The sequence below is a fragment of the Rhizobium hidalgonense genome, assembly GCF_005862185.2.
In the GTDB taxonomy this organism is placed as follows: domain Bacteria; phylum Pseudomonadota; class Alphaproteobacteria; order Rhizobiales; family Rhizobiaceae; genus Rhizobium; species Rhizobium hidalgonense.
The window spans coordinates 1-57462 of the sequence record NZ_CP054030.1 but is presented as its reverse complement, the minus strand read 5'-3'; the positions used below and the strand labels follow the sequence as shown (position 1 = coordinate 57462).

Genomic DNA, 57462 nt, shown 5'->3' with positions numbered 1-57462 from the left:
ATCCTGAGCATGCCCAGACAAAAGCAAACCCGGTGATGAAAATGCCGAGCGGGAAGCCGAGTGCGATAGCGGCCCGCTGTTGCAGAGCCTGCCAAGCCTCGGGAAGGTATACGGGCTCAAGGTCGCAGATGATCGTGCCATATCGATGATTGCGACGCCACGCCCAGTCATCAATGCCGATAACGCTTGGCGGCGGTGGTGGGCGATCATATCGCCGAACGGTTCGAAGAAGCGTGTCGTTGCTCAACGGAAACCCGAGACGATCAGCAAACGGTCGGCGGCACAAACCCTTCCCCATAAAATCAGCTCGATGAAACGGATTTCTCTGGGCATTATGTCAGCCCGTTGCGTACTTCGTTATCTCGTCGAAGTATAGGCGCTCACTGTCATCTTTGAACGTAGATTTGCTATCCGATAGCGACGAAAGCTTTTGGAAAACGTGGGTGTAAATGATCTTGTCTACCTCGTTGTGCAAAATGGTTTCGTCAGGCGCGTCCATTTCGGTATCGGCATCAAGGAACAAGTCCAGTAGCGCAAGCAGCCCATCTTTATCAATTTGATCAATTTCCCGCCATTCTGCCGAACTTTCGATCCTAAAATAGCCCCGTCCGCTTTCAATTTTTAAGATTTTCATAGGTTGCGCTCCTTTCCTCGTAAGTAGCAACGCCTGCCTCCAAGTTGCCAAGGAGTATCTCTCTGGTTGTCAGCTCATGTCCGTCTGTGGACTTGAGCGTCTTGCTGGTCGGCGAGCCAGAAAAAATTCGCCATTTGATTTCTCTGCCTGTTACCTCTTTTTTAGCATAGAGGATGTAATCGGGTCGGATCGAAACACCCACAGTGTTATTATGGGTGACGACGACCACCGGCATCTTTTTTGACATTTCCTTAATGATCTCATTTACTTCCGCCTTCAAGAAATGGTTGTCGAATGACGATTCCGGCTCATCTATGAGTAGAACCTCTGCCGAACTTGCGCCCTCTATTTTATCTAGCAAGAAAAATTCCGATCTTTCGCCTCCGGACGCAACTAGACCATCTTTGTTCAGGATTTTATATTCAACTTTGACCAGATATTTGCTGAAGTCAGATGCTTCGACTGGAGATCCAATCTTTCGAAGCTCCTGTAAGAATTCATAAGGCCTATCGTACCTGGCAAAGGCGGCACTAAAGCCCTTTTTCGATCTGGAGACTTCTTTGAGATCGCCAGCGTTTGTGAAGGGTCCGACTTGGGCAACAATCTCAAAGCTTCCCTTCTTCTTTCGATGCGAAATTTTGCTTACGCGTGCCGCTTTAACGAGCTCTTCGAATTTAGCTGCAGCTCTTTTGTTGGTTGCGATTCTCAGGAGGTCAACGTCCGTCACACTAGGCGCCGAAGACTTTCTTTGAAGCTTCGCTTTTATGTCTTGGATGCCAGTATTTACCCACTCCTTCTTTTGATTCGCTTCTTTTTGCCTGCAGAAGTTCGTCATCAATTCCACATACAATTTATGAAGCTGCGGTAGAGCAATGTGCTTATCTATTATTGGTCTATACTCGACGTTACTCACAAGCCTCTTTGTCGCGGATATTAGTTTCTCTAAGCCCTCTAGGTTTTTTAGTTGAAATAGCTCCTCATTGTAGAGGATAGCTTTTGAGAACGCGTCATGTTTGCTTGTGTCGCGGGCATAAGCCACCAGCGACGACACATATTGCTCCACCGAGACCTCGTCGGATTTTAGGTCAATTTCGAGTACCTGACCAACCGCGATCTGCAAGTCTTCTAGATACTCCCGAGAGTAAAGGGTGGTCTTTTCACTAAGGAAATCTTTGAATTTTTGTTCGTCTTCGGCTTCATGTCGGGCCACAAGGTCGAACTGACGTATATACCGAGTATTTTCGGCGCCAAACCAGTCACAGATTCTCTGGAGAGTATGAGATTTACCTGACGAACGATCTCCTAGCAGCACGTTAAGGCCAGCTGAGAGTTTCTGACCGTCATCAAATATCTCGAAGTGGCTATTCCCGTTCAGCTTGGACAGAGCCACTTTATCTCTGTCCTTTAGAACCTGTCGAAGGTTGCCGAATGTCATTTCAGCGCAATCGACATATGTCTGCTTGGTAGGAAGTTCAGTAAGCGTTTCTGTAATTCGGCAATCGCTGAAAAACACTGGTACGAGCATCTCTGGGTCTTTGAGACAAGAAATGAACTTTCTAGGGCTGCTAACTTCGCCGCAGTAAATATGAAGTCCGAACTTTGCCAGGCTTTCTGGGCTAATGAACGGATTTTTTTGATAATGTGGGATTAGTAAGTATTTACTGATGTCGCCAAAAATAGACCCGAACTGCTCATACGAAAGTGGTAATTTTGTCTTCTCCCATTGTCTCTCCACCTCATCGCAACACTGAGAAAACCTAAATAGGTCTAGGCCGTCAGCCAACACCAGTATGTGGCATCTTTCAACATCAACCTCTATGCCTGGCAGAACGAGGATATCGAGACTAGATCGAATTTCATCGAATTGCTGCCGATCAAAGAGGTTATGGTTGGTAATAGCGATACAGTCTAATTCCGCATCGGCGGCATATCGTTTAAGAGTATCGAGGCTGAAGAGAAAATTCTTATCTTGAGAGCTCGTCTTGGTGTGGATGTGTAAATCGATTTTTTTCAAACGTCCGCCCCCACGGCGCCAGTAAAAGCGCCTAATTAATTTCAACCCGCCAATGTTTGGCGCCGTGACTCAGTCGATAAGTAGAAATTTCGACACTTCGCCTCCAGCACCCTTATGGGTTGAGGCGCTAGTAGATATCAGCCCGCTGGGAAAGTCCAATGCCTGTTGCAAGGTTAATGTGGATCGACGTCAATCAGGAAGCACGCACATCCTTGTTTCGCTGGCGCAAATCCGAACGGCGGTCCCAGGAGGCCGACAGATTCAGAATGTCGCCCAAAAATCATCAGATGTCCCTGAAGTTCATGATCGTTGCCCGCCGAGGGTCTGGGCACCTACAGCTTCCGGATGCGAAATGGACATCCTGCCTCGCTCGTGAAACCAAAAGCGCTGTGAGGGGTCTGGAAGGAAGCTGACCGTCCATCCTGCTTGCTTGGAAAGGGTTGACCTTGCCCCCAAGTTTTATCCAGTTTTGAGTTCGCTCCAGCGGTTTTTGGTTGCTGTTGTTGGTTCGGTAGCGGCGGGTTGCGGTGCGGAGCCATTTCGGCTGCGCAGCACCGCATCACGTCGCGGGTTGAGTGTCTGAGCGAATTCGGCCGGTGTCAGCCAGCCAAGGCCTGAATGCGGGCGTTGATCGTTGTAATCGCTACGCCAGTTTGAAAGCGCAGACCGGGCGTGAGCAAGCGACGAGAACAGAGTTTCATTCAAGAACTCGTCTCGCAGCCGCCCGTTGAAGCTTTCGATAAAAGCGTTCTGGATCGGTTTTCCAGGCGCGATGTAATGCCAGTCAACCTTGGTCCGGTCCGCCCATTGCAGGATCGCGTTGCTGGTGAACTCGCTGCCGTTGTCGCTGACGATCATCCTCGGCTTGCCGCGCTCCTCGATAATCCGGTCAAGCTCCCGTGCGACGCGAAGACCGGAAAGCGATGTATCGGCGACGAGCGCCAGGCACTCCCTCGTGCAATCATCGACGACGGTCAGAATCCGCAATCTGCGCCCATCGGTGAACTGATCCGACACGAAGTCTAGCGACCAGCGATCATTGGCCACCATCGGCACCAGCATCGGCGCTCGCGTGCCTATCGCTCGCTTGCGACCGCCGCGCTTGCGCACCGTCAGTTTCTCCTCCCGATAGAGCCGGAAGAGCCTCTTGTGGTTCACGAGGTGACCCTCCCGCCGGAGCAGCACATGAATGCGTCGATATCCGAAGCGGCGACGTTCATGCGCCAACGCCTTCATTCGCTCGCGAAGCTCATGATCATCGTCGCGCCTGGTCTCATAACGGACCGTCATTCGGCAAAAACCAATGGCTTTACACGCCCGCCGTTCGCTCATCCCATGATGGCTCATCAGATGCGCAACAGCTTTCCGCTTGGCCGCGGGCGTCACCACTTCTTTCCCAAAAGGTCTTTCAAGGCAGCATTGTCGAGCATCGCATCCGCCAGAAGCCGCTTCAGCTTCGTGTTCTCGTCCTCAAGCGTCTTCAGCCGCTTGGCCTCGGACACCTCCATGCCGCCGAACTTGGCCTTCCATTTATAGATGCTGGCATCGCTAACGCCATGCTTGCGGCAAAGCTCCGAGACCGGCGTGCCTGCCTCGTGCTCCTTCAATATGCCGATGATCTGTTCGTCTGTGAAACGATTGCGCTTCATCCTCTGGTCCTCTCAAATGGGCCAGAGCTTACTTCAAAATGGATTATTTCAACGGGGCAAGGTCAGTGTCTCCGCTAAGTTTCTATTGCGGAAACAAATTATTATGCCGAGCTTTCCATCCTGAATTACCGGAAATCTCGGGCTTTAGGGAATGGGCTCGGCATAGTGTCGGGCTCGGGATAGGTGCCCGACCTTCATATCGATACGCTGAAGGTGAAGAGCCGGAATTTTCATTGATATTCAGTTTGAAAAAGCGGATCGTTGGATCGAAGCCGTTCAAGGCGACGGATTTAAAGCGATGCCACTACCTTGACGACCCGTAGGTTCTACTATCCATTACCCAGGTTTCCTGGCGGCTTACTGAAGATTGTGGGTTCGCGCCTGCGCTGTGGCGATGATCCATTGCTTTGTTCTAAGTTCCGGATTTTCATGCCGCATCACGTCGGTCACGACGGCGACGCTATCCGCCCCGTGAGCAAGGACGCCTTCGATCCGTTCGACATTCAACCCGCCGATGGCGACGAGAGGCAGGTCGCCGATGCGCGATTTCCATTCGCTCAGCCGCGTCAGCCCTTGCGGCGGCCATTTCATCTGCTTGAGGATCGTCGTGTAGACCGGGCCGAGTGCGATATAATCAGGCCTTGCTGCCAGTGCGATTTCCAGCTCGCGTTCGTCATGCGTTGAGACGCCAAGCTTCAGGCCACTCGCTCGTATCGCGTCGAGGTCCGCTGTCGCAAGGTCCTCCTGGCCGAGATGGACGAAGCCGCAACCTTCCTCGATCGCAAGCCGCCAATAGTCGTTGACGATCAGCTGACATTGATGTTTAGCGCAGACTGCTACTGCGCGACGAATCTCGGCGCATAGTTCAGTCCTCGGACGATCCTTGATGCGCAACTGCACCAGCTTGACGCCAAGCGGTACCAGCCGGGCAATCCACTCGGCGCTGTCCACGATCAGGTAGAACGGATCGAGCTTCATGTGAACACCGCCTTTCCGATCACCGGCGTAGAGGGTACGGCCATGTCGCGCGGCTCCATCAGGCCGGCTTTAAAGGCTTGATTGCCGGCGGCGATTGCCGCGGCAAATGCGCCTGCCATCGCCGCGGGATCTCCGGCGCCAGCAACGGCGGTGTTGAGCAGAACCGCATCGAAACCGAGCTCCATCACCGCAGTTGCGTGCGACGGCCGACCGATGCCGGCATCGACGATCAGCGACACGTCAGGGAAATGCGCCCGCATTGCCCTGAGCGCTGTCGGATTGAGCGGCCCGGCGGCACTGCCGATCGGTGCGCACCAAGGCATCAGCACCTTGCAGCCGGCCTCCAGCAGTCGTTCGGCCACGACCAAATCGTCGGTCGTGTACGGGAAGACTTCGAAACCTTCGCCGACGAGAATGCGAGCCGCCTCGACGAGACCGAAAACATCCGGCTGTAACGTATCATGGTTGCCGATGACCTCGAGCTTGATCCAGTCGGTGGCGAACAGCTCGCGGGCCATCTTTGCGGTCAGCACGGCTTCCGCGACGCTGTGGCAACCTGCAGTGTTGGGAAGGATACGAACGCCGAGCGCGCGGATCATCTCGAAGAAGGCTCCCCCACTGCGGCCGCCAGACATCTCACGGCGAAGCGAGACGGTGACGATTTCCGTCGCCGATTGCCTGACGGCCTCGGAGAGGACGGCAGGAGAGGGATATCGCGCTGTGCCGAGCAGCAGACGGGAGTTTATTTCGGCGCCATAAAGCGTCAGCATCCATCAGCCTCCCTGCATCGGCGACAGGATTTCGATCCTGTCATTGTCGCTGAGCGAACGATCGAACCGGTCTTCGCGATGGACCAGCTCACCGTTGACGGCTGTCGCCAGCCAGTCACCCTCGTATTCCATCAGGACCAAAAGCTCCGACAGCGTGTCAGCCGCGACATCCTGGTTCTCGCCATTAACGATCACTTTCATGAGGCGTTCCTTCCCGTAGTGTGTTGGTTGTAGACAAGTTCAACGGCCTCGGCCGCCATAGCTGGCGCGAGCAGAAAACCGTGTCGGTAGAGGCCGTTGAGCGAGATCACCTTTCCCTGACGGCTTGCGCGGGGAAGATTGTCCGGAAAGGCTGGGCGGATTCCGACACCCGTTTCGATTATAGTTGCATCGGCAAAGGCCGGAAATAGCGTGTATGCAGCGTTGAGCAGTTCCATCAGTGAACGGGCGACAATAGGCCCGTCGAATTCCGTCTCGATCATCGTCGCGCCGACCATGAACAGACCGTCTCCGCGCGGGACGATGTAGACGGGGAAACGCGGATGGAGCAGGCGGACCGGCCGGGAGAGATCCACGTCAAAGCTTCTAAGGTAAAGCATTTCGCCACGGACGCCGCGTAACTCCTCGGCCTCACCAATGCGCGCAGCGCCCGTGCAATCGACGACACTGTCGAAGCTCTCCTCATGCGAGCTCTCGCCCACGAAGGTGACCCCCTGAGCCGTCAGCTTGGTGCGCAGCAGACTCAAAACTCGCCGGGGATCGAGATGGGCTTCGCGGCGAAAGAACAGCCCGTGCCGGAACCGCCCGCCAAGTGAGGGTTCCAGCGCCGCAATCGCCGGCTCTTCCAGCCATTCATAACCCGTCGTGCGGCAGGCAAAGCGTCGCAGTTCACCAAGATCGCGGGCCGAGGCGACCACGAGCGTTCCGTTGCGTCGCACCTCTCCCGGCACCATTGCCTCCCATTTGTCGGCGGCGGTGAGACCGCGCATGAGTACCGCGTCATCAGCACTCTCCCGCTCGCACCAGGGCGCCAACATTCCGCCCGCGAGCCACGAAGCAGCACGCAGGAAACCGTCATATGGATCCAGCACGGTGACCTCGGCATCTCGAGCGCGCAGTTCATACGCCACCGTCAGGCCGGCAACGCCGGCCCCTTTGACAAGCACACGCATCTCATTCGCCCGAATGCTGCAGGGTTTCTATCGGCATATAGAGGTCGCCGCCCTCGCGATAACGCGCTGCCATCGCATCCAGACCCTCCTTCTGCGCTTCGACGCGGATATCGTGCGAGATGCGCATCGAGCAGAATTTCGGGCCGCACATGGAGCAGAAATGCGCCACCTTATGGGCTTCCTTCGGCAACGTCTCGTCGTGGAAGCTGCGGGCGGTTTCCGGGTCCAGCGAGAGGTTGAACTGATCCTCCCAGCGGAATTCGAAACGGGCACGCGAGAGCGCGTCATCGCGCAGCTGTGCTGCCGGATGCCCCTTGGCGAGATCGGCGGCATGGGCCGCGATCTTGTAGGTGATGACACCTACCTTCACGTCGTTGCGGTCCGGCAGGCCGAGATGTTCCTTGGGCGTCACGTAGCAGAGCATGGCGGTGCCGAACCAGCCGATCATCGCAGCCCCGATGCCGGACGTGATGTGGTCGTAGCCCGGCGCGATATCGGTAGTTAACGGTCCGAGTGTATAAAAGGGCGCCTCGCCGCAGACCGCGAGCTGCTTGTCCATGTTTTCCTTGATCTTGTGCATCGGCACATGGCCGGGACCTTCGATCATCACCTGGCAGTCTTTCGCCCATGCGATCTTTGTCAGCTCTCCCAGTGTTTCCAGCTCGGCGAACTGCGCCGCATCATTCGCGTCAGCGATCGAGCCGGGGCGCAGGCCATCGCCGAGCGAGAAGGAGACGTCATAGGCGCGGCAGATGTCGCAGATCTCATCGAAATGCTCGTAGAGGAAGCTTTCGCGGTGATGATGGAGACACCACTTCGCCATGATCGAGCCGCCGCGCGAGACAATGCCGGTGACGCGGTTGACAGTGAGCGGGATGTAGTGAAGCCGCACGCCGGCATGGATGGTGAAATAGTCGACGCCCTGTTCGGCCTGTTCGATCAGCGTGTCACGATACACCTCCCAGGTCAGGTTCTCGGCAATGCCCTCGACCTTCTCCAGCGCCTGATAGAGCGGCACGGTACCGATCGGCACCGGCGAATTGCGGATGATCCATTCGCGGATGTTGTGGATGTTGCGGCCGGTGGAGAGATCCATGACCGTGTCAGCGCCCCAGCGGGTCGCCCAGACCATTTTCTCAACCTCCTCCGCCATCGATGAGGTGACGGCCGAGTTGCCGATATTGGCGTTGATCTTCACCAGAAAATTGCGACCGATGATCATCGGTTCGGCTTCCGGATGGTTGATGTTGGCGGGGATGATCGCCCGACCCGCCGCCACTTCCTGCCGGACGAATTCCGCCGTCACATGGTCCGGAATTTGGGCGCCGAAACTTTCGCCGCTGCGGACCATGGCTCCGGCCCTCGCTTTGCGGCCGAGATTTTCGCGGATGGCGATGAACTCCATTTCCGGCGTGATGATACCGGCGCGCGCATAGGCGAACTGGGTGACGGCCTTGCCGTCCTTTGCGCGCAGCGGCTGGCGTAGCGCGGGGAATTCGGGCGTCAGCCTTTCGCCGCTGGCAAAGCCGTTGTCTTCGGGACGGACATGACGGCCCTGATAGGCCTCGACGTCGCCGCGGGCGAGAACCCAGTCACGTCGCAGTGAGGGCAGCCCTTGTTCGATGCGGATCTCGGTGCCCTCGATCGTATAGGGGCCGGAGGAGTCGTAGACGACGACGGGCGGCTCGCCCGATGTCGGATGCAGGCTGATTTCGCGCATCGGCACGCAAATGTCGGGATGGACGTCCCCCCGAATGTAGATCTTCCTGGATGCCGGCAAGGGGCCGGTGGTGACGGATGGGGTGATATTCTTTGCGGCGATATTCATGGTTTGAGGCTCCAAGTTTTCGATTGGAGACCCAGTCCTCAGCCGGAATGATGAAAAGACGCCGGCACGGATTCGACGCGTGAATCCACTGCCTTCGAGCGCTTGCACCGTCCCTACGCCAGTATGAACTGGATCAGGTTCAACGGGTCACTGCGCGCGATAGCAGTATCTCAGCCCCTTGCCGGGACCCCCCTGGTGAATGCGAAAAAGGGTAGAGGCTTGCCGAGGGAGCTGTCAAGCGACAACTGCAATGGCGTAGGGACAGGTTACACACAGGCTATCGTGCGTGGAGCCCGCGATCAAACGAATGGAATACCGGCAGCAAGATTTTACTTTCCTACCATCTTTCGATGCCGTGATGGTTCACACCTGTTGAAGCCTATGTACCCGAGCCGTCCTTTGCTGGCGTCGAATTCATGTCGTCCATGATATCCTCGGTCGGCTCGCCGATCTGATTTGCAAGCGTTCGACTGAGACGGCGCTTCCATCCCGACATATGGAAACCTGATAGATGTTGATTTCAAAGAAGGCACGCGAAGCTGCTCGTCTTCAGTCCAAGCCCTGTACTCGATTACGGCGATCAATGTCGATTGCAGCAAGACGTCACTCTACTAGCGGGCGCCAATGATGATCGCAGGGAAAGGTTGACCCCCGGAGGCAAGGGTCGTCCACTCCTTCACCACGTTAGACCTGTACTCCATCGCACAAACTGCTAAAAAGAGCGCCCGCGGAAATCGGAGAAATCCACCCCTGCCGGACGCGGTCGGTAGCGGTGGAACTAGAAACCTTTTGTTTTCCGGCCGCCAGAAGGAAGCTTAAAGACATGAACATGGCCTCGAAGATTGCGAAATCCCCTGCTGTCCCATCCATCGGCGCCCTGCTTGCAGAGGCTCGCCAGGCTCGCGGCTATTCTTTGGACGACCTCGCAGAAACCACCGGTCTGACCGTGGCCGAGGTGACAGCTCTTGAGAACGACGCGGATTTTGACGCCTCAAGGATACGAAGGACCGCGGCCGCTCTAGGAGTTAGGCAAAATCTGAAGCACGCGTCGCGCTGAACTCGTACGCAGCTGACCTAAGGAGGGCGCCTGCAGCAACTCACCGGGTACAGGACGCGCTTAGTGGGAAGCCCTTCAACGCCCCTAAGGTTTATAGGGCCATCCAGGCTTCAGACTCAGTCGGGCTGGACGCTTCCGCCTAGTTGGCTGGCCCGAATGAATTGGCTAGCGCCTGAGTCATTCGTCGCGCCCTTGCTGTGTAGAGACAGCTTGCCGACTGCGATTGGTGTCGCGATCATCGTGGCACGGTGATCAATCAGCGATCTCACGATTTTATTCTTCCAGCAATCGCAACACTGGCGGCGCGCCATATGCGCGGAATTATCAAAAGGCATTCTCGAGGGGAAGCAGCGAACATATATTCGCGGCGGCCAATCCTGTTCGTAAACGCTGTTCCGGTCCCACGTTGTTCTTGCCGCACTAATCTGTGATGGGATTGGCGGCACTGGTCAACAACGAGCTGTACAGGGACCTGTACACGCCCACGAGCCTTGCCAGACTTGCTGTTGCGGGCCAGTCGAAGCAACGGTGGGGGCCGGCATTGCATTGGGGAATCAGCGTGAACGCCAAGGCTCAGCAAAAGATGATCGTCATCCGCGCAATTCTCACGGTGATCTGCTTCGCAGGCGGTTTCGTTGTTCCTCTTCTCTTCCTTCTGGCTGCCTTCTTCGCCTCGACGATTTACAACATCGTGGATCCGAAGCCGGACCCTCCGGTCGACGCCTGGTAGGCTCGGCGTTGGACGGCGACATTGGAAGATCCGGATCGGAAGAGCTACTTCCTGCCGTTCTGTGAATCACCGGCCGAAGAAGCGTTTCTCGAAGCGAGGATCGCGGATTACAAGTTGCTGCCGCGCAGTGGCGTGCTGTTCGGCTCGGGTCTCTTATTGAACCTGCAGGTCTAGCACAAGCCGTATCGGCTAGACTTTCTTGCGAACGAATGGCTGCTGATCGACAATCGATTTCGTTGTATCGACGCCACTTCTTGCTGCCCAGGATCACCGGAATCATCTTGGTTGGCCGGAATGCGGCAAAAGCAGCATGCGCACTGTCGAAGTGCCGCCTTCGAGCGAGTGGCGGGTTACGCATTGGCTCGGGATGTTGCTCCCCGTAGGACCTCGGAGACCAGCGCGAGCTCATCGTCATTGCTGTAGTAGTGAGGCGAAAAACGGATGGCGTCGTTCCTGACGCTGCATTTCACGTCGGCAGCATCCAAGTCTGCAAACAGTACGCTGGTGGCCACCTTTGGATTCTTCAGCAGGATGATGCCCGACTGGGATTCTTCCGGCCAATCACTCATGATTTCGTACCCTGCGGATTTAGCCTGCCTCCGAATCCGCGCTCCGAGTTCCATAACATAGCTCTCGATCTTCTCCATGCCGATGGAATCGATCTCTTCAAGTCTCTTGGCCAATCCGAAGATGCCTGCGCCGTTCTCGGTGCCTGGTTCGAACCGCTTGGCGTCTGGAAGAAAATCGAGAACACGATGAAAGGAGAAGGCGTCGTTCACACTCAACCAACCGACAATGCGCGGCTTGATGCGTTCGAAAGCCCTCTCGGAGAACGCGGCGAAGCCTATTCCGACTGGTCCGAGCATCCATTTATGGGCGCTCACAACGAGGACATCTACGCCTTCGCCCTCCATGTCCACGCTCAGCACCCCGACCGACTGCGTGCCGTCGACGACCAACAATGCGTCGTGATCGGCGCAGATTTGCGAGAATCCGGCGAGATCGACCCGGAAACCGCTGTAGAACTGAACATGGCTCACTGCGACCAGTTTCGTCCTGCTGTCGACCAGGAAACGAAGATCATCTGGAGCAAGCGCTCCGTTGCGCGCCTTCATCGTGCGGATTTCCACACCTTGCTGGGAAAGCGTCTCCCAGATGAGAAAGTTTGAGGGAAATTCGAGCTCAGGAACCACCAGGTTGTCACCAGGCTTCCAATCGATTCCCAAGGCGACGAGCGACAGGCCATGCGAGGTGTTCTGGATGTAGGCAATCCGTTCCGCAGTCGAGCCAACAAGTTTGGCGGCAAGGCTGCGTCCTTTGTCGCATGTCGGCGCGCTTGCCACCATGATCCCGGACGTGTCCGTGGCATGGAGTGTCGCCTGCCGGGCGATCGCATCCCGCACGCCGATCGATATAGGGGAAACAGCGGCGTTGTTCCAATAGATGCATTCTTTGACGATCGGGTATTGGCTGCGGATGAATGCGAGTTCGGCCGCGTTCAGATAGGTCTCGTGCCTCGTTGAAGCGTGTGCGTTCATGCATGATCTCGGTGAAAAAAATGGCGCAGTTTCCGTCGGCTCCCGTTGCTCGTGAATTCGGTCACGAAGCGAGGGTGAAAGCGAGCGGATGGCGCTCATCCGCTCGTAAGGGGCTTATTCGGCAATCTGATCGACAGAGGTGATGATACGGGATTTTTTGACCGCCGCGAGCGACATGCCATACTTGTCGAGGACGGTCTTGTACTTGCCGTTGGCGATGAGTTCCTGAAAAATTGCCTGCATCATTTCAGCTGAGGCCTTGTCGCCTTTCTGGACGGCGACGCCCAAAGGTAGGACATCGTAGACTCCCGGAGCAACGACGAGCTTTCCTTTGCTGGTCTGCTCGTAATATCCAGCCGCGGTGGAGTCGTCGAAACGAGCGTCGGCCCGACCTGTTAGCACCGCTTGGATCGTGTCTTTCTGCTCGGGATAGATGACCTTGTCGATCTTGGGCAGGTTGGATTTCGCGCAGTCCTCGCTCAGCTTGTCCGCGGTGAAATCGGCCGCCGATCCGGTCTGGACCGCCACCCGCTTGCCGCACAGGCTCTTCGCATCCGAGATGGAGTCTTTCTTGTCAGGGAGAACCATCGCCACGGTTCCGGACTGGAGGAACGTGACGAAGTCGACCTGCTTCAAGCGATCTTCCTTCACCGTGAACGTCGCCCACGCTACCTTGACCCTTCCGGCCGCGAGCGAAGGAATTTGAGAAGCGAAAGGTATGCGCTGAAGGTCGAGTTTAGCCGTGATGAGCTTCGCCGCCTCGTGCGCCAAATCCACGTCCAGGCCAGCCGGCTGGCCGCTTGCATCTACGAACTCAAATGGGGCGTAGTCGAGCCCATTGGCGATTGTGAGCGTACCCGACGACTTGACGGATTCCGTGACCGGAATCTCCGCTCCGATGGCGTTCTGGGCAAGCGCGAGGGCGACGAAAATACCCAGATGCGTGGCTTTCATGATGATCCCCTTTTTTGGACGTTGGCGTTAGCACGGGTAAGGAAGCACATCCTGAGCAGTGAATCGAATTGAAAAGATGCATTGACAATATGAGCTGCATTCATGATCTTTTGCGGACCGCCGATATCTTTTGACGGCGAGCAAAAGCACCCGAGGGTCCCGATATGGCCGAGTTCTCTTTGAACCAACTCGATCTCAACCTCCTAAGGACCTTCGACGTCCTCATGCGGGAGCGGAGTGTGACCAGGGCTGCGGACAGACTTGGGCGCACCCAGTCAGCCATAAGCCATTCACTGAGCAGGCTTCGCGACGTGTTTAAAGACGACCTCTTCACCCGAGAAGCGGGGATCATGGAGCCGACCGCCCGGGCGAAAGAATTGGCGGAGGTCATTTCCCAGGCCCTGCACGAAATTCGGGTGGCGGTGGACCGACACCTCAATTTCGATCCGACGACCACCTCTAGAAATTTTCGGATTGGCCTTTCGGACTATACGGCCGTCACCTACTTGCCCGAACTGATCGAGAATTTCTCGATGCTCGCGCCCAATGCTTCGTTGAATGTGGTCCACGCCAGGGAACCCGACGCACTCGGATCGTTGAAGAACCGCGAAGTGGAATGCGCGGTGCTTGGCAACCCCAAGCTCGATGCCGAGCACTTCGAGGTCGTGGAGCTTTCGAGGGATCGGATGGTTTGTGCTGGATGGACTGGAAATCCGGCGATGGCCGACATGTCGCTGGATCGTTACCTCGCGTCGCCGCACCTTCAGATATCCGCGGACGGCATCGCAGCCGGCATCGCGGATATAACCTTGCAGAAGCTCGGCCTTCATCGAAAAGTGGTTGCAACGATACCGCACTATCTCGTTGCTCCATGGGTCATCAAAGGCACGGAGCTGATTTCGGCGTTCGGCGACGGCGTGTTGCTGGCACTCTCTGAAGAAAGCGAGACAGCGATCGTTCCTCCGCCGCTCGAACTTCCCGATGTGACTATTTCGTTGATCTTCGATAGATCGAATGAACTAGACCCCGGGCATGTGTGGTTTCGGAACCTGATCAAAGACGTGTCTGACAGACAGAGGACGCTCAAACAAGGCGTCTATGAACGACTGGAGCTTTGAACGCGCCTGCGGCCTGAAAAGCCGCGTTTGCGATAAACCGCCGAAAGGGGCATACAGGCATTTGTCAGTCTAGCTCGAACAGGGCTTCGACCTCGACTGCGGCCTGCAATGGCAGGGAAGAAACCCCGATGGTGCTCCGCGCGTGCCGCATTTGCTCGCCGAAAATCTCAAGGATGACGTCCGAGGCACCGTTCATGACGCGTGCGTGCTCGGAAAACGAAGACGTCGCAGCGATGAACCCACTCAGTCGAACGACCCTCTTGATCTTGTCCAGGCTTCCAAGGCTGGCTCTAGCTTGAGCTATGACATTGATCGCGGCGGCCCGAGCAGCTCGTATTCCGTCTTCGACAGAGACGTTTTCCCCGAGCGATCCCAACGCCACGAGTATGCCATCGGGATGAATTTCGGAGGGCGGTCCGGGAGTTTTTCCGCGCGTCAGAGGACGCGCGCCAAAAACTCACGTGTTCGGGGAGACTGCGGGTTGGCAATCATCTCTCGCGGGTTGCCGGATTCGACGACAAGGCCGCCGTCCATGAAGATAAGCTGATCGGCAACCTCGCGGGCGAACCCGATTTCATGCGTCACGACTACCATGGTTATTCCCTCGCGCGCCAGACTCTTCATCACCTCGAGCACCTCGCCCACGAGCTCTGGATCGAGTGCGGATGTCGGCTCGTCAAAAAGCAAGACCTTTGGGTTCATCGCGAGCGCCCGTGCGATAGCCACGCGCTGTTGCTGGCCGCCCGACAACTGCCTCGGGTAAGCGTCCCTCTTTTCGGCAAGGCCCACCCGTTTGAGAAGTTCAATCGCCTTTGCCGTCGCCTGCGCAACCGGCTCCCGCTTCACGCGTAAAGGAGCCTCCATAAGATTTTCGATCACGGTCATGTGAGGAAACAAGTTGAACTGCTGGAAAACCATTCCGATCTCGGCCCTGCGCTGGCATATCGCGCTCGGCGGCAGTTCGTAGAGTTTGTTGCCTTCTAGGCGATAGCCAACGAAGTCTCCGTCGACGAGCATCAACCCGCCATTGATTTCCTCGAGGTGATTGATGCAGCGCAGGAATGTGCTCTTTCCCGATCCCGAAGGGCCGATGATGCAAGCGACCGAGCCGGACGGCACCGTGAGGTCCACGCCTTTGAGCACCTCGAGATGGCCGTAGGATTTGCGGATGCCTTTGGCATGTACCATCGTCGTAGATGCGATCCCGAAGCGCTCGTGATGTGTGCCGGGTGCAGTCATGCCAGCGCCTCCTTCCGACCGATCTTGGCCAGGTTCCCGAGTATTGCCCTCGTGATTCCGGGATTGATGCGATGCTCGTCGCGGCTGAAATGTTTTTCCAGGTAGAACTGACCGACAGACATGATCGAGACTACGGCGAGGTACCAGAAAGACACAACAAGGAGCAGAGGGATGGTCTCGAACGTCCGGGCATAAATGGACTGGGCCGAGTACAGCAGATCGCCCACAGCGATGATACTGACCAGAGAGGTCGTCTTGAGAAGGTTGATCGTCTCGTTTCCGGTCGGCGGAATGATTATTCTCATCGCTTGGGGAAGGACAATCCTCCTCATCGCCAGGCTGGGATTCATCCCAAGACATGCCGACGCCTCGTACTGGCCCTTGTTGACCGACTTCAATCCGCTCCTGACGATTTCGGCCATATATCCCGCTTCATGAAGCGAGAGTGCGACGATGGCCGAGACCAGTGGGGTCATGATGTCATTTGTAGACACCGAATACACTGTGCCGACCCCCGGCAGCCAAAGCGTTATATCTTTGACGACGATCGACAGATTGTACCAGATGATCAACTGGACGAGAGCTGGAGTGCCTCGGAAGAACCAGACGAAGGCCGCAGCGGGCACAGAAAGCAGCTTGCTCGGAGACAGCATCATCAATGCGGCGATGGTTCCCCCGAGAGTGGCTAGGGCCATCACGACCGCTGTGATTAGAACGGTTTGCCAAAGACCATCGAGTATGAGTGGGTTGAACAGATATTGCGCGACGATGGGCCACTGAAACTCGGGATTGGAAATTGCTGACCTGATCATGCCGGCGACCGACACTAAGACCAAGGCGACGGCCACCCACCTCCAAGGGTGTCGCAGTGGAACGATGGTCAGTTGTTCCGGGTCGATCTTGTCGGCCGATCTCCTTGTGGATTGACTACCAGTCATACTCGCCTCCGCTTGACTAGATGGGCACATTCAGCTCCCGATGTCTGGGCTGTCCCCCGATTAGCGCGGTCACCCACGTCTCGAAAATTTTGATCTCGCCTCCCTTCGTTGTGAGGCCCGACGGTGCATTCAATCAAATTAATAATTCGCATCGTGAAAATGCACGCGGTGCATGACGATTAAAAACGTGGCGGGACCACCCGCAGGCCATCCTCAAAGGCAAGGGGGCTCGCCCAGTACAGCCGTCTTAAAACGGGCGAAAAGCTGCGACGCCGCGTCTTGCGGGTTCGTTACGATTCCGGGATTCCGTCTGGGCATCATGTCCTCGCTCAGAATACGAGGACAAATTGCGAGATCGGTGCTCACGAAAATCGATCTAAATCCGACGCGACTTTTGTCCGCGACTTAGTGAAATCGCTGTCCCGAACTTTGTGCAACCCGCAATCCTTGCGAAGCGGCTGATAGCCAGTGACGGCCTGGGCGAAGAGCAGACCCTTGCGCGATTGACATGCCTTACCCGTTCCGCAATCAACACTTACGCTCCCGGCAAATGCGACTCCGATCTTCATCCTCTGGGCCCGGCGTTTTGACCATTGCGCATACACGTGGCTCGCCGCGCTTGAACGCAAGCAGTGCTCGGAGCAGGCCTCACCATCAATCTTATCGCCAAGGCGGCTCGTTCACGTCCATGAGGCGCTGTCAAAGGAGACTTGTATTTTCCGCTGCGGCCTTCTGGTGCTTCCTCTTATCGACTTCTCGGAGTCCCGTCGTGATGGTTGTTGGCGCGGCCTGCCGGTTCCACACGTCGATCTCGCAGGCGGCCGCGTCGTATAGACCACCGCCCGCGGCAAACACCCTTGCTCCCGTCAGCCCTCAACCCATCTCTCACATATTGACGTAGCCGGAAAAAAGGTCCTCCGCGATTGCCACTGGAGGCGTTTCCCCACATCGTTGAGTGGAAACGCCGAGTCAGAAAACCTGCGGGGTCGCGGCATCCATACGATCTGATGCCGGGTACAATGCGCTTTCACATGCGCCGATCTCGGCCGTTCGGTAGAAGTTCGACTGCATTGGTCGGTGCACGCATGTTTCGCAGTTTCTTAACAGGGCTCATAAAGGCTCATTGGAAGCTGCCGGATTTTGGCCGCGGCGCACCTCATCCCTCCGCACAACGGAGGAAAGAGCGAACGCCGTAAGGGTGTCCCGTACGCCCGGGAGCTCGGATATCAGCTGCCAGATCTGGCGAATTCGATCGGCTCGCGGAGATTCCACTCTGACGACGAGATCGAAATCGCCCGTCATCACATCGCAAGCGACGACCTCTGGAATTGTCCGCAAAGCTTGGATGACCTCGCCACCCCTCATACGGTCCTGGCGGTAGACAAACATCAATGCGGTGGTGATCGGGCTATCGTTTCCGCCATCCCCAGTGACGATCGTGTAGCCCTTGATGAAGCCCTCGCGTTCTAGCCGTTCTATCCGAACGCGAACAGCATTACGGGACAGATTGACCTTGCCCGATAGCTCAGCGTGAGAGGCCCGTGCGTTGGTCCGCAGCGCGCTTAGGATTTGTTCGTCGATGCGGTCGAGAAGATATCTCATGCCCGACAGGCCGGTTGCCGGGCAACTGGGCCAAATCCCGAAGATTCAAATGCGCGTACAGCCGCCTCAAGCATATAAATCTTGTCCTTTTTGCTAGCATAGTGTCTGGCGGCGGATGCGAGGACGAATGCGGGAAGTGCTTTCTTTTCCGCCTCAGTCAGCTGTCTTACACTCTCATAGCCTGCCAAGATGGCCCGGGCTTTCTGTTCGTCCAGCTCTCCAGCCGGCTGGCTCGCCCAGCTAATGAGAACGTCCGCAATCTCAGAAATCAGCACGTCATCGTGCCGGAGCCGGAAGTTAATCACACCGCTGACGTTCTCTCCGAGGAAGAAGACATTGGAAGGTACCAGGGCTCCATGCAGGGCACCCGTTGGCAACTCATCCAGAGAATGTTTTCGCCCCCCTTGCAGGATCACGTGGATCCGCGCCATGAGGCGGCCGAGATTTTCGCTCTTTTCTGGCGTTGGATTGTTTGTCGATGATCCCGCTACAAAGCTCACGATGGCAACAAGGCGACCGGCGGCCTGGAAGGTGGCGTCGCCATCAACCGTCCGCGTCGGTTTAGGACATGGAATACCCCTGTTGTTCAGCTTCTCCATCGTTGCGAACGCGCGTTCCAGATCCAGCGGCTCGGCGCCGTTTTCGAAGAGCGTGACGATGAATTCACCGCCCGCTGTCCGGAAAAGATAGGTCGTTTCCCTGTCACCGTCGGCAATACCGATCACCGACGACAACGATGTCATACCGTAGGCTGCGGCTATCGAGTTTCGGTCTTCGTCGGATATTTCAGTGAAAACGGCCATCTTTCCCCTCCGTCCAACCACTTCTTGAGAAATTCGCAAACTCCGCGGTATCTCCATAAATCTGATGAACCTGGCTTTCCGTCAGACCTCTTTCTTCTTCGACAACATCTCGTAAGTTTCTCTTTTCGACCAGCGCCTTTTTGGTAAGATCTGCCGCTTTGCTGTATCCGATCAACTTCGCCAGCGGCTTAGCAAGAACGAGAGATTGGTCGAGCAACGCCTGGCAACGATCGACAACAACTTCGATGCCATCGATGCAGCGTTCCTTTAAGATCACCATGCCTCTGGTTAGCATGCGCATCGACTGCAGGATATTCAAAACGATGACCGGCTCCATCGCGTTCAGCTGCAGTTGACCGGCACTGGCGGCGAGCGTCACCGTAAGATCATTGCCGATAGCCTGAAAGCTAATCTGGTTCATCATCTCCGGGATGAAGGGATTGACCTTGCCAGGCATGATCGACGAGCCGGCTTGGACCGGCGGCAAGCGGATCTCTCCCAGACCGCCACGGGGACCGCTACTCAACAGCCGAAGGTCGTTGCAAATCTTCGTCAGGTTGAAGGCAATGCGCTTAAGCACGAAGGAGACGAATCCGCCCGTGTCCGATGTGGCTTCGATGAAGTTGCGGGCCGGAATTAACCGGTAGCCGGATTTCTGCGACAGGTGATCGCATACCGCCTGCGCGAAGCCTGAGGGTACGTTGATTGCCGTGCCGCTCGCCGAACCGCCGAGGTTTATCTCCTTGAGAAGCTTAGAGGCGTACTGGACTTGAACGATATCCTCGTCAATGAATTCAGCAAACGCTTCGAATTCCTTCCCCACGGTCACGAGCGCAGCGTCTTGCAACTGTGTCCGGTCGACTTTCACAGAACTCGCGGCATGACTGAGCGTCGGACTTTCCCCCGTCGTTCCGCACGGAACAAGGCCGAAGGACCCTTCGTCGATCTGCCATTCGATGAGATCGCGCAGCGCGCCCTCATCCACATGGCCATCAGCAAATGGCGTGACAGGTGCAGTGATAGAACCCTTGAACATTGTTTACCCCGAAATTGCTGATGGCATTGAGCGTGGAAAGAGCTGTTAAGGCTTCAACCGGTTGATGCACACGACCTTCGGCTGGGTCATGTCCTCATAGGCAAACCGCACACCCTCGCGGCCCATGCTGCCATATTTGAAGCCGCCAAACGGCATTGCATCGAACCGGTAATCGGAGGAGTCGTTGACCATGACGCCACCGGCCTCGATCTTGCTTGCAGTTTCGAGCGCCGCTTCCAGGTCATTGGTAAAAATGGCGGCGTGAAGGCTGTAGTCAGGGCCGTTTGCAAGACCGATTGCATCAGCCAATCCATCGAAGGGCTGAAGAATGACGATCGGCGCGAATACTTCTTCGCCCCACACGTCGCAGGATATCGGAACATCCTCCAGGACGGTCGGCGGGTAGAGATTGCCGGCTGGCTTATGGCCGCAAAGCAATGTCGCGCCGGCAGCGAGCGCCCGTTCGACCATTGCGATCGCTCTGCTGACAGCCTTTTCGGAGATCAACGGGCCGACATCGGTATCGGCATCCAAGGGATTGCCAGTCTTGAGCTTCTTGGTATCTGCGACGAATTTCGCCTTGAATTGCTGATAGATCGGCCGCTGGATCAGAATTCGCTGCGTGCCAATGCAGTTCTGACCGGCCGCCCAAAAGCCTCCCGATACGCAAGCCTCGACGGCCGCATCGAAGTTGCAATTTTCCATAACGATGACAGGCGCATTGCCGCCGAGATCCATGGCAAGTTTTTTGAGGCCTGCGGTTTTGGCAATCGCTTCACCGGTGGCAAAGCCGCCAGTAAACGAGATCATGCGAACGTCTCTCGCCGCAACAAGAGCCTTTCCAAGCTCAGGGCCACCGATCGCAACCGTTATAATCTCTTCAGGTAGACCGCTTTCGATCATGACCTCGACGAGCTTGACGGCAGAGAGTGGGGTAAACTCGGACGGCTTCAAAAGCACTGCGTTGCCACCGGCGATCGCGGGACCGAGTTTGTGGGCAACGAGGTTGAGTGGGTCGTTGTAGGGCGTGATGGCAGCAATAATCCCCAGCGGTTCTCTCGTATACCAACCCTGGCGAGACTCCGAGCCCGCGTAAGCATCGAACGGGATGACTTCGCCCGCATTGCGTTTGGCCTCGTCGGCGGACAGCTTGAGCGTATTGACGCACCGGATTGTCTCTTTGCGGGCCTGCGTAATCGTCTTGCCCGCCTCTTTGGCGATCAGGAGCGCGAACTCCTCCCGCGAGGCCTCGATTGCTGCTGCGGCCGTTTCAAGGATCGCCGACCGCTTGTGACGGGGCAGGGTTCTGGCAATCTGCGCGCCGCGCCTGGCTCGCTCAAGGAGCGCATCCACGCTTGCAGCACAGGTTTCCACAACTGTTCCGACCAGCGTACCGTCGAAGGGGCTGGTGACGGCAATTTCTTCGAGGCCTGTCGCTTGGGTGAGTGCAAGGTTGTGCATCATGCAGCTTCCTTAGCGGTGGAAGAAGCGCCCGCGGAATGAATGGCGACGATATCGGAAAGAAGAGCATATGCAGTTTCGATGCGGCCAGCGCCAGGTCCGGTGATCGTCACGGCGCCCAGCAGTTCGGTGTCGAGTGAGACTGCATTAGTGGCGCCGTTGACGCCTGCCAGCGGATGATCGAGGCCAAGCCGTTTGGGGGAAACACTGCCGGTCACACTGCCGTCGTCATTGCGGACCGCAGCCCCGATGAGCTTCCAGCGGCTGTTTGCCTTGGCGGCTTCCTCGATGTCGGAGAGTGAAAGACCGGAGACGCCCTTGCAGCTTATATCCTCAGGCTTGAGATTCGCGCCAAGCAGTTCGTTTGCCAGGATGACAACCTTCAGACGAACGTCGAAACCTTCCACATCTGCGGTCGGGTCGGCTTCGGCATAACCGAGTTTCTGTGCTTCTTTGACGGCGGAGGCGAAATCCAGACCGCTTTCCATGCGACCGAGGACGAAGTTGGATGTGCCGTTGAGGATCCCCTCGAAGCCCTTCAATTCGGCGCCGGCAAGGGTTCTTTCCGCCATGCGAATAACAGGTGTGCCGCTCATCACGGCGCCTTCGTACTCGAAGCGCACGCCGTTGGCTTTTGCGAACGCCTTGAGCGCTGGGGCAGCGATGGCGACAGGGCCTTTGTTGGTGGTTACCACGTGTTTGCCGGTCTCAAGTGCCCACCTGCAATGCGAGACGGCGGGCTCGCCATCCTTGGGATTGGTGTACGTTGCCTCGACGACGATGTCTGCCGGCGCCGTCTTGATGATGGTCTCGTTGTCAGCTTCAGCACTTCCACCCGAAAGTTGTCCGAAGCCACCCTTTTCGAACTTCGCGTCGACCAGAGTTTTTGCATCAAGACCATTTGGCGAAATTACCGAACCCAAATAGAGGTCGCTCACAGCGACAATATTCAGGCGGAAGCCAAGGTCGCGTTCCCAGAGCTGGTTCTTGGCGGCGATGAGTTCAGTCAGTGCGCGATTGACGCCGCCAAATCCGATCAGAGCGATATTGTAAATTGTCATAACGATCCTCCGTGAAGTTTATGGCGTAATCATAGGATGCGAAACGATCCACCGGAACGTGGCAAACGAGCCAAAGGGCAGCGCACTTTGCTCAATTTGCTGCCGCGCTGGTCAGGTCGTTGAGAGTTTCATCACGGGAATGCCGGACACGATCAAAGCGCCGTCTGCCAGACGCATAGGTGATGCTTGTTCTCCAAGGATCGTCATTCCGAGCAGGCACGACCTCGCCGGCTGTAATTGGAGCCGGCAATGCCGTACACGATGCAGGTGACCAAATGGGGCCGCAAATTGCGTTGTATGTTCCGTTCGCTAAACGGACTGGGAACTTGAATTGCCGGTAGAAAGCCATCCGGACTTGATGAGGCCGGGCAAGCCGCGGTGCGCGTGGCTATCTCCTCGACCTGTTCTGACTAGGTACCAACAAGTGTAACAATCGTTATGGTGTCGCGACGATTAAGGAGCGGCCACGCTTTCCAAGCATGGCCGTCGCCGCCATCAATGAGGCGGTTGGCCCTGACTTTCCGATCATCATTAGCGTAAGCCAGTGGAAGCAGCAGGATTTCGCGGCACGGCCATGCGAGACCAGCGCTGATGCACACTTGTTGCTGCCGTTGGTGGACGCTGGGGTAGATCTCCTACATCACCTGCAGCGGCGTTTCTGAAACCGGACTTTGCTGCGATCGATATCGAGAAAGGTGTAAACCTCGGCGGACGCGGCCGAGAACTCACCCGTGCTACAACATTGGCGGGGTCTTATTCGGCTTCGACGCAGACTTCCAGAACGCCTTTACAGGTCAAGGGCCGGAAACAAGGGCTAGAAAGATTGATCGAACGAGCGCGACGAGTGCGATTTAATCGCCGTTGACAGAGCTCTGATTAGCGATCAGGCGAGCGTGGACGCTGCGGCCCTTTCTGAACTCGTAAATTTTAAATATCACCGGTGGAAGTGATGATATTCGCTTCCCTGCATATCTTTCTCGCGCGATACATTACGACGCCAACCCCAACCCTGAAGTCGCGAACTGCCACTTCTCCGACATGTACCCCCGAAGCCGGTGTGGGTGGCGCCAGAGGCACTCTTTTAAGGCCAGGATGAACAAAACGACGATGAAGTCTGCTCGCCGCCTAGATGGGATGTTGCCCGTGTTCCCGCGAAGAAGCCTCACCAATAGCCGAAAAAAAATGGCATCATTGGTATCCAGTTGATCCAGTCGCGCCGATCAGTTACGCGGCAATACCAGCAATTGCCTCTAGAAATGCCTCAATTTCCTCCTCCGAATTGTAATAATGTGGGGAAGCTCGCACCACCGGCGGGAGTTGTCGCGTATACGCGTCCACGGGTGTACTAGAGGGCGGGGAAACCGAGACGTTGATTCCCTTGCCAGCCAGATAGGCCATGACGGCTGGCGAATCCCAGCCGTTAACGGTGAATGAGATGATGGACGCGAGCGGCGCCCCAAGATCATGTACGGATACGGCACGCATCCCCCTCAGACCTTCCCGAAGCCTTGAAGAAAGGTGACTGCAGCGCGCTTCGATGTTTTCGAGCCCTATTTCGAGCGCGTAATCCACTGCTGCCCGCAAGCCGAGACGAACCGAACAGTTCTTTTCCCACGTTTCAAAGCGTCTGGCATCAGGTCGCAACTCGTATCGATCGGGTGCGGTCCAGGGCGCGCCGTAGAGATCGATCATCGCTGGCTCGATCTTCTCCAGAACTGATTTTCGCATGTACATGAAACCCGTTCCCCGCGGCGCACGGAGAAACTTCCTGCCGGTAGCGGTGAGGATGTCGCAGCCGAGAGCATTCACATCGATCGGCGTTTGACCCGCAGCTTGGCAGGCGTCGAGCAGATAGAGAATGCCGTTGTCTCGCGCTATTCGACCGATCGCTGCTGCTGGATTGATAAGCCCGCCGTTCGTCGGGATCCAGGTGACCGCTATCAATCGAACGCGCTCATCAATCATTTTCGCCAGCGCGTCCGGATCAAGGACGCCAGAGGCGTCATTCGGAATGATTTCGATGGATACGCCGGTGCTCTTGGCAACCTGCAAAAATGCCACGTAGTTGGCCGCAAATTCGGCACTTGCCGTCAGAATCCTGTCTCCAGGTCCAAAAGAAAGGGAATAGAAGGCGCGCTGCCAGGCGATCGTCGCGTTTTCAGCTATCGCTATCTCGTCGCGAGCGCAGTTTACGAAAGTGGCCAAGCTGTCATAGGCTCCCTCCAACAGCGAGTTGGCCTCCGCTGCTGCCTCGTAGCCACCGATTTCGCCCTCCCGGCTCAGGTAGCCAATCACTGCATCGATCACCCGGCTCGGCATCAATGCCGCTCCAGCATTGTTTAGATGGTTTCTGCTTTTTGTGCCGGGGGTATCGGCACGCAGACGAAGGAGGTCAAAAGCCTTGCAAGCATCGCTGTTGATTTGCGACATAAGCGTTCCTTCCTTTAATCGAGTCAGTAATCTTGTTGACGCAATAAGCATTGTCGCGGAAGTCGACAACTTCGCAACCCGCTGTGCAGAACTGAGCGACAGGGCGACTCTTTGCTAATTCGACGGGCCAGAGTGCTCCGGACGATGCGATTTGCGAAACTCACGAGGGCCAGGGTTCGTTTCTCAGAAGGCGTTGTTCGTCTCGACGAAGCAGCTCTTTTACGAATTGCTTGACGACTCGTACTCTCGGGAGATACGCTAGGTCGTGGTGTGCCGACATCCAGATCTCACGTTCGCCGCGCAACTCTTCAAGCACTGGAATGAGCCCGAGTTTCAGACTGCGTGCGAATTCAGGAAGCGCTACAATTCCTGCGCCCGCAGACGCCGCGAACATCTGCGACATCATGCTGTTTGAGCTGAACGCCATCGTTGGGGCGGGTACGAGTTCCTCTAGCCATAGAACGCTTTCGAGCTGAACTAGCTCTTCGATATAGCCGACAAAGCGGTGCTCGCGAAGATCCGCCGCTTGAGAGGGAACGCCATTGCGTTCCAGATAGACCTGCGAAGCGAATAGGCCAGTCTTGAAGCGTCCGATCAGCTGACTGTCGAGAGCAGTTCCATGTGGCTTGAAGAAGCTTAGGAAAAGATCTGCCTCCCGGCGAGCGACCCGAACGGTTTGCGGCGATGTCACAAGCTCGATGTCAAGATCAGGGTACCGACTACTGAGTTCAACGAGGCGCTCGGAGAGATAAAGCGTTGCGATGCCCTCCATGGTGGCTAATCTGACCGTACCGCGTACCTCGTCTCGATTGCTCACGTCGCTGCGAAGCGCATTCACCCCATTCTCGATTTCCTCCGCTCGCCGCATCGTAACAAGCCCGGCTGGGGTCAGCAGAAGTCCATCCCTGGTCCTTTCGACGAGTGCGCCGCCAACCGTGTATTCCAGGCGAGCAAGCCGACGGGAAACAGTGGAGTGGCTGACTTTCAGTTCCCGGGCGGCTCCGGTCACGCTCTTGCACCGAACGACGATGAGGAAAAGTTTGAGATCGTCCCAGTCAAGATGATCGATTGCAGTCGCCATGCGACCCTCCGTCTATTTTTGCACAGAGTAGTGCATCCAATTCGGGTTGGCGCACAAATTCGTTTTGATAGTTTCGAACGGGCTGTAAAGGCGAACATGCAGCATATCATGACGCAAACCACTTGCGGATATCCTGGTCGCCAGCAGGTCGCGCTGCTTAACCTGCCTTGGGAGAAACCATGTCTAGACGAACTGTGAATGCTTCGAACGCTGCGGCAGTAGGACCATATTCGCACGCGACATGGGCCGGCGACCTGTTATTTTGCTCGGGCCAGACGCCGCTCGATTCCAGCACCGGCAAACTTGTCGACGGAACCGTCGCCGATCAGACACGCCAGTGTTTCGATAATCTGTTTGAAGTTCTTGAAGCAGCAGGCTTGGGGTCGGATGATGTCGTATCCGTGAACGTTTATCTCACCGACATGAGCGACTTTGGTCAGATGAATGAGATTTACGCCACACGTTTTTCATCGCCCTTCCCGGCCCGCACCACCATTGGCTCCGCCAGCCTGCCGCTTGGAGCACGTATCGAGATCGGTCTAACAGCAAAACGGCAATCTTGAGCCTGCCTTTGCCGAGTTGGTCGAGATGGCTGATGGCGAACGTTGATCAGTAGAGGAATGTCGATGGGAAGCACGAACTTCAAGGCCGCCGCTGCTCATGTAGCCCCGGTTTATCTCGATCCGTTGGAGAGCGCGGAGAAAGCTTGTTCGGTAATTGAAGAGGCTGCTCGAAATGGCGCATCACTTGTGGTTTTTTCGGAAAGCTTTCTTCCCGGGTTTCCCGTCTGGGCGGCACTTTACCCACCCATTCAATCGCACGGACATTTCAAACGCTTCCTGAACGCCTCGGTATATGTGGATGGGCCAGAAATCGAGCGTGTGCGCAAAGCTGCGTCCGATAACAGTGTATTCGTTTCAATCGGTTTCTCCGAGCGCAACCCGGCAAGTGTTGGAGGACTGTGGAATAGCAATGTCTTGATTTCCGATACAGGCGAAATCCTCATCCATCATCGGAAGCTGGTCGCAACGTTTTTCGAGAAACTGGTTTGGGATCCGGGCGATGGCGCGGGTCTGGTCGTCGCAAATACAAGAATAGGCCGTATCGGCGGTCTCATCTGCGGGGAAAACACAAATCCACTCGCGCGCTACAGTCTGATGACGCAGGCCGAACAGGTTCATATAAGTAGCTATCCGCCGATCTGGCCCACTCGTGTTCCAACGGAGAGCGATAACTACGATAACAGGGCGGCCAACCGCATTCGGGCCTCAGCCCATTGTTTCGAGGCCAAGTGCTTCGGCATCGTTGTCGCCGGTCGGTTGGATGAAAGCGCACGCAGATCTATTGCTTTGGATGATCCTGCGATCGCAGCGATCATAGATGCCAGTCCGCGGGCCAGCAGCTTTTTCCTCGGACCGACTGGAGCGCCATTTGGTGACGAAATGATTGATGAAGGTATCGGCTATGCCCATATCGATCTTGACGAGTGTGTTGAACCGAAACGACTTCATGACGTCGTGTCTGGCTACAACCGCTTCGATGTATTCGGCGTCACTGTCAACCGGACACGCCGAAAGCCGATCCGGTTCGAAGAGGGCCGGGAGGAATATGGAACCCGTCCCGATGCGCCAGCCTTAGAGGAGTAAGGCGATGACTCGGACGGGTATGCACATGATACGGAAGGGTTTCTCCTTCAAAGGGCCGGCGAACGGGATTCATGCCCTCAACTCCTGGATCACTCCGGAGGAAGATCTCTTTCTGGTCACGCATATGGGGTTCCTGAACATCGACCCCGACCATTGGCATCTGGATGTCGATGGCCTCGTGGGCACCCCAACGAGATTGCGTCTCTCGGATCTTCAAGCCATGCCTCAGCGCGAGTACATGTCATTTCACGAATGCGCTGGAAGCCCTCTTGCCCCGACAGTTGCCAAGCGCAGGATCGGAAATGTGGTTTGGAAAGGCGTGCCGCTGTCGCTTGTTCTGGAACGTGCAAAGATCAGCACCGATACGTCATATGTATGGACTTCCGGCCTCGAGTGGGGCGAATACGCTGAAATTGAAGAAACCTATCAAAAAGAACTGCCTATCGAGAAGGCACTCGCAGAAGAGGTTCTTCTTGCACTTGAGATCAACGGCCGGCCGCTCACTCCGGAGCGTGGAGGTCCGGTTCGACTGGTTGTGCCGGGTTGGTATGGCACAAACTCAGTAAAATGGGTTGGTTCGATCACGGCTGCGGATCGGCGCGCAAGCGGCGCCTATACGACGCGGTTCTATAATGACCTCACCGCGTCGGGAACGAAGCCGGTTTGGGACGTGGCCCCGGAGTCCGTTATCGTATCGCCGTCCCCAAATGATCTGCTGTCAGCGGACATGCCAACGAAAATATGGGGCTGGGCTTGGGGAGATCGCCGGATCTCTAGCGTCGAGGTCAGCGTGGACGGTGGAGGCTCATGGCAGACTGCCTCACTAGGGCCGCGCGAGGGAAGAAGTTGGCAGCGGTTCGAGTTGACTTGGTCACCGGAGCCAGGCCCCCACGTCCTGTTATGTCGCTGCAAAAACGAGCTTGGGGAAGAACAGCCGGCATCTGATGCGAGAAACGCGGTGCACTCGGTTCAAGTTCAAGTTGATTTCTAGTGCCCCGCTTCTACAGCAATCAGGAGGTGACACGGCACCACGATTTTTCCGATGCAACCGATGCCGATCTCGCCATTTATCGCGGAGAGATCTCTTCGGCTGTCCAACTCCTCATCGCATCCAGCGATTGCAAGCTTGGCGATTGGAAATCGGCACGCCTTCTGGGTTAGCGCTGCGACCCGTTCTCAAGCGAGCGCAGGCACGAAAAACACCGCCGATTTGATCATAGACGGTTATCGAGAAAGCGTTAGAGCATTCCGGAGTGGCTAATCCCAATGTCGCGGGCGGAAAGGTGTTGGCATATCGCCTGATCGCGTCATAGGTTCGCGCGACGGCTTGCCCATTGGCAACCAGAAACCGCTCGATCTCGGCCTTCCAGGCTCCGATCCTGGGCAACGGTTGATGTTCTCGTTAGTAGACAAAATGAGTCGCATCAGAACGCAGGATTTTGCGAACTGTATTCCGCGAAACATTCAGCTCTCGGTGATCTTCTTCAACGACCAGCCCTGAACATGGAAGGCTCGTCGGACACGGGCAATCGTATCCACTCTCTCCAACTCTCCACCCCATCTACTGGCAAAAGCCGATGGTCGGATGAAATCCAAGGGGTTAAAATCGGATAAGTATTACCCCCGAGAGGGGTCAACATTCCATGCTTAACACACAATCAGTAGCCTGTGTCGGGACACCTACCGTTCGGGGCGTGGGCGAGCGTTGGTTCCGCGCGGGTGACACTATTTTCCTGATGCCCCGAGCGAGATTCCACATCTTCGACGGTGAGGGCGGGCCAACGGATCCTAACCCACGCCCAAGCCGATGACACCTCTAAGGTCCACATGAACATTTAGGAGAAGTGCGTTCCGGCTCGTTGAGTCCTGCTTCAGAAAGATCGCTTTTCATGCGGGCGGAGTGCCGAACCCACTTCGACTCCTAAGCGATCGAAGCACGCATCGTCTTGTCGTTCAGTGTTTGGGCCAAGTCGGCCGAGAGGCAGCCGAACCTATAGGCCGCGGACCAGATCTCGCCCGGCGCCAGGATGGGGCCATTGTTTTCCTGCTTTTCCTTAAGATAACCCTCGATCCCCGAGGCGCACGGCAGCGCCAGGCCCAGTGCGTTCTGGTCCGGGGTGCAGGACATCAGCGCACGGCCTCGGCAACTCGGCCATCCGGAAGCCCATATGGTCGGCCACGCCGACACGGTGGTTTTGGAGCGATTCGGCCCAGCCGTCGTTCTTGGCGGCGAACTGGAAAAAACGGCGATGAAAATTATCAATCAACCCTTGGACTTCTGAGCAAGCTGAGCATCTGACGCGCAGCGCTTTCATCAGTCACCAAAGTATTGCAGCCTATTCGCCTGATAGCTGCCAAGATTGCGGCGGCTCGTTGTTCTCCCCCCGATGCGATAACCACGTGCCGTGCGCGTCTCACTGTATCGAGATCGACTGACATCACCCGATCGTTTACCGGATGGTCCACCGTGCGGCCGTCTCGATCGAGAAAATTGCACAGAACATCGCACATTGCTCCCTTGCTGATGAGCGTCTCCAACTCCTCTGGCGCAAGAGATGCGACCGACAGCGATGTTGAATGGGTGCCGATATCGCCGACGCTCACCAGTGCAATGTCCAGATCGGCGGATAGCTTCATGATCCGATTCAAGCCGCACTTTTCGATTAGGCGTTCTTTGGTGTCGGGAGAATCAACCAGCAGCGGCGCCATCAAAAGAAAACATTGCGCCCCGAGTTGATTGGCGAGCTGCCAGGTAAAATCGATCGGATTTTCATGCTGGGCTTCCACTGTACCTCCAAGCAGAGACACAATTTTTACCCCTTCGCGCCGCAGCGGGCGAAAACTCGAAAGCGCGGCACTGAGTGTTCGTCCCCAGCCAACCCCGATCGTCGCGTTGTTGGGAATGGTGTCGGAAAGAAACTGACCCAGCGCTTGCCCAACGGCCCGGGCCGTTCCGTCGACATCCTTCGCCGGCGGCGTGACGATCACTTCGTCGAGATTGAGCGCGGCTTCCAGCTCAGATGCCAGCTCCAACTCGCTTGCGGCCTGCTTCACCCAAATCTGGATTTCGCCCCGCTTCAGCGCCTCATCGAGGAGCTTAACGATTGTGCTGCGGCTGACCCCCAGTTTTGCGGCGACTTCGTTTTGGGTAAGTTTCTGATTGTAATAAAGAAAAGCTGCCTTCAACCTGAGGCTTTCAGCGTCCAGCAAGCTGGTGGGGGGCATCCTTGTCAGTTTTGTCATCCAATCCGCCCCTCCGAAAGTGTCGGCAGCCCATTATTCTACCAACTTGGATAATCGTTGCGCCCACGATGCGAACGACGCCCAAATCCGTTCGCAGATCTTCGAGTAAAGCATCTCTAGACGTGGCGATTCACCCTTAACTGGCACGGCTAGCCTCCGCAATAGCTTGCGGTGCTTGGCGTCACATTTGACTGCTCTCGTCGTATCCAGCCACGATGATTTCTCTGCGCCACGGCGGGTCACTTCCGCGGTGCTCGCAGGCAAGACTTGCAACATGTGCGGCAAACTCGAGAGCTTTGCGAGCCCGGTCACCCGTCAAGGCACCGATGCTATCGCGATGCAAGTCGCCGCTCTGCTGGAGATGGGTGAGAAAGCCTGCAATGAGTGCGTCTCCGGCTCCAACGGTATCAACAACCCTCGCAGGGCGTGCTGGAACTTCAACGACTCTGCCACCCGCAAGATAAACCGTTGCGCCCCCCGCACCCCGGCTGACGAGGACGATCTTGGCCCGGTTTGAAAGCCAACTCTCCGCTGCTGAATGCGGCCCAACACCCGGCTGCATGAATCCGAGATCCGTCACCGACAGCTTTACGATATCAGCCATACCGCAGAGGCGATTGAGACGCTGGCGATATGCCTCTGGATCCTGCGCCAGACCGGGCCGGCAGTTTGGATCGATTGAGAGCACGCGCTTACCCTGTTCGTTCTCGAACAGCGACTCGCAAGCGCTCGAGACAGGGGGGTGAATCAACGTGACCGAACCGATGTGCAGGACGTCAACCTCGGTGCCCAAAGATGGTGCCCCTTTCAGCGTCCAGTGCCGTGCCGCACTGCCGCTGTCATAGAACGCATACTCAGGCTCGTCGTCGCCCAGACGCACAAAAGCCAACGTCGTGTCGAAAGGCAGGCGGGTTGCATAGCGAAGATCAATCCCCGCTTCGTTGAATTGCTGAACCAGCATGGCGCCAAAAAAATCCTCGGACAGCCCTCCCATGAATCCGACTTTCCCGCCTAACCTGCCAATCGCAGTCGCGATGTTGCAGCAGGATCCACCACAGACAGGGATGTAGCCACTGCCACCTTCCGGGAGCGCGACCGGCAAGAAGTCAATCAAGGCATCACCGCAGACAACGATCATGAACTCATCCCCCCAATTCCAATACGGCACTCTTCAGAAATTCACAAAGATGTCGGCTTACGGCTCTGCTTGCCTCAACGTGAGGAAGATGCCCGGTATCCGGCAGAGTCAGCACTTGAGCGTTGAACCTCGACAGTCTCGGACGGTCGATCGGATTTATCGTGTCTTCCTCTCCCCAAATGACGATCCGCGGAACTCTGCTGACGGCTATGGAGGCCACATGGGGTTCAATCGAGGTCTCGACATGGCTTAACTCCGAAGCCAGGGCTCTAAGAGCGGCACGAATGCCCGGTCGTTCCAGGTGATCGAGGAGCCGTTGAGCGATCGGTGGCGTTATCAGGCGCGGGCGCGAGACCAAACGCTGAAGTAGCGCCAACGCAGAGCCCAACTCGCTAAGTTCAGGCAGTTCGCTCAGAAATTCTCGACCGACCTCTTTGCCCAGACCAGCCGGTGCGATCAGGCCAAGGCCGGCGACCAAATCCGGTCGGCGGGCTGCCAGTTCGATGGCGATTGCGCCGCCCAGTGAATGCCCCACCACTACAAAGCGATCGTTCTGTCGCGCGAGTGCGTCAATCAGTTCATCGGCCATCTCCGAGATTTTCATGCCAGTCCTGCCAGGCGGTTGACCGCCATGCGCAGGCAGGTCGCAGCTAAAAACCGCAAACGACTGCATGAGCGCGTCCTGATTGGCTATCCAGCTCATTCGGTCAGCTCCGAACCCGTGGAGAAGCAGAAGGTTCGGCCCCGACCCACCCAAGCGGAAGACTGGAAGCGGTAAGTTTGCGGTCGCGTTTGTCACGTCTCGATGATCCCAAGCGTGGAGCCCACTGCCGCAAGCTCGTCTGCGGGGATCAGGATTTTCTTCAGAATGCCTGTCGCTGGGGCTTCGATTTCCATGGTGACCTTGGGTGTCGTGATCAGGACGAGTTGTTCACCTTCGGTGACCATGTCGCCTTCCGTCTTGAACCACTCGTCGATCTGGGCCTCGTCGATTTCGTTTCCGAGATTCGGCATGATGATCGGGATATCCATATGTGTTCCTCGCTCAAAGATGTGTTGGTTCACAGACCGAGACGGGCAAGTTCCCGATCGTCCCAGTCACGTATGCTGCGGCGGTTGCTGCGCTGGCCTGGAAACAACTCGCTGGTGATGACATCAATGATGTCATCTTTCTGGGGAAAGTAGGTTGATTCCATCTCAGCCCCGGGCACGATCCAATTCGGAGAGCCGATTACACGAGGCGCGGCGTGAAGAGTTTCATAGCCGAATCGCGTAATGTTTGCGGCGAGCGTCATCAGGAAGCTGCCGCGCTCCGAGGCCTCCGATACCAGTACGATGCGTCCGGTTTTCCTTATCGAGGCAAGCACGGGTTCATAGTTAAATGGAACAAGCGAACGCGCATCAATCACTTCGACCGAGATGCCGAAGGTGCTTTCGAGTTCTTCAGCAGCAGCGAGCGCGGAGTAAAGCGAAGGTCCCACCGTCAGAATTGTGACGTCTTCTCCAGCGCGCTTACAATCGGGTTCACCAATGGGAAGTTGGTAGTAGCCGGTCGGCACGCCTTCATTGCGGAACTCTTCCACGGTGTCGTAGAGGCGCTGGCTTTCAAAGAAAACCACCGGATCGTTGCCTGACAATGCGGAAGCCAACAGGCCTTTCGCATCATACGGCGTTGCCGGATATACAACTTTGAGGCCTGGAATATGGGCGCATAATGCCGTCCAGTCTTGACTATGCTGGGCGCCGTACTTCGAACCGATCGAGCAACGCAAAACGACGGGAACCTTCAACTCACCTCCGGACATCGATTGCCATTTTGCCATCTGATTGAAGACTTCGTCGCCCGCCCGGCCTAGAAAGTCGCCATACATCAGTTCCACCAGCGCGCGGCCGCCCTCGAGCGCAAAGCCGACCGCCGTCGCAACGATCGCAGCCTCGGAGATCGGTGAATTGAACAACCGATCATGCGGTAGGATTTCGGCAAGCCCCCGGTAAACGCCGAATGCGCCACCCCATTCCCGGCATTCTTCCCCATAGGCGACAAGACTGCCGTCGTGCGTCATGTGGTGCAAGACGGACTCGAACAACGCGTCACGCAATGTGATAGCCCGCATGGGTGACAGCTTGGCTCCGTCCTCGGCAAAGCCGTATCGACTTTTCTTCGCGTCCTGACGGATCCGGCTCACCTCGTTGACAGGCTTGAGGAGCGAAACTTCTTGCGAGGGCAGCTCTATGTTGGTGTTCGAGAACATGAGCTTGCCGATCAGCGTTGGATCTGCATGAATATCAACGGGAGGAGTAAGTGCCGGATCGACCGCGATCGCAGTAATGGAGCGCATGCGATCCGTTGTCTGTTCGCGCAGTTCGGCGACCTGGCCAGCGGTCACAATCCCGGCCTCCTGAAGGCGATTGGAGAACAGAATGATAGGATCGTGCTGTTCCCACGCCTGCATCTCGTCCTTCGTCCGATATGAGTTGATATCTGTCGTTGAATGACCCGAGCTGCGGTAACATTCGACGTCCAGCAAGGCGGGCCCGCGGCCTTGAACCAACAGCTCGCGCTTGCGTGCGACGGCGTCAGCAACGGCGAGCGGATTTGTTCCGTCGACGGTTTCCGCGTGTATGGCTTGCTGGTTGACCGCCAGCCCTATGCGAGACAGGCGGTCCCATCCCATTGTTTCACCGATGGTCTGACCGCCCATCGCATAAAAGTTGTTGGTGAAGAAAAACAGGACCGGCAAACCTCCTTTGAAAGCATCTGCCCACAGCGTCTCGAATTGTGCCATAGCGGCGAAATTCATAGCTTCCCAGACGGGCCCGCAGCCAGTAGAGCCATCGCCCGCGTTGGCCACAGTGATGCCGCTGGCCCCCGCAAGCTTCTTTCGCAATGCGGCCCCTGTGGCTATTCCGGCGGACGCGCCGACAATTGCATTGTTCGGATAAGTCCCAAAAGGCGGGAAGAAGGCATGCATCGACCCGCCCATGCCTCGGTTGAAACCGGTTGAGCGCATGAAGATCTCTGAAAGCAGGCCGAGCAGTAGAAAATTCTCCGCGGTCTCGCTTGTTTTCGGACCCTGCAGAGAGGTCTCCACGGTCCTGAGAAGCGTACCGCGCTCATGGCTCTCCATGATCAGACGCAAGGCATCATCCGGGAGCTTTCGGATCGCAGAAAGGCCCTTCGCGATGAACTCGCCATGGCTGCGATGACTTCCGAAAATATGGTCATGCGGCTCGAGTGAGGCTGCCGCTCCGACGGCAGCAGCCTCTTGCCCGATCGAAAGGTGAGCCGGCCCTTTGTAGTTAAACTCAATGCCGCAATATGCTCCCTTTCCCTTTAGCGAAGCCAAAATCGTCTCAAATTCGCGTATGATCATCATATCGCGCAGAATTTGCAGCAATCCTTCGTCGCCATACCGGGCACGTTCCGCCTCGATATTCTCATCGTACGCGTGGATAGGAATTAAGGGTGCTTGCAGCGTGCTGCGCACCTTGAAGATCCTAGGGTCGATGTGGATTTCCTTGGGCATTCTGACCTCCGATGGGATTTGCCGGGGTCACAATCCCCTTAGCCGCTAGACATATATCGTCACACCAAATGTATTTCAAGAAAGATTTTTGTGTTAGGTGCTTTTAAGCGGGAATCGTACAAATGCGGCGAAACGGCAATTTGTGGCTGGGCATGGCGTCAGATCCCGTAAACAAATGTGTTTCACAAGATATATTTGTGTTGACCTTTGCAAATTTTTCGATGACTATCCCCATAATGATCAGCGGCGAAGAAATGTCGCGAAGAGGGCGATTTGCCGATGTCACGCTGACGCTGTCTGGTCCAGCGTTCTCGTTGGCTCTGCAGCGGATTACGGGAGGATAAATACGATGACAAAATTCGGAATGCACTTCAGTCTGTGGGCGCCCGAGTGGACGACAGAGGCGGCCAACGCCGCAATCCCTCAGGCGGCGCGATACGGGCTGGAAATAATCGAGATCCCTTTGTTCGAGCCGGCCAAAATCGATCTGGATCACGCAAAGTCGATAATCCGAGATCATGGTCTTCAGGCAACCGCGTCGCTTTGCCTGCCCGAAGACAAGATGGCGCACCTGGCTCCGGAAGCCTGTACGCAATATCTATTTCAAGTTCTCGACGCCGCTCACCACATTGGGTGCTCCATGCTGACTGGCGTCACCTACTCGGCGCTCGGCTACAAGACCGGTGTTCCCCCAACAAGTAGCGAGTACGAAGCGGTGGTTCGGGCACTGAAGCCGGTAGCCCGGCGCGCTGCTGAACTCGGCATGACGTTCGGTGTCGAACCTTGCACACGCTTCGACACCCACATCCTCAATACGGCCGCGCAAGGAATATGGCTGCTTGAGCAAATCGATGAACCGAATACCTTCGTCCACCTCGACACCTATCACATGAACGTAGAGGAGAATGGTTTCGACGACGGCATCCGCCGGGCCGCGGGACGCTCTCCCTATATTCACCTTTCCGAAAGTCATCGCGGTGTCCCAGGCACCGGTACCGTAGATTGGGAACTGGTCTTCCGGACATTGCGCGACACCGGATTCGATGGCGATCTTGTCATTGAGAGCTTTGTCTCGGTACCGCCACAGCTTGCTGCGGCACTCTGCATGTGGCGGCCGGCCGCGCTCAATGCTGGCGCTGTACTTGATCAGGGGCTGCCGTATTTGCGCGGCTTGGCGACACGCTACGGCCTCTGAGGCGACAGCTGGCGGCGACGGGCCGCAGACGCAATTCCGAAAATCTAGAGTCTACAACGCTCACAGGAGGAGAAGAGCATGAAACGTCGTGACATTTTGAAGTTTTCTTTGGCCGCAGGCGTGGCATGGCTGATTGCCACGCCAAACCTCGCGATGGCGGCCGACCCAGTCATGGTGACTGTTGTCAAGATTGCCGGCATCCCGTACTTCGGTGCCCTTGAGCGCGGCCTGCAGGAGGCAGGGAAGCAATTCAACATCGACGTTTCCATGACCGGTCCGGCAAACATCGATCCGGCTCAGCAGGTCAAGCTGCTGGAAGATCTGATCGCCAAGAAGGTGGACGTGATCGGCCTTGTGCCCCTGGACGTCAAGGCGTGCGAGCCTGTGCTCAAGCGGGCTCAGGCAGCAGGCATCAAGGTTATTGTCCACGAGGGGCCGGAACAGGAGGGCCGCGACTGGGACGTCGAACTCATTGACTCGACTAAGTTCGGCGAAGTTCAAATGCAGAGCCTCGCCAAGGAAATGGGCGAGGAAGGGGACTATGTCGTCTATGTCGGCACCCTGACTACCCCGCTGCACAACAAGTGGGCCGACGCGGCCATCGCCTATCAAAAGGCACATTATCCCAAGATGAACCTCGTGGCCGATCGCTTCCCTGGCGCCGACGAAATCGACAGCGCCTACCGCACGACCATCGACGTGCTGAAGGCCTATCCGAAGCTCAAGGGTATTCTCGCGTTTGGCTCGAACGGTCCGATCGCCGCCGGCAACGCCGTGAAGGAAAAGCACCTGAGCAAGCGGATTGCCGTCATAGGCACGGTGCTGCCGTCGCAGGCCAAGGACCTGATCATGGACGGCGTCATTCGGGAAGGTTTCATGTGGAACCCGAGAGAAGCTGGCTCTGCGATGGTTGCCGTCGCCAGATTGGTCCTCGACGGAACGAAAATCGAGGACGGGATGGATGTTCCCGGCCTCGGCAAGGCTACGGTGGATGTTCCCGGAAAGCTCATCAAGGTCGACAAGATCACCCACATCAACAAAGAAACCGTGGATGGCCTGATCGCCCAAGGTCTGTAGCCGTCCTTGCAGGAAATACCGCAGGCGGGCCCTCGCTCGCCTGCGGCAGGACAGATGCCAGCGACTAAGGGTAAAGCCCACTATGACCACATTCCTTGAATTGACCCATGTCTCCAAGAATTTCGGCGGAGTTCGAGCGCTTCGAGATGTCGATCTGTCGCTGGAGGCCGGCGAAGTTCACTGTCTTGTTGGCGAAAATGGTTCGGGCAAATCCACCCTGATCAAGATTATTGCTGGCGTGCAGGCGCCCGATCCAGGTGGTAGCATCGTTCTGGAGGGTCGCGAACATTCTCGTTTGGACCCCATTCTTTCCACCAAGAGTGGCATCCAGGTTATCTATCAGGATCTCTCCCTCTTTCCCAATATGTCCGTGGCGGAGAATATCGCCATCGGCAGCCACATGGGCTTACCTCGGCTCGCGAATTGGAACCGCATAAATGACATTGCGGCGAAAGCCATGGCCCGCATCAACGTCAATCTCGACCTTGAGACGATGGTGTCGGACCTCTCTATCGCAAACCGGCAACTGGTTGCGATTTGCCGCGCCATGGCCGCCGACGCAAAGCTGGTCATCATGGACGAGCCCACCGCCTCGTTGACCCGGCATGAGGTGGATTCTCTGCTGCGTGTCGTCAACGACCTTAAGAGCAGAGACATTTGCACGGTGTTCGTATCTCACCGTCTCGATGAAGTAATGGAGATAGCCGAGCGCGTAACGGTTCTGCGTGACGGCGGTAAGGTGGGGACCTTCGATGCCAGCGAAATCACTTCGCGGCGGCTCGAGACCTTGATGACTGGTCATAAATTCGACTATGCGCCTCCGCAGCCCGGAGGCGAGGCTGCGGAGGTTGTGCTGGCGGTTCGAAACCTGACTCGACCAGGCCACTACGAGGATATCAGCTTCGAAATTGGCAAGGGAGAGATCGTCGGCCTAACCGGGCTTTTGGGCTCCGGACGGACGGAACTCGCACTCAGCATCTTCGGTATGAATCCACCATCCCGCGGCACGATTGAAGTCTCCGGGAAGCCGCTGGTAGCCAGCTCCAATCGTGTCGCAATAGCCAGCGGCGTGGCTTACGTCCCGGAAGACAGGTTGATGCTCGGCCTGGCGCTGGGGCAGCCCATTTCTGCAAACATCCTCGCGACGGTCCTTGATAGCTTAGCCGGCAAATTCGGCCTCATCGACCCGGCCAAACGTGTAGCCGCAGCGGGTGATTGGATCGTTCGCCTGAACACGAAAGTGTCCGACCTCGAAAATCCTGTCGGAACTCTGTCAGGAGGCAACCAGCAACGGGTGGTGTTGGGCAAGTGGATGGCCACCAAACCCCGCGTGCTGATACTCGACAGCCCCACCGTCGGCGTGGACATCAAGGCCAAGGACGGAATCTATGAGATTGTGCACGGATTGGCGGCAGAAGGCGTCGGGGTACTGCTCATCTCCGACGAAGCCCAGGAGGTCTTCTACCACACCCATCGTGTCCTGGTCATGCGGCAAGGCAGGCTCGTCAGCGAAGTCCATCCGCTTTCATCGACCGAGAGAAATCTGCAAGAGGTTATCTATGCCTAAGACAATTCAACGCTGGACACGAAGTCACGAATTTTGGCTGCTTGCGGTCGTCGTCATATTATCCATGTTCCTCACGGCAGCGACGGACAGTTTTCTGACGCTGCAAAACCTTTTCGACCTTCTCACCTCCACTTCGTTTGCGGGCATTCTTGCAGCCGGTCTGCTTGTGGTCTTGGTGTTCGGTGGGATCGACATCTCCTTTACTGCCATAGCCAGCGTCGCTCAATATGTGGCTCTCATGATTGCTAAGACCTATCCAATTGGGTGGTTCGGAGTGTTCTTTGTCGCCTGCTGCACTGGTATACTATGTGGGCTATTCAATGCGGCTATCATTCATAAGGTTCGCATTTCTTCCGTTATTGTGACTATATCCACTCTCAATGTTTTTTTTGGATTACTGATATATATCACCCGCGGCGACTATATCACCTCCCTTCCCAGCTATTTCCGCGAAGGTATCTGGTGGTTCGAATTCACCGACAGTAATGGATTTCCTTATGCGATCAATTTCCAGGCACTGTTGCTAGTGGTCGCATTCTTTATGACCTGGGTCTTGCTCAACAAGACAAACATCGGCCGTCAAATATATGCCATGGGGGGGAATGAGATAGCCGTTGAACGCCTTGGTTTTCATGTCTTCGGCCTGAGGTGCCTTGTCTACGGCTATATGGGGTTCATGGCTGCGATCGCATCAATATCGCAAGCCCAACTGGCCCAATCGGTTACGCCGACGACGCTCATCGGCAAGGAACTCGAAGTGCTTGCGGCTGTCGTTCTTGGCGGCGCGAGTCTGACCGGTGGCAACGGCTCCGTGTTTGGCGCCGTACTGGGCGTGATGCTCATCGCAATTTTGCAGAACGGACTGATATTGCTGGGCGTGTCCTCATATTGGAATCAGTTCTTTGTCGGCTGCGTTATTCTGCTTGCGGTCTCGGCGACTGCGCTGTCTCAGCGGCGTCGGCATGCTGGACTCGCGTCCTAGGGAGGAAATTACCATGAAGCCGTCCGCCAATCGATCTCTCATATCCCGTTTCGTTCGAGAGAACGCCACGACGATGACGCTTGCTTCCATTTTCATGGCCCTTCTAGCGGTGTTTGGCCTCATTCTCGGCGATCGGCTGCTGAGTGTGGGAACATTTCAGTCGATAGCCTTTCAGACCCCGGAACTTGGCATTCTTGGTCTTGCGATGATGCTTGCGCTCCTTTCCGGTGGGCTGAATTTGTCGATCATTTCGACGGCGAATCTCTGCGCTTTGACGATAGCGTCGGTGTTGCAGTTCACAATTCCGTGGGGCGATGCTGGAAGTGTGCTTTGGCTCACCTGGCAAGTAGGCGCGGTTGCCGCGGGCCTCGCCGTCGCCATTCTGATAGGCCTGTTGAACGGCTTCATCATCGCCTATCTCGGTGTATCCCCCATTCTGGCCACACTGGGAACCATGATCGCCTGCAAGGGTCTTGCCATTGGACTGACGCGTGGAAACGTCTTGTCAGGCTTTCCAGATCCAATCGTTGCGATTGGAAATGGAACCTTTCTGGGCGTACCGCTTGCGTTCCTGCTGTTTGTTGCCATTTGCGTGTTCGTGTCGGTGGTTCTTCGGCGATCATCCTTCGGTCAGAAGGTCTACCTTGTCGGCGCCAACGAGAAAGCTGCCGAGTTCTCGGGCATACATGTCAAACGAGTTTTGCTTTTGACGTATGCCTTATCGGGCGCGCTTGCAGGATGCGGCGGGCTTGTAATGATGGCCCGATTCAATTCTGCCAACGCGTCCTATGGCGAGAGCTTCCTTCTCATCAGCATCCTGGCGGCGGTTCTGGGGGGCATCAATCCATATGGCGGCACCGGAAAAGTATCAGGGTTGTTTGCTGCGTTGCTGCTCTTGCAGCTGATCTCCTCCGCGTTCAATTTGATGAACTTTAGCCAGTTCCTGACAATTGCCATCTGGGGGGCACTTCTGATCGGCGTTTCCGCGCTCCGCTCAGGCACAGGCATATTCGGTCGGTTGCACCTCTTCGAATTCTGGAGAGCAAAGAGCGCCGTGTCCGAAAAACCCTGATCTGTTCGTCTTGGAAAGCGGACGGAGGATGCCTTAGCGACAGTGGCGCTCAAAAATGTCCGCACCAAGTCACGGAGCTGAGCCGGCGTGGAGCATCATCGATGTGCGGAATTGCCGAGCGATTGTAACTTGCCGAATAGATATGAGAGAGAAATTCAGTTCATGGACAAGCCTGCGCAATTGCGTCAAATGACGACGGTAGTCGCCGACACCGCTGACGTTGAAGCCGTCAAGCGCCTAGAGCCAATGGATTGTACCACCAATCCCACCATTGTGCTCCAGGCGCTAAAAGCTCCTATCTAACATGCAGATTTTGAGGAAGCACTCGAGTGGGGAGCAAGGCAGCTGCCGAAGGCGCGCTATACCTTCGCCGCGCTGTGGATGTGAGGAATATCTGGATCCCCTACGGAGAATAAGGGCTCCAACTCTGGTCATCCGGGCGGGAGGAGAACCGCACCGGCAGGCAAGAACAACGGAATTTGAGGGAATCGCAGAGCTGTAACGGAGCTGCGGTTATTGGGCTCTGTTTGCGGCACGGGGTGCTGCGAAATGGTGCAACTAAGGGAGGATTTTCATGCTGAAGAACATCGATCCGGCTCTGAATGCGGATGTGCTGCATGCGCTCCGGTCCATGGGGCATGGCGACACGGTCGTCGTTTCCGACACCAATTTTCCTTCGGATTCCATTGCCCGGCAAACGATGCTCGGCAAGCTGTTGCGGATAGACAATGTGTCTGCTGCCCGCGCCATCAACGCTATTCTTTCGGTAATGCCGCTGGATACGCCGCTGCAGCCGTCTGCCGGGCGAATGGAAATCATGGGCGCGCCGGACGAGATCCCTCCAGTGCAGCAGGAAGTCCAGGCCGTTATCGACGGCGCCGAGGCCAAGCCGGCGCCGATGTATGGCATTGAGCGTTTCGCCTTCTATGAGGAGGCCAAAAAGGCCTATTGCGTCATCACCACGGGCGAAAACCGCTTCTACGGCTGCTTCCTCTTCACCAAAGGCGTCATTGCGCCGGAAACCGTTTGAGGGGAAACGATAATGAAGGTGGGTGTTTCGATCCTCAGGATTTTCGTCGGTGGTTTCTCGGCAGCGCTCTCGCGGGGCGTTAGTCCGGTCGAGGCCGTGCGTTTCGGCTGCGCGACCGCCGGTATTGCGGTGACGCGGCGGGGCACCGCACCTGCAATGCCGAAGATCGAGGAAATCGAGGCGCTTCTCCAGAAGGGAGGAGCAGCATGACCCGCAACGACCCGATCAAACACTTCTTCATCTGGCCAGCGTTGCTGATCGTGCTGGTGATCTCGATCTTCCCGCTGATCTATTCGCTGACCACCAGCTTCATGAGCCTGCGGCTCGTGCCGCCGATCCCCGCGCGTTTCGTCGGCTTCGGCAATTATGCGGAACTGCTTCAGAATCCGCGCTTCTGGAATGTCGCCTGGACGACGACGATCATCGCTTCTGTCGCGGTGACGCTGCAATATGTCATCGGTTTTTCCGTGGCGCTGGCGCTCAACCGTCGTGTGCCCGGCGAAGGTCTGTTCCGGGTCAGCTTCCTGGTGCCGATGCTGGTAGCGCCCGTTGCCGTTGCACTCATTGCCCGCCAGATCCTCAATCCCACGATGGGCCCGCTCAATGAGCTGATGACCGTCTTCGGTTTTCCCAATCTGCCATTTCTGACGCAGACCAGATGGGCTATCGGCGCCATCATTTCCGTCGAAGTGTGGCAGTGGACACCCTTCGTCATCCTGATGCTTCTTGCCGGGTTGCAAACCCTGCCCGAGGACGTCTACGAGGCTGCCGCGCTTGAAAATGCCAGCCCCTGGCAGCAGTTCTGGGGGATCACTTTCCCGATGATGCTGCCGATTTCGGTGGCTGTGGTCTTCATCCGCCTCATCGAGAGCTACAAGATCATCGACACGGTTTTCGTCATGACAGGCGGAGGGCCTGGCATTTCGACCGAAACGCTGACCTTGTTCGCGTATCAGGAGGGCTTCAAGAAGTTCAACCTTGGCTACACATCCGCCCTGTCGTTCCTCTTCCTGATCGTCATTACCGTGATCGGGCTCGTCTATCTCGCCATCCTGAAGCCCTATCTGGAGAAGCACAAATGAGCGTGCGTGACCTCAAAGGATCCGGCCGCTGGTGGGCGCTCGCAGGCTGCCTGCTCTGGCTTGCCTTCACCTTCTTTCCGCTTTACTGGGTCGCGATCACTTCGTTCAAGTCGCCGCTCGGGGTCGTCGGCGGGCCGACCTATATTCCATTTGTCGACTTCGACCCGACGCTGACAGCCTGGAGCGAGCTCCTGTCGGGCGCGCGCGGCCAGTTCTACAACACCTTCATCGCCTCGACGATCGTCGGGCTTTCCGCATCGGTGCTGGCCACCTTCATCGGATCGATGGCAGCCTATGCGCTGGTGCGCTTCACCTTCGAGGTCAAGCTGCTGTCCGGCGTGATTTTTGTCGTTGTTGCCTTCGGCGGATATCTGCTCGGCCGTCATGTGCTGGGCTACGGGCAGGCTATTTCGCTGATCTTTGCCTTTGTTGCAGCGCTTGCGCTCGCCATCGGCTCCAGCCGTATCAGGCTTCCGGGGCCGCTCCTCGGCAATGATGATATCGTCTTCTGGTTTGTCAGCCAGCGCATGTTTCCGCCGATCGTCGCCGCCTTTGCCTTGTTCCTGATGTATACGGAAATGGGCAAGTTGGGGTTCAAGCTGGTGGACACCTATACAGGCCTCACCTTCGCCTATGTCGCCTTCTCGCTGCCGATCGTGATCTGGCTGATGCGCGATTTCTTTGCGGCACTGCCGGTTGAAGTCGAAGAGGCGGCGATGGTCGACAATGTGCCGTCGTGGAGAATTTTTTTCGGTATCGTCCTGCCGATGTCCAAGCCGGGCCTGATCGCGACATTCATGATCACACTCGCCTTCGTCTGGAACGAGTTCCTGTTCGCACTCTTCCTGACCAGTTCCAAATGGCAGACTCTTCCCATTCTCGTTGCCGGGCAAAACAGCCAGCGCGGCGACGAGTGGTGGTCGATATCGGCAGCCGCCCTGGTCGCGATCATACCCATGGTCGTCATGGCGGGCATTTTGAGCAGGCTGATGCGGTCCGGCCTGCTTTTAGGAGCAATAAAGTGACCGTTCGACAAGCCTAGTCATTGTTCAATTCCGGGGAGGAAAACATGAGAAGATTGCTACTGAGTTCAACGGCCGCAGGACTACTTGCTGTGGCGGGCGTCCCATCCGCGCTCGCGTGCGAACCGGACTACACCGGTGTCACGCTCACCGCCACGACGCAGACAGGCCCCTATATTGCTTCTGCGCTGCAACTCGCGGCCAAGGGCTGGGAAGAAAAGACCTGCGGCAAGGTGAATGTCGTCGAATTTCCGTGGTCGGAACTCTATCCGAAAATCGTAACCTCGTTGACCTCGGGCGAAGACACGTTCGACGTGGTCGCCTTTGCGCCGGCCTGGGCACCGGACTTCACCGATTTTCTCTCGGAAATGCCGAAGAATATGCAATCAGGTGCCGACTGGGAGGACATCGCGCCGGTTTACCGCGAGCAACTGATGGTCTGGAACGGCAAGGTCCTGTCGCAGACCATGGACGGTGATGCCCATACCTATACCTACCGCATTGATCTGTTTGAAAACGCGGAAAACCAGAGCGCCTTCAAGGCGAAGTATGGCTACGATCTGGCCCCGCCGAAGACATGGAAGCAGTATCTCGACATCGCTGAATTCTTCCAGCAGCCGGACAAGGGCCTTTGGGGCACGGCGGAAGCCTTCCGCCGTGGTGGCCAGCAATTCTGGTTCCTGTTCAGTCACGTGGCGGGATACACCAGCCATCCCGACAATCCCGGCGGTATGTTCTTCGATCCTGACACGATGGATGCGCAGGTCAACAATCCGGGCTGGGTGCGCGGCCTTGAGGAATATATCCGCGCCTCGAAACTGGCACCGCCAAATGCGCTGAACTTCTCGTTCGGCGAAGTGAACGCGGCCTTTGCCGGTGGCCAGGTCGCGGAATCGATCGGCTGGGGCGATACCGGCGTCATCGCCGCCGACCCGAAGCAGTCGAAGGTTGCTGGCAGCGTCGGCTCGGCATCCCTGCCGGGATCTGACGAGATCTGGAACTACAAGACCAAGAAGTGGGACAAGCAGCCCGAGGTCGTCCAGACTTCCTTCATGGCCTTCGGCGGTTGGCAGGCAGCCGTACCGTCGTCCTCGAAGAACCAAGAGGCCGCTTGGAACTATATCCAGTTCCTGACGAGCCCGGCGGTTTCCGGTCAGGCGGCCATCACCGGCGGCACAGGCGTCAATCCTTACCGTCTTTCGCACACGACAAATACGGCGTTGTGGTCGAAGATCTTTTCCGAGCGCGAGGCCAAGGAATATCTTGGAAGCCAGAAGGACGCGGTGACCGCCAAGAACACGGCGCTCGACATGCGCCTGCCGGGCTATTTCTCCTATACGGAAATTCTCGAAATCGAGCTTTCCAAGGCATTGGCTGGAGAAGTGACGCCGCAGCAGGCGCTGGATACCGTGGCTGCCGGATGGAACAAGCTGACGGACGAGTTTGGCCGCGACAAGCAACTGGTAGCCTATCGTTCGTCGATGGGCCTACCTGCGAAGTAAGCCCATCCTCAACAACCCATCCCGGCGGTGCCGGGATGGGATTAGACATCGTTGGAAGAAGAAGCAAACCATCGCCGCTTAGAGCGCCGTGCGTCCTTTCGGACGCACAATGGACGCTCTAACTCTTTCAATCCACGCATCGCGCCTTCCGAAAATCGACTCCGATTTCGGGCCGATGCGCTGGGACAGGCGATGGAATTCTCATGAAAAGGTTACAGCATGTCCCAGGTGCGTTTGGATCAGGTCACCAAGTCCTTTGGCAGTGTTGAGGTCATCCCTCCGCTCGATTTGGCAATTGCCGACAAGGAATTCGTGGTTCTTGTCGGACCTTCCGGCTGTGGGAAGACAACCACCCTGCGGATGATCGCGGGGCTGGAACAGACGACATCAGGGGAAATCCGTATCGGCGAGCGGGACGTTACCACGCTGCGCCCGGGTCTGCGCAATTGCTCGATGGTGTTTCAGAATTACGCGCTCTATCCGCATATGACAGTCGCCGAAAACATCGGCTACGGCATGAAGGTGCGCGGGACGCCGAAGCAGGACATCGATGCCGCCGTTGCAAATGCGGCGCGCATTCTCAATCTCGGTGCCTATTTGAAACGCAAGCCGAACGCGCTCTCAGGTGGCCAACGTCAGCGCGTCGCCATCGGGCGCGCCATCGTACGCCAGCCCGATGTTTTTCTGTTCGATGAACCGCTATCCAATCTGGACGCCAAGCTGCGCATCGAAATGCGCACCGAGATCAAACTGCTGCACCGCCGTCTGCAGACCACGATCGTCTATGTGACGCACGACCAGGTGGAGGCGATGACCATGGCCGACCGGGTCGTGGTGATGAACCAGGGCCGGATCGAACAGGCCGCCGACCCGATCACGCTGTATGAGTCTCCCAAAAATCTCTTCGTCGCGGCCTTCATCGGCGCCCCCAGTATGAATTTCGTCGAAGGGGGGCTGGAGGCTGACGGCGCCGGCGTTGTTTTCCGGGCGGACGGCGATGTAGCCATTACCGTTCCCGCGCGCATGGTGAAGCATCTCTCGGCGGGTATTGGCCAGGCAGTCGTTCTCGGTATTCGGCCGGAGCATACGATGACTGCGGACCCCGCCTTTCCGACGATTCGCGTGCACGTCGCGGACATCGAACCTCTCGGCCCTCATACACTTGCCATCGGGAAAGCTGGTGCGAGTGCATTTACCGCTCAGATCCACGCCGCATCCCGGGTCAGACCCGAAGACACGATCCAGATTCCGATCGATCCAGAAAAGATGCATTTCTTCCTAAAAAGCACCGGCGAGGCATTAAGGCTAGACTGATAGACGACCATTCGCCTGGCAGTTGCCATGATGGCGCTCCGACTCCTCAACAAAGGGCAACAAGAGCCTCGGCGGCGTCTCCGTCGATAACAAGCCCGTTGACGACACCGCTCTTCAGCAGCCCTCTTGCTGCAGCTGATTTCTCCTGTCCAGCGATCAGCAGGATCACGGGAATCTTCATCAGCTCGTCGAAGCCGAGGGCAATCGTTCTTCTGTTGAGATCGTGGTCGACCTGCTTTCCTTCGCAGTCGAAGAAAATTCCGTTGGTGTCACCGACTGCCCCACATCGTCTGAGGCTTTCCAGTTCGGCGCGCGAAATCATGCCTTGGCGACGCAGCAACGATTCCTCTGTCAGTTCGCCTGCGCTGATGAAGCACACCGAGGCAGAACGCGCGATTTCCATGGCTTTGACCACCGAACGTTGCGACAGAAGGACTTTTCTATCCTCGACGCTATCAGCAATGAATGGCACCGGTAGAAAATAGCCCTCGCCCCCCGTTCTGCGAGCCAGCGCATGCACGACCTCGAACGGGTTATAGGCGCTGTTTGCGGTCAGCGACCCCATGATGGAGATGAAGCGGGCATGGGGCGCGCGTACGCCTGCCAGCTGTAGAGTCATCTGCTCGATCGTGCGGCCCCAGCCCGTTCCAATCGTCACGGACGCACTCTCCGAAAGCAAGGACTTCAAATGGTTGGCGGCGGCCACGCCAACGGCGCGAAAGGCGATCTGCTTGCGCACATCAATGTCCGCATCCTTGGTATCCTTGAAACCGAAGGCCGGTGTTGAGATGCAGAAATCGAGACCATAAGTTATCCGCAGATGGTCTTCGAACGGAAGCATGCCAACGCGCTGGTGGTCGATGGAAATGCTCACCAGTCCGCTGTCGCGGGCTTCTGAAAGCATTTTATTGACGCGTGCACGCGTGACCCCGAGTCTCCCGGCAGTCTGCTCCTGATTGAGGCCTCCAACATAATAAAACCATGCGGCACGTACCATCAGGGCTTCTTCGCTATCGGACATGTTCTCTCCCGCAAGTTACAAATGTATTTCTGATTGACATTTGTAATCTAGTCAATTTAGATTTGGTCATTCGCTGTTACAGACCGCGAATAGAGAAGCGGGTCAATGTGGAGGGCCCGCATGCGGAGGAGAACGCAATGACTAAATTTTGGAAGCGGATGGCTGCCGCCACCGCCATGACATTTCTGATGGGTGCAGCAGGCGCGAATGCCATGGACATCGCATGGGTTCACGCCAACGCGGCCGCGCAATCGGAACAGCGCGTAAAGGCCGGTTTCGAAAGCTGGCTGAAGGAGAAGGGCAAGGACTGGAAAATCAGCCTGCTCGATAGCGGAGGATCGGGCGAGCGCACGGCATCCAACCTGCAGGACGCAGCCTCGCGCGGCGTCGACGCCATCGTCATCACCATGGCGGATCTGCGCGCGTCGCGTGCCGCTCTCGATGCAGCCATTGCAGCCAAAATCCCCGTCTTTACGGTCGACAGCGGCTATATCACCGGTGTGATGGTTGATATCACCACCAACAACTGGGCCATGTCCTCGAGCGTGTCGCCTTATCTACTGAACGAACTGGGCGGCAAGGGCAACATCATCTTCCTGCGCATGGCCGAACATCACGGCACGCGCAAGCGCGGCGACGTGATGGAGACCATTCTCAAGGAATATCCCGACATCAAGGTTTTGGCCGAACACAATATCGACTACACCGCCTTCTTCGAAGACACGACATCGACGATGCAGGATTATGCAGCCCGCTTCGGCGATCAGATCAATGCCGTCTGGGCGCCGTGGGACGAGCCGGCACAGGCTGCGATCAACGCGCTGACGGCTGCCGGCCTGAAGAACGTCAAGGTTATCGGCATCGACGGGCACCCGCAGGCCGTCGCGGAGGTGTGCAAGCCGGACGGCCTGATGATCGCCACCGTCAGCCAGCCTTTCGAGAAGATGGGCGCGCAGGTCGGAGACTGGATCGAGGCCATCGTCGAGAAGAAGGAAGACCCTGCAAACGTCATCCCGTCCAAAACCGTCTATCTCGATGCGCCGCTCGTGACCAAGCAGAACTGCAAGGACTTCCTCCCCAAGTGACCGCCAGGCCGGTTCCGGCAAAGGTCGGGACCGGCAGTCACCTGAAGACACGCAAGGAGGAGACGCAAATGTCCGTCAGTCTATCTGGAATTGTCATGCAATATCCCGGCACGCGCGCGCTCGACAACGTCTCTGTCGATTTTCGGTTTACCGAGGTTCACGGACTGATCGGCGAAAACGGTGCGGGCAAGACGACGCTCGTCAGCATTCTAGGCGGCAGCAGGCAGCCAACCGGCGGAGCCATCGCCATCGATAGCCAGCCGGTCACGCTGCACAATCCGGGTGACGCGCTTCGAAAGGGCATCGCCCATGTCTCGCAGGAAGGCAGTCTCGTGCCGGGTCTCACCGGCGCACAGAACATTCTTCTCGGCGACGAGCCAAAACTGGGTTTCGGCATCATCAGCAAGGCGAAATTGCGCCAACGCGCCCGAGATCTGCTCACCCGCTGGTTTCCGCAACTGGATATCGATCTCAACGCCTCGGTCGAGAGCCTGCCCATGGCCGACCAGAAGGTCATCGAAATCGTCCGGGCGCTGCGCGGCGATATCCGTCTGCTCATTCTGGACGAACCGACCGCGACGCTTCCCGCCCGCGAAAAGGAAAGTCTCTGGAGCATTATCAAGACGCTCCCCTCAAAGGGCGTCGGCATCGTGCTGATCAGCCACTTCCTTTCCGAGATCAAGGCGCTCAGCGACCGCGTCACCGTGCTGCGCGACGGACGGCACGTCGCCACCCTTGCGGCAGATGAAACGACCGAAGCACAACTGATCGACATGATGCTGCAGCGCTCCGGTAAAACAGCGGTCACGGCCGTTGATTCCGACGCGCTGAAAACCACCGGGGAGACAGTTCTCGATATCCGCGACTGGAAAGCGGGCAATGTGAGGGTGGAGGCGTTTTCGATCCGCGGTGGCGAAATCGTCGGGCTCATCGGTCTGACCGGCGCCGGTCATTTCGGCTTTGCCCGCACACTTTACACAGGAACCGGCGCTGTTACCGGAACCTACCGCTTCTGCGGAGAGGATCTCAAGACCGTCGATGCGCGCATCATGCAGCGCAAGGGCGTCGCCTTCATCCCGGACCAGCGCATGGAAAATTCGCTGATCGGTGAATGGGACGTGCGCGAAAACCTCGCCATGGTGCATCCCGATCACGGGGCGTTCGGCTCGACCGGCGTGATATCGCCGGCCCGAGAAGCACGGGAAGCCAATGCCATCATGGCGCTTCTCGATGTAAAGGCGCATTCGCACAGCCAGATGATCAAGGATTTGAGCGGAGGCAACAAGCAGAAGGTGTCCATTGGCAAATGGCTCTACGGGGCCAGGGACCGATACCGCCTGATGATCTTCGTCGAGCCGACCGAAGGCGTCGATATCGGCGCCAAACGCGAGATCCATGCGCAGCTGCGGCGGCTTGCCGCTCAAGGAGCGGCCATCGTCGTCGCCTCGTCGGATCTGCTGGAAATCGCCGATATCGCCGATCGGGTCGTTCCTTTCGTCAATGGCGAGGCCGCACCCGGCCTCGATCGCCCGACCTTTTCCGAGGCACGTTTCATTTCCGCCATGGCAGGAGTTTCCCCATGATCGCCAAATCCCCAGCCTCATCCGGTCGTCAGGGCGTTGTCTCTTCCGGCCCTGTGCGCCGCGACTGGATGCTCAAATATAGCACGCTCTTTGCACTCATCCTGCTTTTTCTCGGCTTCGCGCTGACGGTGGAGCGTTTTTTGACTACCTCCAATCTGCTGAACATCATTCAGCAGATCTCGATGCTGACCATTGTTGGAGCGGGCCTCACGTTCGGCTTCGCCGCCCGTGAGATGGACCTGTCCGTCGGTTACATGGTCGGCCTTTCCGGCATTCTGGTACCGCTGCTGCTGATATCCGGCACGTCGCTGCCGCTGGCGCTTCTGGCCGGCATTGCCGTAGGCTTTGCCGTTGGAGCGGCCAATTCGGCGCTGGTCACGCTTGTCGGCGTTCCGTCGCTGATCGCCACGCTCGCCACCGGTTCGATCCTCTACGGCATCAACTTCCTGATGACCGGCGGCCGCGCCATCTATGGCGGCCTGCCTCAGGAATATCTGTTTCTGGGACAGGGCCAGCTTTTCGGCGTCCCGGTGCTGGCTTATTTCATGGTCGCCTTCGTGGTGCTGGCCTGGTTCTTGATGGAGCGCACCATTTTCGGCCGCTACATCTATGCGGTCGGCGGCAATCTGAAAGCGGCCGAACTTTCCGGCGTCAACGGTCGCTTCTACCGCGCCGCCGCCATGATCGTCTGCAGCGTCTTTGCGGGCATTGCCGGCGCGCTCCTGGCCGCCCGTCTCGGCTCCGGCCAGCCCAATGCGGGCGAGCGCTACCTGTTGGATGGTCTCGCCACTGTGTTCATCGGCATGACGATGTTCCGGCCGGGCACGGCGACGATTACCGGCACCTTCTTCGGCGCGCTATTCATCGGCGTCATCAACAATGGTCTCAACCTCATCGGCATGGACACATATATCCAGAGCATCGTGAAGGGCCTCATCATTCTGATTGCGGTGGCCATTGTTTCCCGCACCACCAAGCTCAAGCTTCTCTGAGATCGAGGACGGCATATCAATGACCACCAAAACCGAATCGTCGGGCAAGGCAACGCCCACCCAAAACCCCGCCAACTCCAATCTTCTGGATCTCTACCGCACCATGCGGCGCATCCGCACCTTCGAGGAGCGCGTCGGCGAACTCTTCATTCGCGGCCAGTCAGCCGGCTCCATGCTGCATCTGTCGATCGGCGAGGAATCGACTGCCGCCGGGGTCTGCGACGCCATGCAGCCGCAGGACACCTTCACCACCCATCATCGCGGCCACGGCATCTTTCTGGCGCGCGGCGCCGATCCGAAACAAATGATGGCCGAAATCGGCGGCAAGGAAACCGGCTATTGCAAGGGCAAGGGCGGATCGATGCACATCGCCGATATGGCGCTCGGGCATCTGGGTGCCAACGCCATTGTCGGCGGAGGCATTCCGGCCGTGGTCGGGGCAGGCCTGTCGTCCAAATATTTTAAGAAGGGGTCTGTTTCCATCGCCTTCTTCGGCGATGGCGCAATGCAGCAGGGCATTCTCTACGAGAGCATGAATATGGCAGCGCTTTGGGATCTGCCGGTGCTGTTTGTCTGCATCAACAACCAATACGGCATGGGCACACGCGTCGACCAGGCCACCCGCAACACGGCCTTCGACCAGCGCGCCAAGGCATTCGGGCTGAACGGCGCTGTCGTGGACGGGCTCGATGTCGAGGCCGTGCAGTCGGAGGCCCGCTGGCTGGTAGATGATGCGCGCGCCGGCAAGCCTGGATTTCTCTCCATCGACGTCTACCGCTTCTTCGGTCATGCCCGCATGGACAAGAGCCCCTATCGGCAGGAAGACGAAGAGCTGGAAGGTCGCAAGAAGGATCCGGTGCGCTTTGCCCGCGATCGCCTGATCGAGTCCGGTCTGGAAAACGAAGCCGCCCTCGACGATCTCGACAAAACCATTGCGGCCGAAATGGACGCCACGATCGACTTTTCCGCCGAATCCAAGGCTCCCCCGCTCAGCTCGATGTTCCGCGACGTCTATGCGGTCGGCGAGCCAGAACCGGAGCCCGTCAGAACCCGTATCGACCGCGTACTTGCCAGGGATGAAGCATAATGACCGCGATGACCTACAGAGACGCGCTACGCAAGGCGCTGGACGATGCAATGACGGAAGACAAGTCCATCGTCGTCATCGGCGAGGAAGTCGGTCGCTATGGCGGCGCCTATGGTGTCACCAAAGATCTCATCAAGATCCACGGCGCGGACCGGCTGATCGATACGCCGATTTCGGAACCTGCCATCATCGGCACCGCCGTCGGCGCGGCCATGACGGGCCTGCGTCCCGTGGCCGAGCTGATGTATATCGACTTTCTCGGCATGACTATGGACCAGCTCGCCAACCAAGCGGCGAAAATCCGCTATATGTTCGGCGGTCAGACGGGCGTGCCTATGGTGCTGCGCACGCAGGGCGGCACGGGCCGGTCGGCCGGCGCTCAGCATTCCCAGAGCCTTGAGGCCTGGGTAATGCACACGCCGGGCCTGCGGCTCGCCATGCCGGCGACTGTGGCCGATGCTTATCATCTGCTGCGCCAAAGCCTGACCAAGCCCGATCCGGTCGTCTTCATCGAGCACAAGGCGCTCTACACCCGCAAGGAAGACGTGGATCTCGACGCTGAGCCTCTGCCATGGGGCAAGGCAGCCGTGCGCCGCGAAGGCAAGGATCTCGTCATCGTCACCTACTCGCGTCAGGTACATTACGCGATGGAAGCAGCAGAAGCCCTGTCAAGCAAGGGTATCGAAGTGACCGTGATCGACCTTCGTACGCTCAATCCGCTCGATTTCGATACGGTGCGCGAGCATGTGGAGCGGGTCGGCAAAGCGATGGTGGTGACGGAGGCCGTCATGACATCCGGCGTTGCCGCCGAGCTTTCGGCCCGCATCACCGAGGAATGCTTCGATTTCCTCGAACAGCCGGTCGTGCGCGTGGCGGGCGAGGACATCCCGATCTCCGTATCGCAGGACCTTGAGACCAACAGCGTTCCCACCGCCGCCCTGATCGCCAGCACTGCCGAGAGAATGGTGAGATGACAGAACGAATTCTGAAGATGCCTCGCCTCGGCGAGACCATGGACGAGGGAAAGGTGGTCGGTTGGCTCATCCAGCCCGGCGATGTCTTCAAGCGTGGCGATCCGATCGTCGAAATCGAAACCGACAAGACCATCGCCGAATATCCAGCGCTTGGCGACGGCACATTACATGACATCATCGCCCTTGTCGGCGTTACGGTGGAAGTCGGCCAGCCGCTCGCCCGCATTGATATCGGCATCGGCCCGGACTGGACCGCCGACGAGCCTGCCGCTCCGGCCAGGACGACGGGTCTGGTGGAAACCGATCTCGACATGCCGCGTCTTGGCGAGACCATGGAAGAGGGCCGGGTTGCCAAATGGCTGAAGGCGCCGGGCGACAGCTTCGCGCGCGGTGAGGCGATTATCGAGATCGAGACGGACAAGACGATTGCCGAATTCCCGGCGCTGATGGATGGAACGCTTGTTTCCATTCTGCGGGGCGACGGGGAAATGGTCACAGTTGGAGAGCCCATAGGCCGCATTTCGATTGCGGCATCGGACGCTCGGGAGGCGAAACCAGCTGAGATCGAAGCCTCGGTCGCGGCTGTCCCCGTTCCGGCACAAGCCAATATCCGGCAGCGCGCCACTGGCGGACCGGTTCGTGCAACCCCCGTGGCCCGTCGCCTGTGCCGTATCAACGGCGTGGATCTCCAGAGCCTTGCGGGCACGGGGCGGCGGGCGCGCGTGGAAAAAGCCGATGTGCTTGCAGCCTTGTCAGGAAGTCCACAGACAAGCGGCAAGTCGCCGGACGGTGTCCTGTTTGCCGACCTGCCACGCGGCCGCATGGCCTATCTCGATACGGGCAAATCGGGTCCGCGCACGGCCCTGCTGCTGCATGGGTTTGCGGGCGACCGCACGACTTGGGCAGCCATCGCCTCCGGCCTGAAGCGCGCCGGACATCGTGTGCTCATTCCCGATCTGCCCAGTCATGGGCTGACGGAGATTGCGGCCTCCACCGCGGTGGATCTATCCGCCGATCTCGCCGCGTTCCTGCAGCGCGTCGCACTGGCCGGGTCGATCGATATTGTCGCGCATTCGCTCGGGTGCGTGGCGGCCGTGGATTTCGCGGTGACGGCGCCGGATCGTGTCGGATCGCTGACGCTTCTCGCCCCTGCCGGTCTCGGGCCGGAGATCGATGGAGATTTCGTCCACGGCATGGCGCGGGCAACGGTTGCGGCGGAAGTGTCGCATCTCCTCCGGCGGCTGTCGGTCAACCCCGTGCCGCTTTCGGATGGCGCACTTGCAGTCCTTGCCGGGGATCTGGCCAAGGGGCGTCTGGCAACGCTTGCCGCCGCTATTGCCGGTCCATCCGGGCAAAAGGTGGACAGCCTCGCCAAGCTCGAAAAGCTGGCGGCGAGCGTGGAAACCCGCGTCATCTTCGGTCTGGAAGACCGCATCATTCCGTGGCGGCATGTCACGTCCGTATCGCCGCGTGTCGCCATCCATCTCCTGTCCCGCTCCGGCCATATGCCGCAATGGGACCAGCCGAAGGATGTGCTTGATATCCTTCTTTCCGAAAGAGCATGAGGTTTATCGATGAGCACTGCAACAGACACTCTGAAAGACGCCCAGCGGCGGATCGGTACCTTTGCCAGGACCAGCCCAGAGTTGTTCGGCGGCTTTGCCCGCATCAGCAAGGTGGCGACGACTGCAGGCGCATTCTCGTCGGCGCAGCGGGAACTGATCGCGGTCGCCATTGCCGTGTCGAAGGGGTGCGAGGATTGCATCGTCTATCACGTCGATGCCGCCATGAAGCACGGGGCAACCGAGGCGGAGCTTGTGGAAGCGCTTGAGGTGGCTGTCGAAATGGGTGGCGGTCCGGCTGTGATGTACGGCGCCAAGGCGCTGGAAATCCTGCGGGGACTGCAATAACGAAGGAGGGCTGTCGCTCTGGAGGGATCGGCGGCTGGAGGAGAACATAATGGCCTATTTTCTGACCGCAGATGGCGGCACCGAAAGCCTGCGCGCCCGCGTTTACGATCTGTCTGGCACCTGCCTCGGCAGTGTCGCCGTTCCCTACGAGACGAAGTTTTCCAGCGGCGCGCGCGCCGAGCAGAACCCGGAAGACTGGTGGAATGCCTTCGTGACAGCGTCCCGGCAAGCGATCAGTGAGAGCCGGGTCGATCCGGCTGCAATCGAATCGATCTGCCTTGCGACGACGAGTTGCACGGTGGTGGCGCTCGACCGTGACGGCCAGGCGCTGAGGCCCGCAATCATCTGGATGGATGTGCGCGCCAATGCCGAAGCCGATGCGGTGCTGGCCACCGGCGACGGCGCGTTGATCACCAACGGCGGCGGCAAAGGTCCGGTCTCGGCCGAATGGATGATCCCGAAGGCGTTGTGGATCGCCCGCAACGAGCCGGAAATCTTCAAGGCGGCGCACACGATCTGCGAATATCAGGATTTCATGACGCTGCGGCTGACGGGCGAGCGGGCCGCCAGCCTGAATAACGTCGCCCTTCGCTGGCATTACCAGACAGATCGCGGCGGATGGGCGACATCGCTGGTCGAGGCCCTCGGCATTCCCGAACTGATGCAAAAGTGGCCGCAGCGCGTGGTCGCTCCCGGCGAGATGGTCGGTACGCTCAGCGCCAAGGCGGCCGATGCGCTCGGTCTGCCCGCGACCGTCAAGCTCGTGCAGGGCGGTGCGGATGCGCTGATCGGCATGATCGGCCTTGGCGTGGCGCGGCCGGGGCAGCTTGCGCTGATCACCGGATCATCGCATCTGCAATTCGGCGTCTCCGACACACCGCTCAATGCACCGGGGATCTGGGGCAGCTATCCCGATTGCGTCTATCCCAAGCGCTACATCGTCGAAGGCGGTCAGACCTCGACAGGCTCGATCATCGCCTGGCTCGGGCGCCTGATGAACGGCACGATGGATCTGGACGGGATGAACCGCAAGGCTGTCGCGCTGGAGCCCGGCTGCGACGGTCTCATCGTGCAGGATCACTTTCAGGGCAATCGCACGCCCTATACCGATCCGCTGTCGCGCGGAGCCATCGTCGGACTAACGCTTGCGCATGAACCGCATCATATCTTCCGCGCGATCATGGAAGGAATCGGTTTCGGCACCCGCGCCATTCTCGATGCCATGGCTGATGCAGGCTATCGCGGCAGCGAGATCACGGTCGGCGGCGGGGCAGGGGCCTCTGATCTCTGGTTGCAGATCCATGCCGATACGGCCGGGCT

Annotated in this window: 50 protein-coding genes, 7 pseudogenes and 1 riboswitch; of the genes and pseudogenes, 28 read left to right on the top strand and 29 right to left on the bottom strand. The window is 57.6% G+C overall.

The features are described 5' to 3' along the window. Positions 1-337: 337 nt before the first annotated feature. The 8 genes from FFM81_RS31445 to thiC all read right to left on the bottom strand — a co-directional run bounded on the left by FFM81_RS31445 (position 338) and on the right by thiC (position 9045). A complete protein-coding gene (locus tag FFM81_RS31445) occupies positions 338-634 on the bottom strand; it encodes a hypothetical protein (RefSeq protein WP_138386363.1) in 297 nt (98 codons plus the stop codon). After that, entirely contained in the window at positions 615-2648 is a 2034-nt protein-coding gene (locus tag FFM81_RS31440) for a PHP domain-containing protein (RefSeq protein WP_138386364.1), read from the bottom strand. The genes FFM81_RS31445 and FFM81_RS31440 overlap by 20 nt, the downstream gene beginning before the upstream one ends. Before the next feature lie 459 nt (positions 2649-3107). After that, positions 3108-4297, bottom strand: a protein-coding gene (locus FFM81_RS31435) for an IS3-like element ISRle4 family transposase (RefSeq protein ID WP_168317924.1) whose coding sequence is annotated in 2 segments (ribosomal slippage) — positions 3108-4048 and positions 4048-4297 — 1191 coding nt in all. Because the reading frame shifts where the segments join, the coding sequence is not laid out codon by codon here. Positions 4298-4654: 357 nt separating this feature from the next. Continuing rightward, the gene (locus FFM81_RS31430; RefSeq protein ID WP_138386569.1) at positions 4655-5275 is read right to left on the bottom strand and encodes a thiamine phosphate synthase; all 621 of its coding nucleotides are present in this window, start codon (positions 5273-5275) and stop codon (positions 4655-4657) included. Then, positions 5272-6045, bottom strand: a complete 774-nt coding sequence (locus FFM81_RS31425) for a thiazole synthase (protein ID WP_138333701.1) — start codon at positions 6043-6045, stop codon at positions 5272-5274. The genes FFM81_RS31430 and FFM81_RS31425 overlap by 4 nt, the downstream gene beginning before the upstream one ends. 3 nt (positions 6046-6048) lie before the next feature. Continuing rightward, positions 6049-6246 (bottom strand): sulfur carrier protein ThiS, encoded by a 198-nt coding sequence (gene thiS / locus FFM81_RS31420; protein ID WP_138386568.1) that lies wholly within the window; start codon positions 6244-6246, stop codon positions 6049-6051. Then, positions 6243-7217 carry a glycine oxidase ThiO gene (thiO, locus tag FFM81_RS31415; RefSeq protein ID WP_138386567.1) on the bottom strand — a complete coding sequence of 325 codons (975 nt, stop codon included), beginning with the start codon at positions 7215-7217 and terminating at the stop codon, positions 6243-6245. Before thiO ends, thiS begins: the two co-directional genes overlap by 4 nt. A 1-nt stretch (position 7218) precedes the next feature. Further along, complete coding sequence (gene thiC / locus FFM81_RS31410) at positions 7219-9045, bottom strand: phosphomethylpyrimidine synthase ThiC (RefSeq protein WP_173883901.1); 1827 nt, start codon at positions 9043-9045, stop codon at positions 7219-7221. Positions 9046-9137: 92 nt separating this feature from the next. Next, positions 9138-9249, bottom strand: a riboswitch (TPP riboswitch). Between the two features lie 619 nt (positions 9250-9868). Between thiC and FFM81_RS31405 the strand changes: the two genes are divergently transcribed. From FFM81_RS31405 to FFM81_RS31395, 3 genes are all read left to right on the top strand, one after another. Further along, on the top strand, positions 9869-10102 hold the full coding sequence (locus FFM81_RS31405; protein ID WP_138386398.1) for a helix-turn-helix domain-containing protein: 234 nt from the start codon (positions 9869-9871) through the stop codon (positions 10100-10102). 436 nt (positions 10103-10538) lie between these two features. Then, positions 10539-10832 carry a hypothetical protein gene (locus FFM81_RS31400; RefSeq protein ID WP_138386399.1) on the top strand — a complete coding sequence of 98 codons (294 nt, stop codon included), beginning with the start codon at positions 10539-10541 and terminating at the stop codon, positions 10830-10832. A gap of 21 nt (positions 10833-10853) precedes the next feature. Then, positions 10854-11006, top strand: a complete 153-nt coding sequence (locus FFM81_RS31395) for a hypothetical protein (RefSeq protein ID WP_173883900.1) — start codon at positions 10854-10856, stop codon at positions 11004-11006. Positions 11007-11182: 176 nt separating this feature from the next. On the opposite strand, the gene FFM81_RS31390 is transcribed toward FFM81_RS31395, so the two are convergent. Beyond that, the gene (locus tag FFM81_RS31390) at positions 11183-12370 is read right to left on the bottom strand and encodes an aminotransferase class V-fold PLP-dependent enzyme (protein ID WP_138333693.1); all 1188 of its coding nucleotides are present in this window, start codon (positions 12368-12370) and stop codon (positions 11183-11185) included. A gap of 114 nt (positions 12371-12484) precedes the next feature. After that, positions 12485-13324 carry an ABC transporter substrate-binding protein gene (locus FFM81_RS31385; RefSeq protein WP_138386400.1) on the bottom strand — a complete coding sequence of 280 codons (840 nt, stop codon included), beginning with the start codon at positions 13322-13324 and terminating at the stop codon, positions 12485-12487. A gap of 164 nt (positions 13325-13488) precedes the next feature. On the opposite strand from FFM81_RS31385, the gene FFM81_RS31380 reads away from it, so the two are divergent. Beyond that, complete coding sequence (locus FFM81_RS31380; RefSeq protein ID WP_138333689.1) at positions 13489-14442, top strand: LysR family transcriptional regulator; 954 nt, start codon at positions 13489-13491, stop codon at positions 14440-14442. 64 nt (positions 14443-14506) lie between these two features. Here FFM81_RS31380 and FFM81_RS31375 read toward each other — a convergent pair. The 12 genes and pseudogenes from FFM81_RS31375 to FFM81_RS31325 all read right to left on the bottom strand — a co-directional run. Continuing rightward, positions 14507-14836: pseudogene (locus FFM81_RS31375) on the bottom strand (RidA family protein); the annotation flags it as partial. A gap of 41 nt (positions 14837-14877) precedes the next feature. Beyond that, positions 14878-15681 (bottom strand): amino acid ABC transporter ATP-binding protein, encoded by an 804-nt coding sequence (locus FFM81_RS31370; protein ID WP_011654689.1) that lies wholly within the window; start codon positions 15679-15681, stop codon positions 14878-14880. Further along, positions 15678-16619: an amino acid ABC transporter permease gene (locus FFM81_RS31365; RefSeq protein WP_138386401.1), complete on the bottom strand. Its 942-nt coding sequence runs from the start codon at positions 16617-16619 to the stop codon at positions 15678-15680. Before FFM81_RS31365 ends, FFM81_RS31370 begins: the two co-directional genes overlap by 4 nt. 443 nt (positions 16620-17062) lie before the next feature. Beyond that, positions 17063-17284 (bottom strand): annotated as a pseudogene (locus FFM81_RS31360) (IS110 family transposase); the annotation flags it as partial. A 445-nt stretch (positions 17285-17729) separates the two neighbouring features. After that, the gene (locus FFM81_RS31355) at positions 17730-18221 is read right to left on the bottom strand and encodes an Lrp/AsnC family transcriptional regulator (protein WP_131631587.1); all 492 of its coding nucleotides are present in this window, start codon (positions 18219-18221) and stop codon (positions 17730-17732) included. Then, positions 18218-19024 carry a homoserine kinase gene (locus tag FFM81_RS31350; RefSeq protein ID WP_115156521.1) on the bottom strand — a complete coding sequence of 269 codons (807 nt, stop codon included), beginning with the start codon at positions 19022-19024 and terminating at the stop codon, positions 18218-18220. The genes FFM81_RS31355 and FFM81_RS31350 overlap by 4 nt, the downstream gene beginning before the upstream one ends. Beyond that, positions 19008-19901 (bottom strand): annotated as a pseudogene (locus FFM81_RS31345) (lyase family protein); the annotation flags it as partial. The pseudogene FFM81_RS31345 and the gene FFM81_RS31350, both read right to left, overlap by 17 nt. A 12-nt stretch (positions 19902-19913) precedes the next feature. Further along, positions 19914-20060 (bottom strand): annotated as a pseudogene (locus tag FFM81_RS33040) (dihydrodipicolinate synthase family protein); the annotation flags it as partial. A gap of 45 nt (positions 20061-20105) precedes the next feature. Then, positions 20106-21524, bottom strand: a complete 1419-nt coding sequence (locus tag FFM81_RS31340; protein ID WP_163928138.1) for an aldehyde dehydrogenase family protein — start codon at positions 21522-21524, stop codon at positions 20106-20108. Further along, positions 21521-22582 (bottom strand): homoserine dehydrogenase, encoded by a 1062-nt coding sequence (locus FFM81_RS31335; RefSeq protein WP_138386403.1) that lies wholly within the window; start codon positions 22580-22582, stop codon positions 21521-21523. Before FFM81_RS31335 ends, FFM81_RS31340 begins: the two co-directional genes overlap by 4 nt. 1224 nt (positions 22583-23806) lie before the next feature. After that, on the bottom strand, positions 23807-25012 hold the full coding sequence (locus FFM81_RS31330; protein ID WP_138386404.1) for an aminotransferase class V-fold PLP-dependent enzyme: 1206 nt from the start codon (positions 25010-25012) through the stop codon (positions 23807-23809). Between the two features lie 160 nt (positions 25013-25172). After that, positions 25173-26093 (bottom strand): LysR family transcriptional regulator, encoded by a 921-nt coding sequence (locus tag FFM81_RS31325; RefSeq protein WP_138386405.1) that lies wholly within the window; start codon positions 26091-26093, stop codon positions 25173-25175. Positions 26094-26272: 179 nt separating this feature from the next. On the opposite strand from FFM81_RS31325, the gene FFM81_RS31320 reads away from it, so the two are divergent. The 3 genes from FFM81_RS31320 to FFM81_RS31310 all read left to right on the top strand — a co-directional run bounded on the left by FFM81_RS31320 (position 26273) and on the right by FFM81_RS31310 (position 28730). Next, positions 26273-26656: a RidA family protein gene (locus tag FFM81_RS31320; protein WP_138386406.1), complete on the top strand. Its 384-nt coding sequence runs from the start codon at positions 26273-26275 to the stop codon at positions 26654-26656. Positions 26657-26719: 63 nt separating this feature from the next. Continuing rightward, positions 26720-27739 carry a carbon-nitrogen hydrolase family protein gene (locus tag FFM81_RS31315; protein ID WP_138386407.1) on the top strand — a complete coding sequence of 340 codons (1020 nt, stop codon included), beginning with the start codon at positions 26720-26722 and terminating at the stop codon, positions 27737-27739. Between the two features lie 4 nt (positions 27740-27743). Beyond that, positions 27744-28730 (top strand): molybdopterin-dependent oxidoreductase, encoded by a 987-nt coding sequence (locus FFM81_RS31310; protein WP_138386408.1) that lies wholly within the window; start codon positions 27744-27746, stop codon positions 28728-28730. Positions 28731-29660: 930 nt separating this feature from the next. Here FFM81_RS31310 and FFM81_RS31305 read toward each other — a convergent pair. The 6 genes from FFM81_RS31305 to FFM81_RS31280 all read right to left on the bottom strand — a co-directional run bounded on the left by FFM81_RS31305 (position 29661) and on the right by FFM81_RS31280 (position 35647). Next, complete coding sequence (locus FFM81_RS31305) at positions 29661-29867, bottom strand: hypothetical protein (protein WP_138386409.1); 207 nt, start codon at positions 29865-29867, stop codon at positions 29661-29663. Positions 29868-29998: 131 nt separating this feature from the next. Next, positions 29999-30982 carry a sugar-binding transcriptional regulator gene (locus FFM81_RS31300; protein ID WP_138386410.1) on the bottom strand — a complete coding sequence of 328 codons (984 nt, stop codon included), beginning with the start codon at positions 30980-30982 and terminating at the stop codon, positions 29999-30001. 181 nt (positions 30983-31163) lie between these two features. Then, positions 31164-32120 carry a carbohydrate kinase family protein gene (locus FFM81_RS31295; RefSeq protein ID WP_011654706.1) on the bottom strand — a complete coding sequence of 319 codons (957 nt, stop codon included), beginning with the start codon at positions 32118-32120 and terminating at the stop codon, positions 31164-31166. Positions 32121-32124: 4 nt separating this feature from the next. Further along, positions 32125-32919: an alpha/beta fold hydrolase gene (locus FFM81_RS31290; RefSeq protein WP_138333665.1), complete on the bottom strand. Its 795-nt coding sequence runs from the start codon at positions 32917-32919 to the stop codon at positions 32125-32127. Next, on the bottom strand, positions 32916-33152 hold the full coding sequence (locus tag FFM81_RS31285) for a lipoyl domain-containing protein (RefSeq protein WP_011654708.1): 237 nt from the start codon (positions 33150-33152) through the stop codon (positions 32916-32918). Before FFM81_RS31285 ends, FFM81_RS31290 begins: the two co-directional genes overlap by 4 nt. Positions 33153-33181: 29 nt before the next feature. Continuing rightward, positions 33182-35647: an alpha-ketoacid dehydrogenase subunit alpha/beta gene (locus FFM81_RS31280; protein ID WP_138386411.1), complete on the bottom strand. Its 2466-nt coding sequence runs from the start codon at positions 35645-35647 to the stop codon at positions 33182-33184. A gap of 349 nt (positions 35648-35996) precedes the next feature. Here FFM81_RS31280 and FFM81_RS31275 point away from each other — a divergent pair, with 349 nt between their 5' ends. From FFM81_RS31275 to FFM81_RS31220, 13 genes and pseudogenes are all read left to right on the top strand, one after another. Then, the gene (locus FFM81_RS31275; RefSeq protein WP_138386412.1) at positions 35997-36842 is read left to right on the top strand and encodes a sugar phosphate isomerase/epimerase family protein; all 846 of its coding nucleotides are present in this window, start codon (positions 35997-35999) and stop codon (positions 36840-36842) included. A gap of 78 nt (positions 36843-36920) precedes the next feature. After that, complete coding sequence (locus FFM81_RS31270; protein WP_138386413.1) at positions 36921-37919, top strand: substrate-binding domain-containing protein; 999 nt, start codon at positions 36921-36923, stop codon at positions 37917-37919. Between the two features lie 82 nt (positions 37920-38001). Next, positions 38002-39486, top strand: a complete 1485-nt coding sequence (locus FFM81_RS31265) for a sugar ABC transporter ATP-binding protein (protein ID WP_138386414.1) — start codon at positions 38002-38004, stop codon at positions 39484-39486. After that, positions 39479-40468 carry an ABC transporter permease gene (locus FFM81_RS31260; protein ID WP_138386415.1) on the top strand — a complete coding sequence of 330 codons (990 nt, stop codon included), beginning with the start codon at positions 39479-39481 and terminating at the stop codon, positions 40466-40468. The genes FFM81_RS31265 and FFM81_RS31260 overlap by 8 nt, the downstream gene beginning before the upstream one ends. Before the next feature lie 13 nt (positions 40469-40481). Further along, complete coding sequence (locus FFM81_RS31255) at positions 40482-41540, top strand: ABC transporter permease (RefSeq protein WP_138386416.1); 1059 nt, start codon at positions 40482-40484, stop codon at positions 41538-41540. 162 nt (positions 41541-41702) lie between these two features. Continuing rightward, positions 41703-41840: pseudogene (locus FFM81_RS33410) on the top strand (transaldolase family protein); the annotation flags it as partial. A gap of 38 nt (positions 41841-41878) precedes the next feature. Next, positions 41879-41956 (top strand): annotated as a pseudogene (locus FFM81_RS33405) (transaldolase family protein); the annotation flags it as partial. 158 nt (positions 41957-42114) lie between these two features. Next, a complete protein-coding gene (locus tag FFM81_RS31245; RefSeq protein WP_138386417.1) occupies positions 42115-42570 on the top strand; it encodes an RbsD/FucU family protein in 456 nt (151 codons plus the stop codon). Positions 42571-42612: 42 nt separating this feature from the next. Then, positions 42613-42780: pseudogene (locus tag FFM81_RS31240) on the top strand (PfkB family carbohydrate kinase); the annotation flags it as partial. Then, a complete protein-coding gene (locus FFM81_RS31235) occupies positions 42777-43652 on the top strand; it encodes a carbohydrate ABC transporter permease (RefSeq protein ID WP_138386419.1) in 876 nt (291 codons plus the stop codon). The pseudogene FFM81_RS31240 and the gene FFM81_RS31235, both read left to right, overlap by 4 nt. After that, positions 43649-44677: a carbohydrate ABC transporter permease gene (locus tag FFM81_RS31230; RefSeq protein ID WP_138386420.1), complete on the top strand. Its 1029-nt coding sequence runs from the start codon at positions 43649-43651 to the stop codon at positions 44675-44677. Before FFM81_RS31235 ends, FFM81_RS31230 begins: the two co-directional genes overlap by 4 nt. A gap of 44 nt (positions 44678-44721) precedes the next feature. Beyond that, positions 44722-46176 carry an ABC transporter substrate-binding protein gene (locus FFM81_RS31225; RefSeq protein ID WP_138386421.1) on the top strand — a complete coding sequence of 485 codons (1455 nt, stop codon included), beginning with the start codon at positions 44722-44724 and terminating at the stop codon, positions 46174-46176. 219 nt (positions 46177-46395) lie between these two features. Next, positions 46396-47490, top strand: a complete 1095-nt coding sequence (locus FFM81_RS31220; protein ID WP_138386422.1) for an ABC transporter ATP-binding protein — start codon at positions 46396-46398, stop codon at positions 47488-47490. A 46-nt stretch (positions 47491-47536) separates the two neighbouring features. Here the strand turns inward: FFM81_RS31220 and FFM81_RS31215 are convergent, their stop codons facing one another. Next, the gene (locus tag FFM81_RS31215; protein WP_138386423.1) at positions 47537-48511 is read right to left on the bottom strand and encodes a sugar-binding transcriptional regulator; all 975 of its coding nucleotides are present in this window, start codon (positions 48509-48511) and stop codon (positions 47537-47539) included. A 137-nt stretch (positions 48512-48648) separates the two neighbouring features. Here FFM81_RS31215 and FFM81_RS31210 point away from each other — a divergent pair, with 137 nt between their 5' ends. From FFM81_RS31210 to FFM81_RS31175, 8 genes are all read left to right on the top strand, one after another. Next, positions 48649-49596, top strand: coding sequence for a sugar ABC transporter substrate-binding protein (locus tag FFM81_RS31210; RefSeq protein ID WP_138386424.1), 948 nt, complete (start codon positions 48649-48651; stop codon positions 49594-49596). 68 nt (positions 49597-49664) lie between these two features. Then, a complete protein-coding gene (locus FFM81_RS31205) occupies positions 49665-51179 on the top strand; it encodes a sugar ABC transporter ATP-binding protein (protein WP_138386425.1) in 1515 nt (504 codons plus the stop codon). Beyond that, the gene (locus tag FFM81_RS31200) at positions 51176-52171 is read left to right on the top strand and encodes an ABC transporter permease (protein WP_138386426.1); all 996 of its coding nucleotides are present in this window, start codon (positions 51176-51178) and stop codon (positions 52169-52171) included. Before FFM81_RS31205 ends, FFM81_RS31200 begins: the two co-directional genes overlap by 4 nt. A 19-nt stretch (positions 52172-52190) precedes the next feature. Further along, a complete protein-coding gene (locus tag FFM81_RS31195) occupies positions 52191-53258 on the top strand; it encodes a thiamine pyrophosphate-dependent dehydrogenase E1 component subunit alpha (RefSeq protein ID WP_138386427.1) in 1068 nt (355 codons plus the stop codon). Beyond that, the gene (locus FFM81_RS31190; protein WP_173883899.1) at positions 53258-54232 is read left to right on the top strand and encodes an alpha-ketoacid dehydrogenase subunit beta; all 975 of its coding nucleotides are present in this window, start codon (positions 53258-53260) and stop codon (positions 54230-54232) included. The genes FFM81_RS31195 and FFM81_RS31190 overlap by 1 nt, the downstream gene beginning before the upstream one ends. Continuing rightward, positions 54229-55797, top strand: coding sequence for an acetoin dehydrogenase dihydrolipoyllysine-residue acetyltransferase subunit (locus tag FFM81_RS31185; RefSeq protein WP_138386429.1), 1569 nt, complete (start codon positions 54229-54231; stop codon positions 55795-55797). Before FFM81_RS31190 ends, FFM81_RS31185 begins: the two co-directional genes overlap by 4 nt. Before the next feature lie 9 nt (positions 55798-55806). Continuing rightward, positions 55807-56142 carry a carboxymuconolactone decarboxylase family protein gene (locus tag FFM81_RS31180; protein ID WP_138386430.1) on the top strand — a complete coding sequence of 112 codons (336 nt, stop codon included), beginning with the start codon at positions 55807-55809 and terminating at the stop codon, positions 56140-56142. Between the two features lie 49 nt (positions 56143-56191). Then, positions 56192-57462 (top strand): FGGY-family carbohydrate kinase (locus tag FFM81_RS31175; protein ID WP_173883898.1); only part of this gene is annotated, 1271 nt, incomplete at its 3' end.

Bases quoted from the DNA above. Each gene is read 5' to 3' on its own strand.
- FFM81_RS31445 (WP_138386363.1), bottom strand. From the start codon at position 634: ATGAAAATCTTAAAAATTGAAAGCGGACGGGGCTATTTTAGGATCGAA.
- FFM81_RS31430 (WP_138386569.1), bottom strand. From the start codon at position 5,275: ATGAAGCTCGATCCGTTCTACCTGATCGTGGACAGCGCCGAGTGGATT.
- FFM81_RS31425 (WP_138333701.1), bottom strand. From the start codon at position 6,045: ATGCTGACGCTTTATGGCGCCGAAATAAACTCCCGTCTGCTGCTCGGC.
- thiS (WP_138386568.1), bottom strand. From the start codon at position 6,246: ATGAAAGTGATCGTTAATGGCGAGAACCAGGATGTCGCGGCTGACACG.
- thiO (WP_138386567.1), bottom strand. From the start codon at position 7,217: ATGCGTGTGCTTGTCAAAGGGGCCGGCGTTGCCGGCCTGACGGTGGCG.
- thiC (WP_173883901.1), bottom strand. From the start codon at position 9,045: ATGAATATCGCCGCAAAGAATATCACCCCATCCGTCACCACCGGCCCC.
- FFM81_RS31405 (WP_138386398.1), top strand. From the start codon at position 9,869: ATGAACATGGCCTCGAAGATTGCGAAATCCCCTGCTGTCCCATCCATC.
- FFM81_RS31390 (WP_138333693.1), bottom strand. From the start codon at position 12,370: ATGAACGCACACGCTTCAACGAGGCACGAGACCTATCTGAACGCGGCC.
- FFM81_RS31385 (WP_138386400.1), bottom strand. From the start codon at position 13,324: ATGAAAGCCACGCATCTGGGTATTTTCGTCGCCCTCGCGCTTGCCCAG.
- FFM81_RS31380 (WP_138333689.1), top strand. From the start codon at position 13,489: ATGGCCGAGTTCTCTTTGAACCAACTCGATCTCAACCTCCTAAGGACC.
- FFM81_RS31370 (WP_011654689.1), bottom strand. From the start codon at position 15,681: ATGACTGCACCCGGCACACATCACGAGCGCTTCGGGATCGCATCTACG.
- FFM81_RS31365 (WP_138386401.1), bottom strand. From the start codon at position 16,619: ATGACTGGTAGTCAATCCACAAGGAGATCGGCCGACAAGATCGACCCG.
- FFM81_RS31355 (WP_131631587.1), bottom strand. From the start codon at position 18,221: ATGAGATATCTTCTCGACCGCATCGACGAACAAATCCTAAGCGCGCTG.
- FFM81_RS31350 (WP_115156521.1), bottom strand. From the start codon at position 19,024: ATGGCCGTTTTCACTGAAATATCCGACGAAGACCGAAACTCGATAGCC.
- FFM81_RS31340 (WP_163928138.1), bottom strand. From the start codon at position 21,524: ATGATGCACAACCTTGCACTCACCCAAGCGACAGGCCTCGAAGAAATT.
- FFM81_RS31335 (WP_138386403.1), bottom strand. From the start codon at position 22,582: ATGACAATTTACAATATCGCTCTGATCGGATTTGGCGGCGTCAATCGC.
- FFM81_RS31330 (WP_138386404.1), bottom strand. From the start codon at position 25,012: ATGTCGCAAATCAACAGCGATGCTTGCAAGGCTTTTGACCTCCTTCGT.
- FFM81_RS31325 (WP_138386405.1), bottom strand. From the start codon at position 26,093: ATGGCGACTGCAATCGATCATCTTGACTGGGACGATCTCAAACTTTTC.
- FFM81_RS31320 (WP_138386406.1), top strand. From the start codon at position 26,273: ATGTCTAGACGAACTGTGAATGCTTCGAACGCTGCGGCAGTAGGACCA.
- FFM81_RS31315 (WP_138386407.1), top strand. From the start codon at position 26,720: ATGGGAAGCACGAACTTCAAGGCCGCCGCTGCTCATGTAGCCCCGGTT.
- FFM81_RS31310 (WP_138386408.1), top strand. From the start codon at position 27,744: ATGACTCGGACGGGTATGCACATGATACGGAAGGGTTTCTCCTTCAAA.
- FFM81_RS31305 (WP_138386409.1), bottom strand. From the start codon at position 29,867: ATGTCCTGCACCCCGGACCAGAACGCACTGGGCCTGGCGCTGCCGTGC.
- FFM81_RS31300 (WP_138386410.1), bottom strand. From the start codon at position 30,982: ATGACAAAACTGACAAGGATGCCCCCCACCAGCTTGCTGGACGCTGAA.
- FFM81_RS31295 (WP_011654706.1), bottom strand. From the start codon at position 32,120: ATGATCGTTGTCTGCGGTGATGCCTTGATTGACTTCTTGCCGGTCGCG.
- FFM81_RS31285 (WP_011654708.1), bottom strand. From the start codon at position 33,152: ATGGATATCCCGATCATCATGCCGAATCTCGGAAACGAAATCGACGAG.
- FFM81_RS31280 (WP_138386411.1), bottom strand. From the start codon at position 35,647: ATGCCCAAGGAAATCCACATCGACCCTAGGATCTTCAAGGTGCGCAGC.
- FFM81_RS31275 (WP_138386412.1), top strand. From the start codon at position 35,997: ATGACAAAATTCGGAATGCACTTCAGTCTGTGGGCGCCCGAGTGGACG.
- FFM81_RS31270 (WP_138386413.1), top strand. From the start codon at position 36,921: ATGAAACGTCGTGACATTTTGAAGTTTTCTTTGGCCGCAGGCGTGGCA.
- FFM81_RS31265 (WP_138386414.1), top strand. From the start codon at position 38,002: ATGACCACATTCCTTGAATTGACCCATGTCTCCAAGAATTTCGGCGGA.
- FFM81_RS31260 (WP_138386415.1), top strand. From the start codon at position 39,479: ATGCCTAAGACAATTCAACGCTGGACACGAAGTCACGAATTTTGGCTG.
- FFM81_RS31255 (WP_138386416.1), top strand. From the start codon at position 40,482: ATGAAGCCGTCCGCCAATCGATCTCTCATATCCCGTTTCGTTCGAGAG.
- FFM81_RS31245 (WP_138386417.1), top strand. From the start codon at position 42,115: ATGCTGAAGAACATCGATCCGGCTCTGAATGCGGATGTGCTGCATGCG.
- FFM81_RS31235 (WP_138386419.1), top strand. From the start codon at position 42,777: ATGACCCGCAACGACCCGATCAAACACTTCTTCATCTGGCCAGCGTTG.
- FFM81_RS31230 (WP_138386420.1), top strand. From the start codon at position 43,649: ATGAGCGTGCGTGACCTCAAAGGATCCGGCCGCTGGTGGGCGCTCGCA.
- FFM81_RS31225 (WP_138386421.1), top strand. From the start codon at position 44,722: ATGAGAAGATTGCTACTGAGTTCAACGGCCGCAGGACTACTTGCTGTG.
- FFM81_RS31220 (WP_138386422.1), top strand. From the start codon at position 46,396: ATGTCCCAGGTGCGTTTGGATCAGGTCACCAAGTCCTTTGGCAGTGTT.
- FFM81_RS31215 (WP_138386423.1), bottom strand. From the start codon at position 48,511: ATGTCCGATAGCGAAGAAGCCCTGATGGTACGTGCCGCATGGTTTTAT.
- FFM81_RS31210 (WP_138386424.1), top strand. From the start codon at position 48,649: ATGACTAAATTTTGGAAGCGGATGGCTGCCGCCACCGCCATGACATTT.
- FFM81_RS31205 (WP_138386425.1), top strand. From the start codon at position 49,665: ATGTCCGTCAGTCTATCTGGAATTGTCATGCAATATCCCGGCACGCGC.
- FFM81_RS31200 (WP_138386426.1), top strand. From the start codon at position 51,176: ATGATCGCCAAATCCCCAGCCTCATCCGGTCGTCAGGGCGTTGTCTCT.
- FFM81_RS31195 (WP_138386427.1), top strand. From the start codon at position 52,191: ATGACCACCAAAACCGAATCGTCGGGCAAGGCAACGCCCACCCAAAAC.
- FFM81_RS31190 (WP_173883899.1), top strand. From the start codon at position 53,258: ATGACCGCGATGACCTACAGAGACGCGCTACGCAAGGCGCTGGACGAT.
- FFM81_RS31185 (WP_138386429.1), top strand. From the start codon at position 54,229: ATGACAGAACGAATTCTGAAGATGCCTCGCCTCGGCGAGACCATGGAC.
- FFM81_RS31180 (WP_138386430.1), top strand. From the start codon at position 55,807: ATGAGCACTGCAACAGACACTCTGAAAGACGCCCAGCGGCGGATCGGT.